Here is a 56,564-nt window from a genome sequence, read left to right as displayed (position 1 = left end):
GGGCGTGGTCGCTCGCATCGGCGCGGTGAAGGGCGTCGAACAGCCGTGCGGCGGCTTCTACCGGATCGCCGCTCGCCGACAGCGTGTCGTGCCCCGCGACCGCGCCGAAGCCGATCAGCCATTCGTCCGCATCCGCTGCCGTTGCGTTCAGCCGCAGCGCCTTGCGCGGGGCATAATGGCTGGCGAGCTGCCCCGGCGCGGTGACGATCGCGGGGGCGTCTGGCCCCTGTTCGACCGTGCCCAGCACGCCCGCCAGCATCGCCGCCGTGACCGGGCCGGGGCGCAGGATGGTGCGGCCCGCGACGATCGTCGATTCCAGCCCCGCTTCGGTCGCGCCGTCGTCCAGAATGGGCACGTCCGGCCCCAGGCTGGCGCGGACATGGGCGGCGCGGGTCGGGCTGATCCCGCCGCTGGCATTGGCGGAGGGGGCGGCGAGCGGACGGCCGCTCTCCGCCAGCAGCGCCTGCATCGCGCGGTGGCGCGGCACCCGGATCGCTACCGTGTCCAGCCCCGCCGTCACCAGCGAGGCGATGCCCGACCCCGCCCGGACCGGGCGCACCAGCGTCAGCGGGCCGGGCCAGAAGGCCTCGGCCAGCGCCAGCGCCTCGGCATCGAAGTCGGCCAGCGCCTGCGCCGCCGCCAGATCGGCGACATGGACGATCAGCGGGTTGAAGGACGGCCGCCCCTTGGCCGCATAGATGCGTGCCACCGCCGCTGCGTCGGTCGCATCGGCGGCGAGGCCATAGACCGTCTCGGTCGGCACCGCGACGATCCCGCCCGCCGCGATCACCGTGGCGGCGGCACGGATCGCGGAAGGGCCGAAGGGCAGGGTCGGGTCGTGATCGGGAAAGGTCATGGCTGACGCGGCCTATATCCTGTCGGAACGTGCGCGATAAGGGGGCGGGGCAGGGCCATGCGCGCGCCCCTTCGACAATCGCGGTCGGGCATCCTATCTGCTGGGCCATGTTCGACCTCGATTCCTATCTCGCCCGCATCGCCCTTCCCTCGCGCGTGACCGTCGATGCCGAAGGGCTGGCGCGGTTGCAGCGCGCGCACCGGCTGGCCATCCCGTTCGAGAATCTCGATGTCCGCCTCGGCCGTCCGATCGCGATCGACAGCGCCAGCGTCTTCGCCAAGCTGGTCGGGGCCCGGCGCGGCGGATATTGTTTCGAGCAGAACCGGCTGCTCCTCGACGTGCTGGCGGCGCATGGCTTTGCCGCGCGGCCGCTCCTGGCGCGGGTCTGGCTGCGCGCGACCGACGTGCCGCCGACCACCCATACGTTCAGCCTCGTCCATATCGACGGCCAGGACTGGATCGCCGATGCAGGCTTCGGGGGCAGCTATTCGCCACCGATGCCGTTGGTCGACGGAGCGGAGGCGGACGGCCCCGATGGCGCGCGCTTCCGGCTGGTGCGCGACGTCCAGCATGGCTGGATGCTGCTGCGCGACGGGCATCCGGGCAACACCGATGGCCGCTCGATGGGCGAGGGGTGGGAGCCGCAATACAGCTTCACCACCGACCATGTCTGGGATGCCGATCTGGCGATGGGCAACCACTGGACCTCCACCTATGAGGAGAGCCGGTTCCGCCTGGCCAATATCGTCAGCATCATCCTGCCGCGCGGCTTTGCGACGCTGACCGGCCGGCATTATCGCCGCTGCGTTGGGCAGGAGGTGACGGAAGGGACGATCACCGATCCGCGCGTCTATCGGATGCGGATGAGCCTGATGTTCGGCATTGACCTGACCGCCGACGAAACCGCGACCCTGTTCGCCGAATAATCCCGAACCCCGTCCGCGAATCGCGCCGTCGCCGGGTGGCAGTGCGATTCGCGGTCGTTCTCGATCGATCTTCACCGAAATGCCGTCCGGCGGATGCTTCCCCGGACGGTTTTCCCGTGCGCGCCGCGCCATCTGATGCCGATGAAATGGCGGCTTTTCAGGACATCGCACAGGCACGGCCAATAATTCGCCATTTTGGGCAGAAAATTTTGCCCATTTAAGGGGCATTTTACCTTTGTTCCCTATCCCCTCAAATGAATGCGGGGGAATTACAAATGAGTCGACCCTTAAAGACGCCCCTTCACCCGTGCCAAGGCAAGCCGGGTGCAGCCGCGTGACAAGGGTGACTCCCGATTGGGATACGGAACCGGGCGCCGAAATCTTGACGATCGTCCCGATAGATAAGTGATCCTCGACGCAGGCGCGATCCTGCGCCGTCGAATCTTTGCTGCGAAGGATAAAATCATGTCGATCACGACAGTGATGGCAAGCGAGAATCTGTGCCTGCCGAACATCGGCACGCTTGCCGAGGAATTGCAGGCCGTCATCACGCCGGGCGCGACGGTCCGGCTGGATCTCTCCGAGGTTGCCGCCCCCGATCTGAGCGTCGTCCAGCTCGTCCAGGCGGCACGGGTCGGCGCGGCGGAGGTCGATTGCGATTTCGCCCTGGCGGCCCCGGCGGGCGAGTCCTTCCGCGCGCTTCTCAACCGGGCGGCCTTCCTGCCCCACCCCAACCCCGAACACAGCCAATTCTGGTTCCACGGAGATACGGACCAATGACCGCCTCGATCCTTACCGTTGACGACAGCGCCTCCCTGCGCATGGCGATCCGCATCGCGCTGACCGGCGCGGGCTATGCGGTGACCGAAGCCGCGGACGGCGTCGAGGGGCTGAGCAAGGCGACCGCGACCCGGTTCGACCTGATCGTCACCGACCTGAACATGCCCAATATGGACGGGTTGGAAATGATCCGCGCGCTGCGCCAGCAACCCGCCCAGGCGGGTGTGCCGATCATCTTCCTGACCACCGAATCGGACGACGCGATGAAGGCGCAGGCCAAGGCGGCGGGCGCGACCGGCTGGCTGGTCAAGCCCTTCCAGCCCGAACAGCTGATCCGCGTCGCGCAGAAGGTCCTCGCACGGTGAGCGGCGAGGATCCGACAGCCGCCTTCCGGATCGAGGCGGGCGAGCTTCTGGAGCAGGTCGAACAGGGGCTGCTCGACCTGGGGCACCGGCTGGACGACATGAGCCTGGTCAATGCCGTGTTCCGGGGGCTTCACACGCTCAAGGGCTCGGGCGCGATGTTCGGCTTCGACAAGCTGGCGGCCTTCACCCATCACTGCGAAACCGCGTTCGACCGCGTCCGCAAGGGCGATGTCCGCGCGACGCCGGACCTGGTGTCGGTCATCCTGTCGGCGGGCGACCATATGCGCGCGCTGGTCGAGGGCGATGCGCCCGAGGCCGAGGGGCAGGCGATCCTGACCCGGCTGGCGGCGGCGGTCGACGCCGCGGCGGGCGGGGCCGGCGAAGCGCCCGCACCCGTCGCCGCGCCGGTCAGGACGGGCTGGACGCTGTCCTTCCGCCTGCCGCCCGACGCGATGGCCAACGGCACCAATCCGCTGGCGCTGCTCGACGAGCTGCGCGAGCTGGGCGAGGCGACGATCGTCGCGCGGACCGACGACATTCCCGCGCTCGGCACCTTCGAGCCCGGCCACTGCGTCGTCGGCTGGGACTGCACGCTGATCGGCGACATTTCGCGCGATGCGATCGAGGACGTCTTCCTGTTCGTCATGGACGATATGGAGATCACCATCGCCCCGCTGGCGGTCGAGGCGAGCGAGGAACCGGCGGTGGCGGACGAACCGGCGGCGGCATCGCCCGTCGCGGCTCCGGCCCCCGCACCCGCCGTCACGGCCCCGGTCGCGGCGAACGACCAGCCCGCCCGCACCCCGGCCAACCGGTCGCAGGGCGAGCATGTCCGCGTCCCCGCCGAGCGTCTCGACGAACTGATGGACCGGGTCGGCGAACTCGTCATCGCGCAGAGCCGCTTGTCGCAGCTGGCGGGCCATGGCCACGACCTGAGCCTGCGCTCCGTCTCCGAGGAGATCGAGCGGCTGGCGGGCGAGATGCGCGACACGATGATGATCCTGCGCATGGTGCCGGTCTCGACGCTGTTCGGCCGCTTCCGCCGCCTGATCCACGATCTGGCGATCGAAACCGGCAAGACGATCGAACTCGTCACCGAGGGCGAGACGACCGAGGTCGACAAGACGGTGATCGAGCGGCTGTTCGACCCGCTGGTCCATATCATCCGCAACAGTTGCGACCATGGCCTGGAACGGGCCGAGGACCGCATCGCGGCGGGCAAGTCGGCCAGCGGCCTGATCCGCCTCAGCGCGCATCAGGCGGGCGGCGAGGTGCTGATCACCATCACCGATGACGGGCGCGGCATCGATGTCGAGCGGGTCCGTGCCAAGGCGGAGGCCAATGGCCTGATCCAGCCGGGGCAGGTGGTCGGCGAGGACGAGTTGCTGGGCCTGATCTTCCACCCCGGCTTCTCGACGGCGGCGCAGGTCACCAACCTGTCCGGGCGCGGCGTCGGCATGGACGTGGTCAAGCGCACGATCGAAAGCCTGCGCGGCTCGATCGACGTGAAGAGCGTGCCCGGCCAGGGTTCGACCATCACGCTGCGCATCCCGCTGACGCTGGCGATCATCGAGGGGCTGCTCGTCCGGGTGGGTGAGGGACGCTATGTCATCCCGCTCGCGGCGGTCGAGGAATGCCTGGAGCTGTCGCTGGAGGAGGATCTGCGTTCGCGCGGGCGCAGCATCATCACGCTGCGCGAGCGGCTGGTGCCGTTCCTGCGGCTGCGCGACCTGTTCGACACCGGGACCAAGCCCGACACCTATCAGAAGATCGTCGTGGTCGGCACCGGCCAGGAGCGGGTCGGCCTGGTCGTCGACCAGATCATCGGCAACCACCAGACGGTGATCAAGGCGATGTCGCCGCTTCACCGCAACGTCGCGGCCTTTGCGGGCGCGACCATATTGGGCGACGGTTCGGTCGCCCTGATCCTCGACATCGCCCAGCTGATCGCGCTGAGCCAGCCCAGGGAGGAGCGGCGTCTGGCCGCTGGATAAGCCCATGCCCTATCACAAAGTACCCCATTGGACGCCCGACCAGGGGCTGGAGGTCCTGACCTTCGGCCTGGGCGGAGAGACCTTCGCACTGGAGGCGGGCATCGTCCGCGAGATATTGGACATGATGCCGGTCACCGCGGTGCCGGGCGCCGATCCGCTGGCCGCGGCGGTCATCAACTTTCGCGGGCGCATCGTGCCGCTGGCCGATCTGCGCGGTTCGTTCGGGATGGAGGCGCTGAGCACCACCGCCGACAGCCGGATCATCGTCATCGAACTCGACCTGGACGGCAATCCGATCCTGATCGGCCTGACCGCCGACCGGGTGAACGAGGTGACCGTGCTGCATGCGGGCGATGCGGAGGAGGCGCCCGTCATCGGCATGCGCTGGCCGCGCGACCATGTCCGCTGCCTGGTCCGGCGCGAGGGCGACGTCGTCGTCCTGCCCGATCTGGCGGCCCTGTTCTCGCGTCTGACCGCCCATGCGACCGAGGCGGCAAGCATCCACTAAAACATACGACATATCAGCCATTTGTGCGGGGGGACAAAATCATGCGAGCAACGATAAAAATGAAACTGGCGGCCAGCTTTGCCGTCACGATATTGCTTTTGCTGGCCGTCATCGGCGTCGGCATCGCCAAGATGAACGCACTGAACTCCGCGATCACCGAGGTCATCGCGGGCCCCGCCAAGCGGCTGGAGATCGCGCTCATGGTCAATGAGCGGATGAACAAGACGCTGCGCTTCGAAAAGAACATGGCGCTGACCAACGACGATGCGCTGACCCGCAAGTTCGACGAACAGGTCATGAAGGCGCGCAGCGAGACGCGCAACATGATCGCGACGGGGCTGAACATCGCCAGCGCCGACGGCAAGCCGCGCTGGATGCAGGTCCAGTCGCTCTTCGAGCAATATGTGCCGGTCAACGACCAGATCCGCAGCCTGGCACTGGTCAACAAGAATGCCGAGGCCGGACAGCTTTCGGTGTCCAAGTCGCGCGAGATCGCGGGCACCATGTCCGACCAGATCGACCAGATCGTCAATATCGCGCAGGACGCGATGAAGCAGGCCGATGCCGATACCAATGCGCAATATGAGCAGGCGCGCAACATCCTGCTGGCGACGGCGGTGGCGGCGATCCTGATCGCGATCGGTGCGGCCTTCTGGATCGCGCGCCTGGTGTCGCAAGGGCTGAGCAAGGTGTCGGTCGCGCTCGACGCGGTGGCCATCGGCGATCTCAGCCAGGATGTGACCGTCAAGACCAATGACGAGATCAAGGACCTGGTCGACACCGTCAACCGCATGACCGCCAATCTGCGCGAGAGCGCCCAGCTGGCCGATACGATCGCCAGCGGCGACCTGACCATCAGCCACCAGCCCCTGTCGGACAAGGACGTGCTGGGCCATGCGCTGGTCTCGATGGTCGAGCGTCTGCGCGGCGTGGTGAGCGACTCGACCCAGGCGGCGCAGAATGTCGCGGCGGGCTCGCAGCAGCTGTCCTCCTCGTCGGAGCAGGTGAGCCAGGGCGCGACCGAACAGGCCGCCGCCGCTGAGGAAGCCTCGGCCTCGATGGAGCAGATGGCCGCCAACATCAAACAGAATGCCGATAACGCGACCCAGACCGAGAAGATCGCACGCCAGTCGTCGCAGGACGCCGAACAGAGCGGTGCGGCGGTGCAGAAGGCGGTCGTGGCGATGCGCACCATCGCCGAGAAGATCGGCATCGTGCAGGAGATCGCGCGCCAGACCGACCTGCTGGCGCTGAACGCCGCCGTCGAGGCGGCGCGTGCGGGCGAACATGGTCGTGGCTTCGCGGTCGTCGCCGCCGAGGTCCGCAAGCTCGCCGAGCGCAGCCAGACGGCGGCGGCCGAGATCAGCGGCATGTCCTCGGACACCGTCGCCGCCGCCACCCAGGCGGGCGAGATGCTGACCAGGCTGGTCCCCGACATCCGCCGCACCGCCGAGCTGGTCGCCGAGATCAGTGCCGCCTGCCGCGAACAGGATATCGGCGCGGTCCAGATCAACGAGGCGATCCAGCAGCTCGACAAGGTGACCCAGCAGAACGCCTCGGCCTCCGAGCAGATCTCGTCCACCTCGGAGGAACTGGCCAGCCAGGCCGAGGAGCTTCAGGAAGGCATCGCCTATTTCCGCGTCGAGAAGACCGGTGGCCAGCATGTGCGCAGCTCGGCGGTTCGCAAGCCGGTCGTCCAGCGCGCCGCGCCGGCCAAGAAGGCCAGCCCGGCCTCGCGACCCGGCTCGATCGCCGACCAGCAGGCGCGGGTGCGCGGCTTCGCGCTCGACCTGGCCAATGGCGGTCCCGACAGCGAGGACGCCGATTTCGGACGCGCCGCCTGATCGCTGCGTGACCGGGGGAGGCGGATCGCCTCCCCCACCCCCCCCTTTTCCACCCGCAACGCCGACCGTCATCCGCGCGCCAAGACGCGGAGGCCGCGGCGTGCGCCCTTTTTTCCTCCTTGGGACATCACCATGCTGACGCTGTTCAACAATCTGTCGATATCGAAGAAGCTGACATTATGTCTGGGCGCGATCATCGCGATTACGGTCGGCGTCGACGGGGTGATCCTGTCCAATGCGGGCAAGGTCAAATCGACCACCGAGATCAACGAGCATACCTATAAGGTCATCGCCACGGCGGACGATATCGTCACCAACATGGTCAACCAGGAAACCGGCTATCGCGGTTATCTGGTGTCGGGCAACGATGACTTCCTGAAGCCCTATCACAAGGGCTGGACCGATTTTTCGCATGCCTGGACCGAGGTCAAGGCGATGACCAGCGACAATCCGGCGCAGCAGTCGCGGCTGGACGATATCCGGCGGCTGGCGGAAAGCTGGCATAACGATGTCGCCGAAAAGGCCATCCGCCTGATGGCGCATCCCGAAACCCGCGAAAGCGCGCGCGCGCTGGAGAGTAGCGGTGCGGGCAAGGCGGCGATGGACCAGCTGCGTGGCCGGGTCGGCGAACTGGTCGCCACCGAACGCACCCTGCTCGCCCAGCGGCAGGAGGCGCAGCGGGACGCCTTCTCGACGATCACCCTGGCCATCTGGATCGGCATGGCGGCCAGCGTGCTGGCGGCGGTCGCGATCGGCCTGTTGATGACCCGCACGATCGCCCGCCCCATCGGCCTGTTGTCCCAGGCGTTGGCCCGCATCGCCGAGCCGCTGGCGACCAATCGCCGCGACGAGATCGGGCAGATGCAGGGCAGCGTCGGCGCGGTCGAGGGCGCGTTCGACCAGATTTCGGGCGTGCTGGACGCCGTGTCGAAGGGCGACACGACGGTCGGCATGACCCAGCGTTTCGGCGGCCTCACCGATCAGCTGAACGCCAATCTCGACGCGCTGCGCCGCAGCTTCGAGGGGATCGCCGCCATCGCCGGGGAGATTGCCGGGGGCGACCTGACCGTCCAGCCCAAGCCGCTGTCCGACAAGGACCGGCTGGGCCATGCGCTGGTCACGATGGTCGAGCGTCTGCGCGGCGTCGTCGGCGATGCGACCCAGGCGGCACAGAATGTCGCGAGCGGCAGCCAGCAGCTGTCGTCGTCGTCGGAACAGGTGAGCCAGGGCGCGACCGAACAGGCCGCCGCCGCCGAGGAAGCCTCGGCGTCGATGGAGCAGATGGCCGCCAACATCAAACAGAATGCCGACAACGCCACTCAGACCGAGAAGATCGCACGCCAGTCGTCGCAGGACGCCGAACAGAGTGGTGCTGCGGTGCAGAAGGCGGTCGTCGCGATGCGCACCATCGCCGAGAAGATCGGCATCGTGCAGGAAATCGCCCGCCAGACCGATCTGCTGGCGCTGAACGCGGCGGTCGAGGCGGCGCGCGCGGGCGAACATGGTCGCGGCTTCGCGGTCGTCGCCGCCGAGGTCCGCAAGCTGGCCGAGCGCAGCCAGATGGCGGCGGCCGAGATCAGCGGCATGTCCTCGGACACCGTCACCGCTGCCGTCGAGGCGGGCGAGATGCTCAGCCGCCTCGTCCCCGACATCCGCCGCACCGCCGAGCTGGTCGCCGAGATCAGCGCCGCGTGCCGCGAACAGGATGTCGGCGCGGTCCAGATCAACGGCGCCATTCAGCAGCTCGACAAGGTCACGCAGCAGAACGCCTCGGCCGCCGAACAGATTTCGTCCACCTCGGAGGAACTGGCGAGCCAGGCCGAGGAGCTTCAGGAGAGCATTTCCTACTTCAACGTGGATGACCGCGACCGCGCCGGGGCGGCCCGATCGTCGCGTGCCGCCAAGCCGGCCGATCGCCGGGTCGCCGCCCGAAAGGCCAAGCCCGCGCCGCGTTCCCAGTCGGTTGCCGACCAGCAGGCCCGCGCGCACGGCTTCGCGCTCGACCTGAGCAATGGCGGCCCGGACGGCGAGGACGCCGAATTCGGACGCGCGGCATGAGCGCGCGCGGCGACATCCAGGTCGTGGTCTTCGGGCTGGGGGAGGAGGAATTCGCTCTTCCCGTGACCAGCGTCCGCGAGATCCTGGACCATCGTCCGGCCTATCGGGTGCCGGCCGCGCCCGACTGGTTCCTGGGGCTGACCGATGTGCGCGGCCTGTCGGTGCCGATGGTCGACCTGCGCGCGCGGCTGGGCCTCTCGCCGGTCGAGCCGACGTTGACGACCCGCATCCTGGTCGTCGACCTGGTCGGGGCGGGGGACGTGCCGCTCTCGCTCGGGCTGGTCGTCGACCGGGTGCTCGACGTCAGCATCTTCGCGGCGGACATGATCGAGGATTCGCCCGGTGTCGGCGGCCGATGGCGATCGCAGCAGATCGAGGCGATCCTGCGGCGCGGCACGGGCTTCGTCGCGCTGCTCGATCCCGGTCGGCTGTTCGCGGCGGACGATCTGGACGGCCCCATGTCCCTTGCGGCGGCGGCCTGACTTTCGGGGGCGGTATCGATCGATACCGCCCCGCTTCCTTTTTCAAGAACATAACCTCTTAGGAACAGTAAAATGCGTTTCCATGCCTCGCTCAAGACCACGTCGCATGTCGATGCCGCCACGATGGAGATCACCCGGTTGCAGCGCGCCTTCGCCCAGGGGCGGACGCAGGAGCGGGCCGATCTGACCGGCGCGACCGGCAAGGCGCGCGACATTCTGGTCGCGGTGAACGAGATGATCGAAGCGGCGGCGTCTCCCGCCGCCGCCTTTACCCGGCGGCTGTCGCACATGGCCGCCGAGCATGACCGCGGCGATATCGACGCGATGCTACCGGTCGACGATTTCCACGGCGACCTCGCCGCCGCCGCCCGCCTGGTCAACGACCTGGTCGCCAGCCATATCGCGGTCAAGAAGATGGCGATGGCCTGCGTCAAGTCGCTGGGCGAGGGCGATTTCGAGGCGCCGCTGGCGCCGCTGCCCGGCAAGAAGGCGTTCATCAACGACACGATCGAGCAGCTTCGCGGCAATCTGAAGGGCCTGATCGCCGAGATGAACACCATGTCGGCCGAGCATGATCGCGGCGATATCGACGTCTTCGTGCCGGTCGAGCGGTTCCAGGGCGACTTCGCGGCGATGGCCAAGGGCCTCAACGACATGGTGGCCAACCATATCGCCGCCAAGAAGAAGGCGATGGCCTGCATCAAGCAGTTCGGCGAGGGCGATTTCGACGCGCCGATGGAGCAGCTGCCCGGCAAGAAGGCCTTTATCAACGAGACGATCGAGCTGCTGCGCACCAATTTCAAGGCGATCATCGGCGAGATCCAGCGGCTGATCGCCGCCTCGACCGCGGGGCAGCTGAGCGAGCGGGGCGAGGCCCAGCGTTTCCCTGGCGACTTCGCGCGTCTGGTCCAGGGCATCAACGGGATGCTCGACGCGATCCTGCTGCCGATCGGCGAGGGCAACCGGGTGCTCAATCTCGTCAGCACGGGCTCGCTGCTCGAGCGGGTCGAGATCGCGTGCGAGGGCGATCATCGCCGGATGAAGGATGCGATCAACAATCTGGTCGACAATCTGACCAGCTTTGCGATCAACGTGTCGGGCGCGGCGGATCTGGTCGCGGCGGGCAGCCAGCAGCTGTCCTCCTCGTCGGAGCAGGTGAGCCAGGGCGCGACCGAACAGGCCGCCGCCGCCGAAGAGGCCTCGGCCTCGATGGAGCAGATGGCCGCCAACATCAAACAGAATGCCGACAACGCGACCCAGACCGAGAAGATCGCGCGCCAGTCGTCGCAGGATGCCGAGATCAGCGGGGCGGCGGTGCAGAAGGCGGTCGTCGCGATGCGCACCATCGCCGAGAAGATCAGCATCGTGCAGGAGATCGCCCGCCAGACCGATCTGCTCGCCCTCAACGCGGCGGTCGAGGCGGCGCGCGCGGGCGAACATGGACGCGGCTTCGCGGTCGTCGCCGCCGAGGTCCGCAAGCTGGCCGAGCGCAGCCAGACGGCGGCCGCCGAGATCAGCGGCATGTCTTCGGATACGGTGGCGGCCGCGACCCAGGCGGGCGACATGCTGACCAGGCTGGTCCCCGACATCCGCCGCACCGCCGAACTGGTCGCCGAGATCAGTGCCGCGTGCCGCGAACAGGATATCGGCGCGGTCCAGATCAACGAGGCGATCCAGCAGCTCGACAAGGTGACCCAGCAGAACGCCTCGGCCTCCGAGCAGATTTCGGGCACGTCGACCGAACTGGCGGGCCAGGCCGAGGATTTGCAGGAGAGCATCGCCTTCTTCCAAGTGGCGCAGGAGGCGCGACCGGCGGTGGCCAAGTCGGCGGTGCGCAAGCCCGCGCCGCGTCCGGCGGCGGCCAAGGCGCGGCCCGGCGGCGGACGTGCGGGATCGGTGGCCGACCAGCAGGCGCGCCTGCGTGGCTTCGCGCTCGACATGACCAGCGGCGGCCCGGACGGCGAGGATGTGGATTTCGGCCGAGTCGCCTGACGTCGCCATCGGGGGCGGGGTATCGGGGGCGGGGCGTCGCATTGCCTCGCTCCCGGACGCCATCGCCGCGCAAGGCCGCGTAAAATCGGCACAAGAGCATCCGCTCTGAACCAATCCTTCATCAGTTGCCGGTTAATTGATGATCGGAATTTTATGGGTGATTCGAAACCACCTCGAAAGGTGGTTCTTACGGGGACTGACGATGCGCGCAACCATCAAGATGAAGTTGGCCGGGACATTCGCGGTAGTATTGTTGCTATTGGCGGTGGTCGTCGGGGTCGGCATTTCCAAGATCAACGTTTTGAACACCATGATCGCGGACATCATCGATGGACCGGCCAAGCGTATCCAGCTTTCGTTGACCGCCGATGGCGATATCGGCCGCGCGATTCGCGCCGAAAAGAACATGATGCTGAGCCAGGATGCGGCGGCGAACCGCAATTTCGAGGCGCTGTTCGCGCAATATGACGCCAAGATTCAGGAAAGCCTGAACGGCGGGCTGAAGATCGCCACCGAGCAGGGGCGTCCGGTCTGGACCAAGGCGCTGGAGGACTGGCGCGCCTACAAGGCGGTCAGCGAGCGGGCGCGCGGCCTGGCGATGGAGAATCGCAATGCCGAGGCCGCGCAGATCTCGATGACCGAGGGGCGCACCATCGCCACCAATTTGAGCGAGACGCTGGGCAAGCTGGCGATCATCACCCAGGGGCAGATGGTCAAGGCCAATGCCGAGTCGGACGCGCTCTACGCATCGGCACGCACCACCATGTTCACCACTGCCGCGGTCGCGCTGCTGATCGCGATCTGCGGTGCGGTGTGGATCGCACTGCTGGTGTCCAACGGGCTGCGCAAGGTCGGCGAGGCCATGTCCGCGGTGGCCGAAGGCGACCTGAACAACGAAGTGTCGGTCCGCAGCAATGACGAGATCAAGGATCTGGTCGACACGGTGAACCGCATGACCGGCCGCCTGCGCGACACGATCACCCAGACCGCCCAGGCGGCGCAGAATGTCGCGAGCGGTAGCCAGCAGCTGTCCTCCTCGTCGGAGCAGGTGAGTCAGGGCGCGACCGAACAGGCCGCCGCCGCCGAAGAGGCTTCGGCCTCGATGGAGCAGATGGCCGCCAACATCAAACAGAATGCCGACAACGCCACCCAGACCGAGAAGATCGCCCGCCAGTCCTCGCAGGACGCCGAACAGAGTGGTGCGGCGGTGCAGAAGGCGGTCGTGGCAATGCGCACCATCGCCGAGAAGATCGGCATCGTACAGGAAATCGCCCGCCAGACCGACCTGCTGGCGCTGAACGCCGCCGTCGAGGCGGCGCGCGCGGGCGAACATGGTCGTGGCTTCGCGGTCGTCGCCGCCGAGGTCCGCAAGCTCGCCGAGCGCAGCCAGACGGCGGCGGCCGAGATCAGCGGCATGTCCTCGGACACCGTCGCCGCCGCGACCCAGGCGGGTGAGATGCTGACCAGGCTGGTCCCCGACATCCGCCGCACCGCCGAGCTGGTCGCCGAGATCAGTGCCGCCTGCCGCGAACAGGATATCGGCGCGGTCCAGATCAACGAGGCGATCCAGCAGCTCGACAAGGTGACCCAGCAGAACGCCTCGGCCTCCGAGCAGATCTCGTCCACCTCGGAGGAACTGGCCAGCCAGGCCGAGGAGCTTCAGGAAGGCATCGCCTTCTTCCAGGTCGACACGATCGGCCAAGGGGCTCCCGCCCGCACGCCGCACAATCGCCGCCCGGCCTCGCGCCCGGCCGTCGCCAAGGTCAGGGCCAAGGCTCCGTCGTCCTCGCGGCCCGGTTCGGTCGCCGACCAGCAGGCGCGGGTGCGCGGCTTCGCGCTCGACCTGACCAATGGCGGCCCGGACGGCGAAGACGCCGAATTCGGACGCGCGGCATGAGCGCGGCGGGGGGAGACATCCAGGTCGTGGTCTTCGGTCTGGGGGACGAGGAGTTCGCGCTTCCCGTGACCGCGGTCCGGGAGATCCTGGACCATCGTCCGGCCTATCGGGTGCCCGCCGCGCCCGAATGGTTCCTGGGCCTGACCGATGTGCGCGGCCTGTCGGTGCCGATGGTCGATCTGCGGTCGCGGCTGGGATTGCCGCCGGTCGAACCGACGCTGACGACCCGGATCCTGGTCGTGGACATGACCGGCGCGGCGGGGGCGCCGCTCGCGCTGGGGCTGGTGGTCGATCGGGTGCTCGACGTCAGCACCTTCGCCGCCGACTCGGTGGAGGGCTCGCCCGATATCGGCGGCCGCTGGCGGTCGCAGCAGATCGAGGCGATCCTGCGGCGCGGGGCGGGCTTCGTCGCGCTGCTCGACCCCGCCCGGCTGTTCGGCGCCGATGACGGGCCCGACGCGCTGGCGACTCTGGGCCTGGCGGCCTGATCCTTCTTGCAACCGGCCGCCCGGCGCGGCGGCCGGTCCCTTTCCTTCCGGCGAACAGGAACCGACCCCTTGAGCAATCTGGCCCGCGTGGCAGACACGACCGATGCGCTGCAACCGCGCGATTTCGATCGGCTTGCCGCCTATATCTACAAGGAGTGCGGCATCCGCCTGCCGCCGGTCAAGATCACCATGATCGAGGGGCGGCTGCGCCGCCGGGTGCGCGCCAACGGCCTGTCCAGCCTGCGCGACTATTGCGGCTGGCTGTTCGACGGCAATCATCTGGAGGGGGAGCGCGAGCATCTGCTGAACGCGGTCACCACCAACAAGACCGACTTTTTCCGCGAACCCAAGCATTTCGACTATCTGGTCGATACCGCGCTGCCCAAGATGCACCGTGAGGGCGTGCGCCAGCTGCGGGTGTGGAGCGCGGCCTGCTCGACGGGGGCGGAGCCCTATACGCTGGCGATGCTGCTCGATGCCTATGCCCAGGACAAGGGCGGCCCCGATTTCGGCATCCTGGCGACCGATCTGGACAGCGAGGTGCTGCGCACCGCCCGGCGCGGCGTCTATCCGGCGGCGATGCTGGACCCGGTGCCGACCGCGCTGCGCAACCGTTATGTGATGCGGCCGAGCGATCCCAAGCGCGGCGAGATGCGGATCGTGCCCGCCCTCCGCTCGGCGATCGGCTTCGCGCAGATGAACCTGATGGACGAACGCTATCCGGTGGGCGATGCGATGGACATCATCTTCTGCCGCAACGTGCTGATCTATTTCGACAAGCCGACCCAGGAAAAGGTGGTGTCGCGGCTGGTCGCCTGTCTGCGGCCCGGCGGGTTGATCTTCCTGGGGCATTCGGAATCGATCGCCGGGTTCCAGCTGCCGCTGCGCCCGGTCGCCAACACCGTGTTCGAGCGCGTCTGATGCCGGTCAAGAAAATCCGCGTCCTCGTCATCGACGACAGCGCCAGCGTCCGCCAGGCGATGACCGCGATCCTGTCCGCCGATCCGGCGATCGAAGTGATCGCGGCGGCCGCCGATCCCTTCGCCGCCGCGCGATACATCCAGGAGGAGGTGCCCGACGTCATCACGCTCGACGTCGAGATGCCGCGCATGGACGGCATCACCTTCCTGCGCAAGCTGATGGCGCAGCGCCCGGTGCCGGTCGTCATGTGTTCGTCGCTGGTCGAGGAGGGGTCGGAGACGCTGCTCCAGGCGCTGGAGGCCGGCGCGGTCGACGTGATCCTGAAGCCGCGCGTCGGGGTGGCGGACCATCTGGCCGAGGCGCATCTGATGATCCGCGAGACGGTCAAGGGCGCCGCCACCGCGCGGCTGGGCGCGCGGCGCCAGGGGCGGACCACGGCCCCGGCGCAGAAGCTGACCGCCGATGCCGTCCTGCCGCCGCCGACCGGCCGCGCGATGAGCCGCACGACCGAGATGGTGGTGTGCATCGGCGCGTCGACCGGCGGGACCGAGGCGCTGCGCGAGGTGCTGGAGGCGCTGCCCGCCAATTCGCCGGGCATCGTCATCGTCCAGCATATGCCCGAGAGCTTCACCCGCGCTTTCGCCAAGCGGCTCGACGGGCTGTGCCAGGTCGACGTCAAGGAGGCCGAGGACGGCGACACGGTGATGCGCGGCCGGGTGCTGATCGCGCCCGGCGGCCTGCGCCACACCATGCTGGAACGGCAGGGCGCGCGCTATGTCGTGTCGGTGCGCGAAGGACCGCTGGTCTCGCGCCATCGCCCCTCGGTCGACGTGCTGTTCCGTTCGGCGGCGCGTAACGCCGGGGCCAATGCGGTCGGCATCATCCTGACCGGCATGGGCGACGACGGCGCGCGCGGCCTGCTGGAGATGAAGCAGGCGGGCGCGCGCACCTTCGCGCAGGACGAGGCGACCTCGATCGTCTTCGGCATGCCCAAGGAGGCGATCGCGCGCGGCGCGCATGACAGGATCATCCCGCTGGGCAGCGTCGCGCGCGAACTGCTGCAAGCCACGGCCCGCTGAGAAGGGGAAATACCATGTTGATGGCACGGATCGATACGCCCCTGGCCACCCCCGTCCTGGGACCTGTTCCGGGTGCCCCGTCGGTCGGGGAACTGGCCGATCATCTGCAAGGCGAGATGACGGGGCTGGAGGATGCCTTTCGCCAGACCGGCGAGGCGCTGGCCTCGGCGATCGACACTATCGACGGGCTGGCGCAGGGGCTGGCGGCGATCCGCGAGTCGTTGTCGCCCGAGACCGCCGGGGTCGCCGTCACCCGGCTGCGCGACGTCGCCTATCGCCTGATCACCCTGCCGATGATCCAGGCGCGCCGTGCGGTCGAGGTCGAGACGCTGAACGGCCGCACGCGCGAGCTGCGCGGGCTGCTGGGCGAAGTGGGCATGATCCTGAAGCTGCTCGGCATCTATGGCATGAACATCAAGATCGCCTCCTCGGGCGAGCCGTCCTTCCTGAACTTCGTGGTCGGCATGGACGAGAAGCTGGCCAGCGGCCGGAACGAGCTGCGCCATATCGAACAGGATCTGGGCCAGTTCAACCAGGTCATCGGCGAGGTGCAGGCCGCCGACCAGCGGCTGGCGCGCGAATGCGCGAGCGCCGGGGGAACGGTGCCGTCCGAACTGACCGGCAATGCCAATGCGTTGCAGGACCATGTGAACGCGGTGATGCGCACCACCGACGAGGTGGCGGGCATCATGCGCACCGTGCAGGGCGAGGTGGCGCGCATCCTGGGCGCGATCCAGATCGGCGACAGCGTGCGCCAGCGCGCCGAGCATGTGATCACGATCCTGCGCCGCATCGCGCCCGCGACGATCGGCGACGTGCCGCCGGTGCCGCCCGGCGCCGCCGCGCATCTGGCCCGGCTGGCCGCCGCGCAGATGGAGGCGATGGCCGATGATTTCGGGCGGGAGATCGTCGCGATCGTCCAGTCACTCGAACGGCTGGGGCCGCTGGCCGATCATCTGCGCACGCTGCTGGGTTCGCACAATGCCGATGACGGGCAGATCCTGGTCCGGCTGGAACTGGACATTGCCAAGCTGACCAGCGTCACCGACCAGCTGTGCGACGCCGACGGGCATCTCGCCGAGCTGACCGGCTTCGTCAGCCGGACGCTGGCCGATCTGACCCAGGGGCTCAGCCGGATCCGCAACATCGCGACCAGCGTGCAGGACATCTCGACCAATACCCAGTTGCTGTGCCGTCGCCACGGCACCCTGGGCCGCGCGGTCGCGGTCATCGCCAAGGAGGTCGCCCCCTGCGCCAGCCGTCTGGACCAGTTGAGCGTCGCGGTCGGTCGGCTGGTCGGCGTGCTGGCGGCGATCGATCTGGTGCAGGACAGCACGCAGGACGGCACGGTGCGCACGCGCGGCGCGCTGAACGACGCGCTGGCGGTGGTCCGCGCGGCCTGCGAAAGCTCCAGCGCGGTGATGGCCAAGGGCGATGGCGACGCGCAGCGCGTGCTGGCGTCGCTCCAGGCGAGTGCCAGCGACCTGGCCGAACAGCGCGCCTTTGCCGACACGCTGGCGACCGCTGCGCAGGGGCTGGCCCTCTATGCCGGGCAGCAGGGTCATGCGGCCGATGCGGGCGCGCTGACCGCCGAGGATTTCGCCGCGCTGACCGAGCTGCTGCCCTGGGCGGGAAGCCTCTACACCATGGCGTGCGAGCGGGTGATCCATGCGGACTTCCTGTTGCCCGGCATGGCGGTGCCCGCGCCGTCGGTCGCGGCGGTCACCTTCGACGACGACGATGACGGGCTGTTCTGATCCGGTCCGCGGGCCGCGCCCGTCCCGGCGGCGGGGCGGGCGAGGGTTACGATAGCTTCACCCGTCCGTCACGAAGCCAATCGGCTCACCAATCGTTTCGCTCCTGCAGCATGAACGGGGACCCGCCTGTCCCCGTGGCACAGCAAGGGACCTAGCGAGATGGCCGAGACGATCGCCGACCTTTTGAACCGCACGCTGATCGAGGCGGGTGTGGAGCGAATCTGGGGCGTGACGGGCGACAGCCTGAACGCGTTCAACGATTCGCTCCGCAAGTCGGGCAAGATCGACTGGATGCATGTCCGCAACGAGGAGGCGGGCGCCTTTGCCGCCGGGGCCGAGGCGGCGGCGACCGGCGCGCTGGCGGTGTGCGCGGGCAGTTGCGGGCCGGGCAATCTCCATCTCATCAACGGCCTGTTCGACTGCCACCGCAATCGCGTCCCCGTGCTCGCCATCGCCGCGCATATCCCGTCGAGCGAGATCGGCCTGAACTATTTCCAGGAAACCCATCCGACCGAGCTGTTCCGCGAGTGCAGCCATTTCTGCGAGATGGTGCAGGATGCGCGGCAGATGCCCGAAATTCTCCACCGTGCGATCCGCACCGCGATCGGCCAGCGCGGCGTCGCGGTGCTGGTGATTCCCGGCGACGTCGCGTTGCAGGCCGCGCCCGAGACGCGCGCCATTCCCTTCCCCGCCCTTGCCGCGCCGCGCCTCGTGCCCGATGCGCAGGCGCTGGGGCAGGTCGCCGCGCTGCTCAACGAATCCAGGGCGGTGACGCTGCTGTGCGGCGCGGGCACGGCGGGCGCGCATGACGAGGTGGTCGCGCTGGCCGAGGCGCTGAAGGCCCCGATCGTCCATGCCTATCGCGGCAAGGAATGGATCGAATATGACAATCCCTACGATGTCGGGATGACCGGGCTGATCGGCTTCTCGTCGGGCTATCACGCGATGATGGAGTGCGACACGCTGCTGATGCTGGGCACCGACTTTCCCTATCGCAACTTCTATCCCGAAAAGGCGAAGGTGGTGCAGGTCGACCGCGATCCCAGCGCGCTGGGGCGGCGGGTGCCGCTCGACCTGGGGGTGGTCGCCGATGTCGGCGAGGTCGCGCGCGGCCTGATCCCGCTGATCGCGGGCGAGCGCGACGGGCGCTTCCTGGACAAGGCGCGCGCGCATTACCGCGACGCGCGGAAAGGACTGGACGATCTCGCCACCCCGCGCGACGGCGACAAGCCGCTCCACCCGCAATATGTCGCCCGGCTGGTCGACCGGATCGCGGCCGAGGATGCGGTCTTCACCGCCGATGTCGGCACGCCCGCCGTCTGGGCGGCACGCTATCTGACGATGAACGGCAAGCGGCGGCTGATCGGATCGTTCAACCACGGATCGATGGCCAATGCGCTGCCCCAGGCGCTGGGCGTGCAGGGGGCGTATCCCGCGCGGCAGGTGGTGTCGCTGTCGGGCGATGGCGGGCTGACCATGTTGATGGGCGACATGCTGACCGCCGTGCAGATGAAGTTGCCGGTCAAGATCGTCGTCTTTAACAATCGCTCGCTCGGTTTCGTCCAGATGGAGCAGAAGGCGGCGGGCTATGTCGATACCAATGTGTCGCTGCACAATCCCGACTTCGCCGCCATCGCGCGCGAGATGGGCTATTTCGGGGTGCGCGTCACCCGCTCGGACGCCTTGGAGGAGGCCCTGCGCGCGGCGTTCGCGCATGACGGGCCCGCGCTGGTCGATGTCGTGACCGAGACCCAGGAGCTGATCATGCCGCCCAAGATCCAGGCCGAGCAGGTCAAGGGCTTCAGCCTGTACGCCGCGCGCGCGGTGCTGAGCGGACGCGGGGACGAGGTGATCGAACTGGCCAGGGCCAATCTCTTCCGGTGATCCGGCGGCTTGCCCTGAGGGACTGGGTCGGGCAGCGCCTGTCGCGGGCGGACACGATCCGCAGCGTGGCGTTCGTCGCGCGCTGCACCGGCGCGGCGGTGCTGGCGCTGGTGGTGGCGAACCGGCTGGGGCTCGACCATCCGGTCTGGGCCAGCGTCTCGGCGCTGGTCGTGTCGCAGGACACGCTGGGCGACACGCACCGGTCGCTGAGCTGGCGGATCGTCGCGACGGTGATCGGGGTGGGGGTTGCGGTGCTGGTCGCGCTGATCCTGCACGGGGCGGGGCCGGTGGCGATGCTGGCGGTGGCGGTGGGGATCACCGCCGCCGTCGCGCGGCTGCGCACCGAGCTGCGCGTGTGCATGTGGACCTCGGTCATCGTCCTGCTGACCGTACCGCCCGGCGGCACCATCCTGACCGCCGCGCTCGCCCGCGCGCAGGAGGTGCTGCTGGGCGTCGCGATCGGCGCGGCGCTCCACTGGGTGGCGGAACGGTTGCTGTTCCGCCGGGCCTAGCCGCGGGAGGTCATCGGCCGGGCATTGGCGCGATCGTGATGCGGTCGATATTGGGGGCATAGCGCGACCGCAGCAGGACGCCGGGCCAGGTCTGCGACGCATAGGTGCGGCCGTCCCATTCGGGCTGTTCCTCGCCCGAGATGCGGATCGTGTTCGCACCGGCGCGCAGCGTGACGGGCACCGTCATCTCCCACCAGTTGTTGGCATGGAAGCTGTTGGGGAAGGTGGCGAGCAGCGGTTTGGCGCCGTTGACCGAGATGCGTGCGATCCGGGCGAGCGGGTCGGGATTGTAATGCGTCGCCTTGGACTGTTCGTCGTTGGAAAAGCGGATGGTCAGCGCATAGGTGCCCGCCCGGTCGGCCATGACGCGAGGGAAGGTCAGCGTGTTGCCGTTGCCGGGCGCGCCGCCGATGTCGAACACCGCGCGTCCGCCCTCGGCGCGCGAGGCGGTGCCGATCCGCGCGGTTCCGGCGACCTGTGCCTCCTCGGCCTGATAGCGATACGGGGCGGCGGAGGCAGCCTCGCGGGTGACGCGAAGCGCGCGCAGCACGGGCGATCCGCCTGCGCCGCCGACCACCACCTTGTTGATCCCGCCCAGCAGGAAGGCGCGCCCGTCGGTCAGCGTGCGGCCATTGACCGTCATGCGCGCGGTGCCGCCGCGCATATCCGCCGCCAGCCGCATCGGCCCGTCCTGCGGCGCATAGACCCAGAAGGTCGCGCTCGTCCCCGGCGACAGGGTGACGCCGTCGCCCGCCGGGGCGGGATCGCCGTGCAGCACCGCGTCCTGCACGTCGTACAGCGCGGTCGTCGGCGCTGGATCGGCGGCGGTCAGGGTGATCCGGTCGACCAGCGCATTGCCCTGGGTGTGGCGGCGCCCGTCCCGGCTGCGCGTCGACAGGGTCAGCACGTGCCGCCCCTGAGTCAGCGACAGCACCGTATCGACATGATCGAGCACCGAGGGCTTGTAGCCCAGCGGCAGCAGCAGCTCCGTCTCGCCCGCCGCCTTGCCGTCGATGGTCAGGAAGACGTTGGTCGCCCCCTGCACCTGCGCCAGCGGGTCCTTGTTGAAGGTGCTGGCCAGCACCCGCAGGTCGTAGCGGCCGGTGCGCGGCACATCGACCGCGAAGTCCAGCGCCGCGTCATGGCCGGTCGCGAATCCCTCGACCGAATAGCGGCCCGAGGTGTGGAAGCGATCGACATTGTCGGGCGATCCCTCGGGCCCGCGCAGCGTCAGGCCGGTGCCCCGGCGGGTCGCCTGTTCCGCCTCGTAATCCTGCCGCCAGGGCAGGGTGGGGGCGGCGGGCCGCGCGGCCTGGCCGGGGGTCAGGACCAGCTCATAGGCGGCTTCCTCGCGCAGGGCGGGCAGGCCGTCCTGGCCGAAGCGCATCTCCACCCGCCCGTCGCGGACCGGCAGGACGCGGTCGGCGATCAGGTCGGGCGGGGTGGCGTCGCCCAGCTGGCCGGTCCAGCCGATCTCGCGCACCCGCGCGCGCACCGTCCCGCCGAACAGCGCAGGAATCCGGTCGAGCGCGACGATCGCGTCGCCGCTCTTGCCGCCGAACAACAGCCGCGCCTGCCGCCGGGCGGGATCGAGCGTCGCCAGCCCCTGCAGCGTATAGCTTTGGTCGGGGTGTGGCGGCGTGACCGCCAGCGTATGGCCGCTCATCGTCGCATAGGCGTTGAGCAGCCACCATTGTCCGTTGCCGCGATTGGCCTGCACCGCCGAGTCGCTGAGATTGCCGTCGATATTCCAATAGGCGATGTCGGCATCGACCTTGGAATCCTCGATCGCGGCGACCCATTGCACCATCTGGCCGGGGACGGAGGTGTGGTAGTTATAGGCATATTCGTTGATGTTGATCGGCAGGTGGCGGCCCTGCCACCTGGTCCCGGCGAACAGCCTGTCCTCCCATTGCCGATATTGGCGCACGCTGGTGCGCACCGTCGCCGGGTTGCTGAGTTCGTGCCAGGTGATGACGTCGGGCACCGTGTCGGCCGCGATGGCGTGGCGCAGGAAGCCCTCCACCTCGGGGAACAGGATGCTGGTATTGGGCCCGGCGATCCGCGCATCGGGCATCTCCTGCCGGATCATGCGATAGGCGCGGTCCCAGGCGTCGTTGAAGACGGTCGGGTCCTTCTGCCAGCGCACGCCGTTGCAGCTCTTGGGACCGTCGGCGAACATGTTCCCGTCGGGCTCGTTATAGGGGACGAACACGATGCGGTCGCGATAGCGCTTGGCCATGCCCTTCACCTGGCGGACCTGCGCGCGGAGCTTTTCGATATAGGCCGCGACCGACTGGGCGCAGTCGCCCGTCTTCCAGTTGTACGGGAATTCGCGGTTGATGTCGGTCATGTAGATATAGGTGTCGCCGCCCGACGCATCGGTCAGCAGCGTCGCCACCTCCAGCGCGTCGGCGCCGGGATGCTGCGGCCCGTCCTGCGCCTTGGTCGAGACAGTGCGCAGGCCGATGCCCTCGACCAGATTGGGATGCGGCAACCGCGCATCGTACAGGCCATAGAGCGTACCCGACGCGCCGCCGTGAAAGGCGCCGGTGTCGCTCGACAGGTCGACCGTGATCCGGTCCTGCGCGGTGGCCAAGGTCGCGGTCGATCCGAGCAGTGCGGCAAGCATCAGGCGAAGCGGAGAGGGCATCAGGCGGGCTTTCGTCAGGAGGAGCATGGGGGGCGCTCGGCGGTCATGCGCTCGATCGTCGCGCGGGTCAGGATCAGGCGGGCGGCGGTGGCGGCGAGCGCCAGGTGCATCAGGCCGGGGATGAGGGTCGACAGTGCGCGGATGCCGGTCAGCGACAGCGGCGTCTGGTTGCCCGCCCCCGCCCGGTACGACACGATGACCAGCACCCCGCTGATCAGCACGCCCGCCAGCGCCCAGGCCAGCTTCACGAAGAACTGGTTGAAGGCGAAGCTCATGCCCGAGGAGCGCATGCCCAGCTTCCACTCGCCATATTGGTCGGCGAGCTGGATCAGGGTGAAGTGCAGCGGCAGGGTGCAGCCCAGCACGACGCAGCACAGCCCGACCAGCACCAGCCACAGCATCGGATGGCCGCCCGGCACGAAGAAGGCGGCGAAATGCCCCGCGACCAGGATCAGGTTCACCCCGACATAGACGGTCTTCACGTCGAACCGCCGGGTGAAGAAGGGCACGATCACCGATCCCAGGAACCCGCCCGCCGTCGCGGTGCCGAAGAACAGCGCCTGATAGGTCGTGTCGCCGCCCAGCACATAGGTGATGAAATAGAGGGCGGCGCCTCCCTTGGTATTGAAGATGCCGATCAGCAGCAGCGTCATGACGAAGGTCAGGCGCAGCTGGTCGTTCTTCAGCGTGGTGGCGACCGCGACCTTCAGCGGCACCTCGGCCGAATCGGCGGCGACCACCCGCTCGCGCACGAACAGGAAGCAGATCAGGAACATCGCGACCGCCGCCAGCGACAGGATCGCCACCCCGTCCCGGTAACCGCGCGCGATGTCGGTGCCGCCCAGCTGGCGGACCATGATCGGCAGGCCGACCGACACGCAGAAGGAGGCGATGGCGACCAGCGCGAACCGCACCGACTGGCACGCCACGCCCTCGCGCGCGCTGTCGGTCATGCGGGTGATCAGCGCGCAATAGGGCACGTTGTTGAGCGAATAGGAGAAGGCGAGCAGGAAATAGGTCGCCGCCGCATAGGCGACCTTGCCGTCATAGCCCAGATCGGGCGACTGGAAGGTCAGGAAACAGCTCAGGCCCACGGGAATCGCGGTCCACAGCAGATAGGGGCGGAACCGCCCCCAGCGGGTGGAGGTGCGGTCGGCCATGATCCCGATCAGCGGGTCGGAGATCGCATCGAAGATGCGCAGCGACAGGAACAGGATGCCGACGATCCCCGGCGCCAGCCCGAAGACGTCGGTGTAATAGAAGGTCAGGAAATTGGCGATCAGCCCGGTGACGATCGTGCCCCCGGCATCGCCCAGCCCGTAACAGACCTTTTCGACGAACGGGATCGAAGCGGCGACGGCGGCCTCGCTCCGCTGTGCTCCGTTCGCCGCTATGGCGTGGTCCGCCCCCGATGCCGCCATGACCCTCTCCCTTGCTCCCCCGTCTATCGCCTGACGATTCCGATTCCGCTTTCCCTTATTCCCAACCGTCCCGATCGAAGGCCGCGGCGACCGCCGCGCCGTCGCGCACGAAGACCGGAATATGGTCGAGCGGCGCCGCGACCGACAGGTCGCCGCCGCCTTCGATCAGGTCGCCGTTCCACGCGTCGCGCCACACCCCGGCGGGAAGATAGACGCAGCGCATCGTCTCCCCCGCCGCCGTCACCGGCGCGACGAGCAGGTCGGGGCCGAACATATATTGATCGTCCACCGCCCAGCAGCGCGGATCGTCCGGATGGTCGTAGAACATCGGCCGCATCAGCGGATCGCCGCGCTCGTGCGCATCGCGCATCAGCCCGGCGACATAGGGACGCAACCGCTCGCGAAGCGCGGCATAGCGGCGCAGCACCGCGAAGACCGGCTCGCCGAAACTCCAGAGTTCGTTGCCAGCACCCGTGTCGCATTGCGCCACGCCGTCGCGGAACGGCTCGGGCGGCGGGGTGATGGGGTCGCGATGGCCGTGCATCCGCAGCACGGGGGTGAACACCGCCCATTGGAACCAGCGGACCATCAATTCGTGAAAGGCCGGATCGCCGACATCGCCGCCGTGGAAGCCGCCGATATCGGTCGTCCACCAGGGGATTCCCGCCATTCCCATATTCAGCCCGGCGCTCAGCTGGTTGCGCATCGCCTCGAACGAGGAATGGATGTCGCCCGACCAGACCAGCGCACCGTAACGCTGGCTGCCCGCCCAGGCGCAGCGGATCAGGCTGACGATCTCGGTCTCTCCCTCCGCCGCCAGCCCGTCGTGAAACGCCTGGGCATAATGGAGCGGATAGGCGTTGCCGACCGCCAGCACGCTGCCCGCATGATAGCGATAGGTGTCGAAATCATAGGCGCTATATTCGGGTTCGGCCTCGTCCAGCCAGAACAGCGCCACCCCCTGGTCGCGATAGTTGCGCTTCGCCCTTTCCCACAGAAAGGCGCGCGCGCCCGGATGGGTGATGTCGATGAAGCGGGTATTGCCCAGAAATTCCTGTTGCACGTCCAGCCCGCGATTGGCGCGGACCAGATAGCCCTTTTCGGCCATCTCGGCGTAATTTTCCGACCTGGGGTCGACGGTCGGCCAGATCGAGACGAGCAATTCGGTGCCCATCGCCTTCAACTCGGCGGTCATCGCTGCCGGATCGGGCCATTCGCGCGGATCGAACCGCCAGTCGCCCTGGATCGGCCAGTGGAAGAAGTCGGCGACGATCACCGCCAGCGGAATGCCGCGCCGGTGATAGTCGCGCGCGACCGTCAGCAACTCCTCCTGGGTGCGATAGCGCAGCTTGCTCTGCCACAGGCCCAACGCGAAGTCGGGCATCATCGGCACGGTCCCGGTGACGCGGGCATAATTGCGCACGATCTCGGCGGGGGTGTCGGCGGCGGTGATCCAATAGTCGATCTCGCGCGCGGCGCGTGCGGTCCAGACGGTGCCGTTGGCGGCGAAATGCACCTCGCCCACCGCCGGGTTGTTCCACAGAAAGCCATAGCCTTCGCTCGACACGACGAAGGGGACGCTGGCCTGCGAATTGCGCTGCGCCAGTTCCAGCGAGCAGCCCGCCAGATCGAGATTGGGCTGCTGATACTGGCCCATGCCGTAGAGCCGTTCGCCGCGCTTCGCCTCGAACCGCACGGTGATCGCGGCGACCTCGCCGGGCAGCGGCTTGAACTCGCGCCCCGACAGGCCGAGCGCGCTGATCGTGCGCACCTCGTCGGTGCCGACCGTCCAGAATGTGTTGATCGTATCGCGCTGCCGCCATTTCTCCTCGAGCAGCAGCTGCCCCCGCGCGTTCAGGAAGCGGACCCGGCCCTGAAGGTCGACCTCGGCGGTGATCCGCCCATGGGTGATGCGGGCGATGGCCCCGTCGCGGGTGACGTGCGGCGTGCCGTCATGGGCGACGGTGTCGAGCAGCGCATGGGTCTTGGCATCGGTCGCCGGAAAGGTCGAGGCGCGCAGCCGAAGCCCGTCGGGACCATGCGCCTCGATCCGCAGCCAGTCGCCATTGTAGCGCCATGCGATCGCGCGCGATTCCAGACACAGCGTGTCCAACCCTGTCACCCTCCCGATCTTTGTGCGTCCGTAAACGTTTACGAATAGTGATCGGAACAATCGGGACTGTCAATGACCCTTGTGCGGATCGCGCCGTCCCGCAATCACGGGCGCATGGACATACGCCAGCTCGCCAAGCATTTGGGGCTTTCGATCGGCACGGTTTCGCGCGCGCTGAACGATCGCAAGGATGTCAGCCCCGCCACGCGCGAGCGGGTGATCGCGGCGGCGCGGACCCATGGCTATATTCCCAACCAGTCGGGGCGGACGCTGCGCAGCGGGCGGACGGGCACGATCGGCTTCATGCTGACGCTGGAGAATGACAGCGCGATCCATGGCGACCCGTTCTTCATGGCGCTCCTGGAGGGATTGCAGAGCGGGCTGGGCGAGCATGACCTGGACCTCGTCGTCCTGCTGGCGCGCAAGGGCGAGGACGGGTTGACCTTTTTGCGGCGGCACGTGTCGCGCGGGACGGTCGATGGCTGGGTGCTGTCGGGGACGCAGCAGGACGATGCGCGGATCGCGTTCCTGCTCGAGCGGGGGATTCCCTTCATCGCGCTGGGGCGGACCGCGACGGCGCACGACTATGCCTGGATCGACCTGGATTTCGAGGGGGTGGTGGCCGAGGCGATGAGCCTGTTCACCCAGGCCGGGCACCGGCGCATCGGGCTGGTCGCGCCGCCCGTGTCGATCAACAACAGCCAGATCGTCCTCGCCTGCTACCGCGCCGCGCTGGAGCGGGCGGGGCTGCCCTTCGACCCGGTGCTGGTCCATCATGGCGAGACGGACGAGAGCGATGGCGAGGAAACCGCGCGCGCGCTGATGGCGCTGGCCGATCCGCCGACCGCCTTGCTGCTGATGGGCGAGACCGCGCCGGTCGGGGCCTATCGCGCGCTGCGCAGCATCGGGCTGGAGCCCGGACGCGATGTCGCGGTGATCGGGTTGCGCGACAGTCCGGCGTGCCGGGCGTTGTCGCCCGATCTGACCTGCTTCACGCTGACGCTGGGCGATCTGGGACTGGCGCTCGCCAAAGGCGTGGTCGCCCGGCTGCCGGGCCGGGCGGCGGAGGACGAGCCGCTCGTCCAGCAGCTTTGGCGCATGAGCCTGCGTGCCGGGCGGAGTCATTTGACGGCCTCCTGATCGCCTCTATCTGTCCGACAAGAAACGGCGGTGCCGTGGCGCAATGCGCGCCTTTTGGCCGTCGATCCTCTCCATGCACGAAAGCGGTTGCGAATCCCGACCGAAGCCCGCTACCCCATGGGCAAAGATAAATAGTCGGAGAAGATCGGTGCCCTCATGCTGCCACGCCCCGTCGCGTCGCGACGTCCTTGCCACCGCCAGCGTCGGGGCGATGGCCACCGCCTGGGGCGCGGCGATGCCCGCCAGCGCCTGGGCGCAGAACGGGGCGGGGCTGGGGGCGCGGCCGATCGCCACCGCATCCGCCGCCATGGTCCAGCCCTTCGACATGGCCGATGTCACGCTGGCGGAGGGGCCGTTCCTCCATGCGCAGAAGATGACCGAGGCGTATCTGATGCGGTTGCAGCCCGATCGGATGCTCGCCAATTTCCGCAAGAATGCCGGACTGAAGCCCAAGGCCCCGGTCTATGGCGGCTGGGAGTCGGAGGCCCAGTGGGACGACATCAACTGCCATGGCCATACGCTGGGCCATTATCTGTCGGCCTGCGCGCTCGCCTTTCGCGCGACCGGCGATCGGAAATACCGCCAGCGCATCGACTATATCGCGAACGAACTGGCCGAGTGCCAGAAGGCGGCGGGCACCGGGCTGGTCTGCGCCTTTCCCAAGGGGGCCGCGCTGGTCGCGGCGCATCTGCGCGGCGAACCGATCACCGGCGTGCCGTGGTACACGCTGCACAAGGTCTATGCGGGCCTGCGCGACGCCGCCTTGCTGGCGGACAGCGAACCGGCGCGGGCGGTGCTGATCCGGCTGGCCGATTGGGGCGTCGTCGCCACCAGGCCGCTATCGGATGCGCAGTTCGAGACGATGCTGGAAACCGAATATGGCGGCATGAACGAAATCTATGCCGACCTGTATGTCATGACCGGCAACGCCGATTACCGCCGCGTCGCCGAGCGTTTCTCGCAAAAGGCGATCGTGAACCCGCTGGCGCAGGGGCGCGATTATCTCGATGGGCTGCACGCCAATACGCAGGTGCCCAAGATCATCGGCTTCCAGCGCGTGTTCGAGGCGACCGGCGAGCCGAAATATCAGAATGCGGCGGCGTTCTTCTGGCGGACGGTGGCGCATACCCGCTCCTTCGCGACCGGCGGGCATGGCGATGGCGAGCATTTCTTCGCCATGGCCGATTTCGACAAGCATGTCTTTTCCGCCAAGGGGTCGGAAACCTGTTGCCAGCACAATATGCTGAAGCTGACCCGCGCGCTGTTCCTGCACGATCCGCGCGCCGAATATGCCGATTATTACGAGCGCACGCTCTACAATGGCATCCTCGCCTCGCAGGACCCGGATACGGGCATGGCGACCTATTTCCAGGGCGCGCGGCCGGGCTACATGAAGCTCTACCACACCCCCGAGGACAGTTTCTGGTGCTGCACCGGCACGGGGATGGAAAATCATGTGAAGTATCGTGACTCGATCTACTTCCATGACGACCGCGCGCTTTACGTGAACCTGTTCATCCCCTCGAGCGTGACCTGGGCCGACAAGGGCGCGGTGCTGACCCAGGTGACGACCTTCCCGGAGACGGCGACCACCCGGTTCCAGTGGAAGCTGCGCCAGCCGACCGAACTGACGCTGAAGCTGCGCCACCCGAAATGGAGCCGTACCGCGACCCTGCTGGTCAACGGCGCCGAGGTGGAGCGCTCGGACAAGCCCGGCCGCTATGCCGAGCTGACCCGGACGTGGAAGACCGGCGACACGGTCGAATGGCGGATGGCGATGGAGCCCGGCGTCGAAAGCGCCCCCGCCGCGCCGGAGATCGTCGCCTTCACCTATGGCCCGCTGGTGCTGGCCGGTGCGCTGGGCCGCGAGGGGCTGGCGCCGGGTGCGGACATCATCGTCAGCGAGCGCAAATATGGCGATTACAACAACACGCCGTTCCAGGCCCCGACGCTGGCGGGCGAGCCGGAGGAACTGACGCAGAAGATCCGGGCCTCGGGCAAGCCGCTCGAATTCACCATCCCGGCCGCGGACGGCCAGCCGGTGCGACTGGTCCCGTACCACCGCATCGCGCATGAGCGGTACGCGACCTACTGGAAGTTGGCCTGATCCCGACTCGACCACCCCGGCGAAGGCCGGGGTCCAGTCGCTATCCGATTACGAGATTCCAGAAGATTTGTTCGCGCGGAGGCGCGGAGGGCGCAGAGAGGCTGTCCGATCGGCTGCGGCACGTCTTCATCTTTATGAGGTGGAGAGCGGGATAAGTTGCCACGGGCGAAACACCTCCGCGTTCTCCGCGCCTCCGCGCGAACACAATCTCTTCTGATCCACTGCCCCGCACGGCATCCGGACCCCGGCTTTCGCCGAGTCGGGCCTATCCGATGATGTCTGGAATGGTGGGCGATGACGGGCTCGAACCGCCGACATTCTCGGTGTAAACGAGACGCTCTACCAACTGAGCTAATCGCCCCCTCTCGGGAAGCCCCGCCTAATGCCGGGGTGTCGGGCATCTGGCAAGCCGCTTTTGCGTCGCGAACCGCAGCGGTTCCTTTGTTGGATACAAAGCCGATCGCATCCGGTACATAACAGGAACATCGGAGGCGGCCTGACCGGGGGAGCGGTCGGGGGCGTCCGGTGCTTCGGGGGGAGCGGGGATGGCCGGAACGGGGGAGGGTGCGCGGTGGACGCAGGCGCGGCGACGGCAATTCCTGGCGGCGCTGGCGGTCAGCGCGGATGCGGGCGTGGCGGCGCGGGCGGTGGGAGAGACGCTGGGCGCCGTACGCGGGTTGCGGCGACGCGATCCGACCTTCGCGGATGGCTGGGCCGAGGCGATCGGCGCGGCGCACGCGCTGGTCGAGGAAGGCCTGCTGCGCCGGATGCTGACCCTGTTGGCCCAGGGTGGGGAGGAGGGCGGAGAGGCCGGTGCGGGGACCACCGGCCTCTCCATCACCCCGCCGCTCTCGGCCACCGAGGTGCAACTCTATCTGAAGCTGCTCGCCCGGCGGGATGCGCTGGCGCAGGCCGGTGACGGGGCGAACGCCGCGGCGCGCGCCGATGCGGCGGAGACCGATGCGGCGCTGGAACGCGCGCTCGACGGCCTGGCGCGGCGGCGGTTGAAGGGGATGGCGTGATGGCGGGAGAGGATGCGGCGACGCGGCTCGCCACGCTGGCGATGCTGGAACCGGAGGCGCGGGGGCAGGCGCTGGCGGCGCTGACCCCGGCGCAGAAGCGTGAGCTGGTCGAGCGATGGGAATTATGGGCGCATGACGGACAGATCGCGCCGCCGGGCGACTGGCGGGTCTGGCTGATCCGCGCGGGGCGCGGCTTCGGCAAGACGCGCGCGGGGGCGGAGTGGGTGAGTGCGCTCGCCCGCGACAATCCGGGCGCGCGGATCGCGCTGATGGGGGCGACCCTTCGCGATGTCGAGCGGGTGATGGTGCGCGGCGAAAGCGGTCTGCTGGCGGTGGCGCGTAAGGGAGAGACGCCGCGCTGGATCGGCAGTTTGGGGCAGGTGCATTTTGCGTCGGGCGCGATCGGCTTCGCCTATTCGGCGGCGGCGCCCGAGGCTTTGCGCGGGCCGCAGCATCATGCGGCCTGGTGCGACGAACTGGGCAAATGGAAGGGGGAGGCCGGGTGGGACAATCTGATGATGACGCTCCGGCTGGGGGAGCGTCCCCGCGTGCTGGTCACGACCACGCCGCGCGCGACGCCGCTGATGCGCAAGGTCATGGCGCTGTCCGATTGCGTCGAGACGATCGGGCGGACCAGCGACAATGCGCATCTGCCCGACAGCTTCCAGGACGCGATGCTGGCGCAATATGGCGACACGCGGCTGGGGCGGCAGGAGCTGGACGGCGAGATGGTCGACGATCGCGAGGGGGCGCTGTGGACCCGCGCGCTGCTCGATCGGCAGCGGGCGAAGACGGTGCCCGCGCTCGACCGGGTGGTGGTCGGCGTCGATCCGCCCGCGACCAGCAGCGGCGATGCCTGCGGGATCGTCGCGGTCGGGCTGGGTCGCGACGGCCATGGCTATGTGCTGGAGGATGCGAGCGAGGCGGGGCTGTCGCCCGAGGGCTGGGCGGCGCGGGTCGCGGGCTGCGCCAGGCGCAACCGCGCGGACCGGGTGGTGGCCGAGCGCAACCAGGGCGGCGACATGGTGGAGAGCGTGCTGCGGCTCGCCGACCCGACCCTGCCGGTGCATCTGGTCTATGCCTCGATCGGGAAAGCCGCACGGGCGGAGCCGGTGTCGTTTCTCTATGCGCAAGGCCGCGTGTGGCATTCGCGTGGCTTCCCCGCGCTGGAGGACGAGCTGTGCGGGCTGGGCGTGGCGGGAGCCTATGACGGGCCGGGCCGCTCGCCGGATCGCGCGGACGCGCTGGTCTGGGCGCTGACCGAGCTGATGCTGTCGGGCCGGGGGCCGCCGGGGATACGGAATCTCTGAACCCGTCATCCCGGCGAAGGCTGGGATCTTCGGGTGGTGCAGGAACGGGGCGAGCGAGGCCCCAGCCTTTGCTGGGGCGACGGACGCCGATTGTGGCGGCAGGCCTTTCGAGGAGCAGAAGGATGAGGATGTTCGGTCGCAAGGCCGGGCGGGGGGCTGCGCGTCCCTTGCTCGGGCTGGGCTTGGCCCGGTCGGGGGTGCCGCTGACGGGGGCGGCACCGTCCTATGAAAGCCAGGTGCGCGAGGGCTATCTGCGCAACCCGGTGGCGCAGCGCGCGGTGCGGATGGTGGCGGGCGGACTGGCGGAAGCACCGCTGGTCGCCTCGCATCCCGAGCTGGTCGCGCTGGTCGCGGCGCGCAGCGAGGGGCAGGCGCTGCTGGAGACGGTCGCGACCCATATGCTGCTGCACGGCAATGCCTATGTGCAGTTGCTGCGCGACGGCGATGGCGCGGTCGTCGAGCTGTTCGCGCTGCGCCCCGAACGGGTGACGATGGAGCTGGACGCGAGCGGCTGGCCCGCCGCCTATCTCTACCGCGCAGGGGGGCGGGTGACGACGCTGCCGGTCGATCCGATCCGGCCGCAGGTGGTGCATCTGAAAAGCTGTCACCCGCTCGACGATCATTATGGGCTGGGCTGTCTGGGCGCGGCGGCGGGGGCGATCGCGATCCACAACGCCGCCGCGGCGTGGAACCGCGCGCTGCTCGACAATGCGGCGCGGCCGTCGGGGGCACTGGTCTATGATCCGGGTGACGGCTCGACCCTGACCCCGGACCAGTTCGAGCGGTTGCGCGCCGAGATGGAGGGCTTTGCGGGCAGCGGCAATGCGGGGCGGCCGCTGCTGCTCGAAGGCGGGCTGAAGTGGCAGGCGATGAGCCTGACCCCGGCGGAGCTGGACTTCATCGCGGCCAAGGCGTCGGCGGCGCGCGAGATCGCGCTGGCCTTTGGCGTGCCGCCGATGCTGCTCGGCCTGCCCGGCGACAACACCTATGCCAATTACCGCGAGGCGAACCGCGCGCTGTGGCGCCAGGCGATCCTGCCGCTGGCGGGCGCGATCCTGAGCGGGCTGTCGCAGGGGCTGGCGGGCTGGTTCGAGGGGGCGAGCCTGTCGGTCGACATGAATCGCGTCACCGCGCTGGCCGAGGAGCGGCAGATGCTGTGGCAAATGGCGGCGAGCGCGGACTTCCTCGATCCGGCGGAGAAGCGCGCCATGGTAGGTCTGTCATGAGCGGCGACGTTCTGGCGCGGCTGCTGGCGCAGGCGGCGGACAGCGGTGCGGACCTCGTGACGCTGCGCGCGGTCGCCGAGGAAGCGGGCGAGCTGGGCGCTACGCGCGCGCTGACCCGGCTGGGCCTTTCGGACGCCGAGGCGGCGGGGGATGTCGCGGAACTGCGCGAGCTGCTGACCGCGTGGCGCGAGGCCAAGTCGTCGGTGTGGAAGAGCATGGTCGGTTGGATCAGCCGGTTGCTCGGCGCGCTGCTGCTGGCGGGAATCGCGATGCGGATGGGGATGGAGGACTGGCTGAAATGAGCCTTTCCTTCACGGGCTATGCCGCGATCTGGGACCGGATGGACCGGGTGGGCGACGTCATGCGGCGCGGCGCGTTCGCGGGCGCGGGGCGGGTGCCGCTCCTCTGGCAGCATCGCGGGGCGGCGATGGGGCGCATCGAGTCGCTCGTCGAGGACGCCACCGGGCTGGCGGTCGCGGGCGTGGTCGAGGACCCCGTGCTCGCCGCGCTGGTCCGGTCGGGCGCGGTGGCGGGGCTGTCGGTCGGTTATCGGCCGCGCGTCGTCCACCAGGGCGCGGCCCGCGCGATCCTGTCGGCGGAACTCATCGAGATCAGCCTGGTGACGGTGCCGATGCAGCCGCTCGCCCGCGTGAATCACCTTTCAACCAAGGGGAATTGATATGGACGTGATCGAACGACCCGTGCTGGACGGCGCGCGCGACAAGAGCGACGGCGCGTTTGGCGGCTATGTGCGCAGCGGCACCACCGTCGAGCTGAAGGCCTTTACCGGCACGACCGGGGACAGCGGCGGCTTTGCCGTCCCGCGCGAGATCGATGCGGCGATCGCCTCGGTCCTGAAGACCGTCTCGCCGATCCGGGGCATCGCCAATGTCGTGGCGGTGGGATCGGCGGGCTATCGCAAGCTGATCACCACCGGCGGCACGCCGTCGGGCTGGGCGAGCGAGACGGCGGCGCGGCCCGAGACCGCGACGCCCGCCTTTGTCGAGCTGGCGCCGCCGATGGGCGAGCTCTATGCCAATCCCTCGGCCAGCCAGGCGATGCTGGACGATGCGGCGTTCGACGTCGAGGGCTGGCTGGCGGAGGAGATCGCCACCGAATTCGCACGGGCCGAGGGCCAGGCCTTCATCACCGGATCGGGCGTCAACCGGCCGCGCGGCTTGCTGACCGGCCCGATCTCCTCGGCCCGGGACGGCACCCGCCCCTTCGGCACGCTGCAATATCTGGCGAGCGGGGCGCCCGGCGCGTTCGGGCCCGCCCCCGACGAACGGCTGGTCGACCTGATCCAGTCGCTTCGTGCGCCCTATCGCCAGGGGGCGTGCTTCGTGATGAACGCCGCGACCTCGGCGCGCATCCGCAAGATCAAGTCGGGCGACGGCCAGTTCCTGTGGGCGCCGGGGCTGGTGGCGGGGCAGCCCGCGACGCTGCTCGGCTATCCGGTGGTCGAGGCGGAGGACATGCCCGACATCGCGGAGAATGCCTGCGCGATCGCGTTCGGCAATTTCCGGCTCGGCTATCTGATCGCCGAGCGCGCCGAGACGGCGATCCTGCGCGATCCGTACAGCAACAAGCCGTTCGTCACCTTCTACGCCACGCGGCGGGTCGGCGGCTGTGTCAGCGACTCGGAGGCGATCAAGCTGATGAAGTTCGCGACGAACTGACCCCTCGGAAAAATCGGGGCAGCCGGCAGGCGGCTGCCCCGTAGTTCAGGGAGGATGCCGGACCCGGCCGGGGGGCGCGGGGTCGGCATGGCCGGTGCCCAAGGGGGAGGCGGGCAGCGGCTGAGCAGGTCTCTGCTCCCCAAGTGTGACGATCATATGTCGCGCCTGTCGCAACTTGTATCGGTGAAGGAGAATTCATGATGAGCGGGACGATGGAGCCCCTGCCCGCCGCGACCGTGACGGCGGCGGCGGGCGCGGTGCGCGCGCTGTTGCGGCTGGACGAGGGCAATGAGGCGGCGCTGGTCGAGCGGGTCGCGGGCGTCGCGCTGGGGCTGGCAGAGTCCTTTTGCGGACAGGTGCTGATCGCGCGAGTCGTCGAGGAGCCGGTGACGGCGTCGGTCGCGTGGCAGGCGCTATCGGCGACGCCGGTCGGCGCGATCCTGTCGGAGGGCGAGGGGGCGATAGACCGTGATGGTCGTGGCTGGGTCCGTACCGGCGCGGCGATCACGGTGCGTTATCGCGCCGGGCTGGCAGCGGACTGGACGGGCTTGCCGCCCGAGATCGCGCATGGCGTGGCGATCATGGGCGCGCACCTGTTCGACAATCGCGAGGCCGCCGCCGTGCCGCCCGCGGCGGTCGCGGCGCTGTGGCGGCCCTGGCGGCGGATGCGGCTCGATACGCCGAGGCGGTCGTGACCGCGCGCGAGGCGCTGCGCACCGGCCTGTTGACTGGCCTTCGCACCGTTTTGCAGCCGCTGGCGGTGACGGTGTTCGACGCGGTCCCGGTGCGCGGCGGCGTCCCGCAGGCGGTGCTGGGCGAGCCGAGCGACAGCGACTGGGGCGCGGCGGGGATCGAGGGGCGCGAGCTGCGCGTGACCGTGACGTTGAGCGACGAGGGCGAACAGCCCCGGCGGCTGCGCGCGGCGATGCAGGCGGTCGAGGGGATCGCGCTGCCCGCCGCGCTGTCGGACGGATGGCGGGTCGCCGGGCTGGCGGTCATCGCGACCCGCATGGCGAAGACGGGCGCGCGCTGGACCGCGAGCGTCGAATGGCGCGCCCGTTTGTGGCGCGCGGGACAATAAGGGGGGACATCATGGCGATCGAAAAGGGAAGCGCCTTTCTGCTCAAGATCGGCGACGGGGCCGAGCCGCCCGCCTTCGCGACGATGGCGGGGCTGCGCACGACGCAGCTGTCGATCAACGGCGAGACGGTGGTGGTGACGAACAAGGATTCGGGCGGCTGGCGCGAGCTGCTGTCCGGCGCGGGGGTGCGGCATGTCAGCGTCGCGGGCGCGGGCGTGTTCACCGGATCGGCGGCGGAAGCGCGGATGCGCGGCCATGCGCTGGCGGGCACGATCGAGACCTATCGGCTGAGCTTCGAGAGCGGCGGGTCGATGACCGGCCGATTCCTGGTCACGCGCCTCGACTATAGCGGCGATTTTAGCGGCGAGCGGACCTACACGCTGGCGCTCGAAAGCTCCGGCCCGGTGGTGACGGCATGAGCGCCGGGGCCAATCCGGTGCGCGGCGAGGCCGCCTTGCGGGTCGGCGGCGCCGAGCTGGTCGTGCGGCCGAGCTTCCAGGCGCTGGTCGCGGCGGAGGGCGAGCTGGGCCCGCTGTTCGAACTGGTCGAGCGAGCGGGCGAGGGGAAATTGTCGCTGGGCGAGGCGGCGGCGCTGATCTGGCACTGCCTGCGCGAGGTGCCCGAGGGGCTCAGCCGCGAGCAGCTGGGCGAGGCGCTGGTCGAGCTGGGGCTGGCGGCGCTGGCGCCGGTGCTGCGGCAATTGCTGCGCCAGATCCTGGGCGGGCGATGAGCTTTGCCGACGATGCGGCGCGGCTGGCGGGGATGGCGGGCGCGGTGCTGGGCTGGTCGCCCGACTGCTTCTGGCGCGCCACCCCGGCCGAGCTTCACGCGGTGGTCGGGGCCTTGACGGGGGTAGGGCAGGGCGAGGGCGATCCGCCGTCGCGCGCCACGCTGGCCCGGTTGCGGGAGATGTATCCGGATGGATGAGCAGGATTTCGCGCCGCGCATCGATATGCGTGGCTTCACCGCGGACATGGCCGCGATGCGTGCCGATCTGTCGCATGGGCTGGGCGATGCCGCCGAGCTCGGCGCGCGTAGCGTCGAGGGGGCGCTGCTCCGGGCGGCGCGGACCGGCCGGTTCGGTTTCGAGGAGCTGAAGGCGACCGCGCTGTCCGCGCTGGACCAGATCGCCCGTGCGGCGTTGCGGCAGGGGGTGGGGGCGGTCGGTGACGGCGGCCTGTTGGGCCTGCTGGGCGGACTGGCGTCGGGCCTGCCGGGGCGGGCGACCGGCGGGCCGGTATCGCCCGACCGCCCCTATCTGGTCGGCGAGCGGGGGCCGGAGGTCTTCGTGCCGACCAGCAGCGGCCGGGTCGAGCCGTTGCGCCCCGCCGCATCACCGCGCGACGTGCGGGTGGCGATCACGATCAACGCCGGGGCGGGCGAGGCGGCGGGGGTGCTGCAACGCTCCGGCCGCCAGGTGGCGCGTGCGGTTCGCGCGGCGCTGGCGGAGGATTGAGGCGCCTACGACGGCCCAAGGGACAAGGGGAGGGGAAAAGCGGTGCAATGGTGTCTGCATGAGCAGCGGCGGGATCAGCGGGGCGATCATCTGTCGCGCTTCGATCCCCGTTACTGGACCGTCGACTTCCCGCGCCCGATGATGGCGGCGGTGGTCGCAAGCGGGGCGGACAGCCTGCGCGTCGACACGGTCTTCTATCGCACCGACGATCTGGCGGGGCTGATCTGGGAGTCGGCCGACCGGCACGACCATCCGCTGCTTCGCTATGACACGGTGCGCGACTATCGCGATTGCCGGTTGCGGTTCCGCTGGCGTTCGGGCGGGATCAAGCCGCTCGACGCGCGGCATGGGCCGACGCTGACCATCGAGGGGCGCGACGCAAGCGGCAAGGCGCGCGCCTGGTATGTCCGGCTGTGGAATTATGCGACCGGCACGGCGGAGGATGCGGAGGTCGCGATCGACTTCGCGAACCTGGCGGGCGGGTTCAGATTTCCCGAGGAGCGCGATCCCGTCTGGGCGGGCGATGTCGACCGCATGTTCGTCTCGCTGGTCGCGCCCGATTACGATGCGGGGGCGGCCTTTCTGGCGCGACCGCAGGAGGGGTGGGTCGAGCTGACCGGCATCTCCTGCGACGGGCCGGGCGCGGTGATCGGGGTCGGCGCGGCGGTGCTGCCCGAACAGGGGTTCCGCATCGCCAGCGGCTATGACGACAGCTATCACCTGACGCCGCAACGTTTGCTGCGCAACATGCTGCACCTCGGCTATCGCGGCGACCTCGTCCATTATGTCGGCATGAGCCATTATTTCCGGCTCGAACGCAGCGGCGACGGGCTGTACGCCAGCCTGGCGGGCGGCGTGCTCAACGCGCCCTGCGCCGCCTGGCATCGCGGGTTCGCGGTCGAGGCCAGGGCGCTGGGCTATGACCCGATCTGGTCGCTGTCCTATGAACTGTTCGACGCGCATTGCTGGGGCGACTGGAAGCAGCGTTCGGCCGATGGCGCGCCGGCGCTGACCGGCTGGTCGCCGCCCTCGACGCTGCTCAGCCCCGCGCATGGCGGGGCGATGGCGTATCTCCAGGCGGTGGCGCGCGCGTTCCTGGCGATCGGGCAGGCGGCGGGGCTGCCCCCGAAATTCCAGGTGGGCGAACCCTGGTGGTGGGTGCGCCCCGCCGACGGCGCGCCGTGCCTGTACGACGCGGCGGCGGTGGCGGCCTTCGCGCCGGTGCCGATGGCGAGCATGGCGGAGGCGCGGAGCCAGGCGCAGCGCGATACGCTCGACCGGGCGGGGGCGTGCCTGGCGGCATCGACGGCGGCGCTGTGCGCGGCGGCGAAGGCGGCGGCGCCGGGCTGCGTCACCCATTTGCTGACCTATCTGCCGACCGTGCTCGACCCGGCCGCGCCCGAGGCCGTCCGCGCGAACATGCCGGTCGGCTGGGCGAGCCCCGCCTTCGATATCCTGCAACTGGAGGATTATGACTGGGTGACGGCGGGCGACACCGCCTCGACCCGCAAGGGCGTCGCGCTGGCCGAGGCGCGGCTGGGCTATCCGCCGGAGCGGCAACATTATTTCTCGGGCTTCGTGCTGCGCGCCGATCAGCGGGCGCAATGGGGCCGGATCGCCGAGGCGGCCGGGGTCGCGCGGGCGCGGGGGATCGCGGCGACCTTCGTCTGGGCGATGCCGCAGGTGATGCGCGACGGGTTCGTCTGTTGGGAAGGGGGAGAGGATCGCGTGCAGGCTTTCGACGATGTGCTGTTCCCGCTGGCGCTGGGCCGCGAGGCGGAGGTGACGCCGGGCTTTTCCACCGCGATCCTGACGAGCGCGGGCGGGCGCGAGGCGCGCAATGCCGCCTGGGCGGAGGCGCGGACCACCTATGATGTCGGCCCCGGCCTCCGCTCGGCCGAGGATATGGCGACGCTGCTCTCCTTCTTCCGCGCGCGGCTGGGCCCGGCACGCGGATTCCGGCTGCGCGATCCGTTCGACAGCAGCGCCACCGACGAGGCGATCGGCACCGGCGACGGCACCACCCGCCGCTTCGCGCTGGTCCGCCATTATGGCGACCAGCCGCGCCGGATCACCCGGCCGGTCGCGGGCAGCGTCTCGGTAAGGGTGGCGGGCCGGGGCGTGACGGGCTTCGTCGTCGAGCCGGGCGGCTGGCTGTTGTTCGACACCGCTCCCGTGGCGGGCGCGGCGATCGCTGCCAGCTTCGCCTTCGACGTACCCGTCCGCTTCGCCGAGGACCGGCTGAGCGTGACGCTGGCGGGGTTTCGCGCCGGGGCGGCGGCGTCGGTGCCGCTGGTCGAGGTGCGCGAGGCATGAGCGGCGATACGCTGACCGGCTGGGTGCTGTGCTGGCGGATCGAGCGGTCCGACGGGGTGACGATCGGGCTGACCGGCCATGACCATGACCTGTGGATCGACGGTCTTCGCTACCGCGCCGCGCCCGGCCTGACGCCCAGCGCGATCCTGCGCGGCGACGGCCTCGACCCCGATCTGATGGATGCCTCGGGCGCACTCACCAGCGAGGCGATCGGCGAGCGCGACCTGCTGGCGGGCCGCTGGGACGGCGCGCGCGTGGCGGCGATCGCGGTCGACTGGAGCGGCGCGGGCGACCCGGTGCCGCTGGGCCAGGGGACGATCGGCGCGGTGCAGTTGGGCGAGGGGGGCTTCACCGCCGAACTGCGCGGCGTCGGCGCGCTGCTCGACCGTCCGGTGGCGGCGGAGACCTCGCCCGACTGCCGCGCCGCGCTGGGCGACCGGCGGTGCCGCGTGCCGATGGCGGGGCGGCGGCGCGTCGCGCGGGTGACCGACTGGGACGGCGAGGCGATGCTGACCGTCGCGCACGACGAGCCGGTCGCCAATGCCTATGGCCAGGGGCGGCTGATCTGGTTCGGCGGCGCCAATAGCGGGCTGGAGGCGGTGGTGTTGCGGTCGGAGGGGCGGCGTTTGTGGCTGGCCGCCACGCCCGCCTTCGCGGTCGAGGGCACGCCGCTGGTCGAGCTGGTCGAGGGGTGCGACAAGCGGTTGGAGACCTGTGTCGCGCGGTTCGGCAACGTCCTGAATTTCCGGGGCGAGCCGTTCCTGCCCGGTATCGACCTGCTCACCCGCTATCCCGGCGCATGAGCGCGGTGGCGGCGGCGGCGGTCGCGCTGATCGGCGTGCGGTTCCGGCTGCACGGGCGCGACCCGGCGCATGGGCTGGACTGTGTCGGGCTGGTTGCGGCGGCGACCGGGCGGGCGGCGCCGACCGGCTATGGCTGGCGCAGCGGCGACGCGGCGAAGGCGGCGGCGGCGCTCGATGCGCAATTTCAGAGGACGACGGATTCGCCGGGCGCGGTGCTGCTGCTGCGCGCCGGGCCGGGGCAGCTCCATCTGGCGATCCGGGTCGGCGACGGGATCGTCCATGCCGATGCGGGCCTGCGCCGGGTCGCCTGGCGGCCGGGTGTACCGCCCTGGCCGGTGCTGGGCTGTTGGAAGGGGGAGGGATAATGGCGACCTTGGTGTTGGGCACGGTGGGGCGGGCGCTGCTGGGGCCGGTGGGCGGCGCGATCGGTGCGCTGATCGGCAACCGCGTGGATCATGCGGTGCTGGGGCCGCGACGGCAGCAGGGCCCGCGCCTGACCGAGCTGTCGGTCCAGACCTCGACCTATGGCACGCAGATGCCCGCCGTCTTCGGCACGATGCGGGTCGCCGGGCCGGTGATCTGGGCGACCGACCTGGTCGAGGCGCGCGGGCTGACCGGCGGGGGCAAGGGGCGTCCGGCGACCGAAAGCTATAGCTATACCGCCAATTTCGCGGTCGCCTTGTCGGGGCGGCCAATCCGGCGGGTGGGGCGTATCTGGGCCGATGGCCGGTTGCTGCGCGGGGCGGCGGGCGATTTCAAGGTGGCGACGGGCTTTCGCCTCCATCCCGGCACCGAGGATCAGCCGGTCGACCCGCTGATCGCCTCGGTCGAGGGGGCGCGCGCCTCGGCCTGTCGGGGCCTGGCCTATGCGGTGTTCGAGGGGCTGGCGCTGGCCGAGTTCGGCAATCGCATCCCCCAGCTGACCTTCGAGGTCGAGGCGGACGAGGCGCCGCTGTCCTGCCGTGCCATCGCGCAGGCGTTGTGCGGGCAGGTGCGCGGCGGCGATGCGGGCGCGACCGTCGCGGGATTCGCCGCAAGCGGGGGCAGCGTGCGCGCGGTGCTGGACATGCTGGCCGATATGAGCGGCGGGCAATGGGTCGCCGAGGGCGACGGCATCCGGCTGGTCGCGCCGTCCGCATCCGCCACGCCCGCCGTCACCATCCGCGACGACGCCGTGGCGGCGGACGGCCATGGGCGGCGCGGCCAGCGCGCCATCGCCAGCGAGGCGAGCATCGCCGCCAGCGTGACGGTGGCGCATTACGACCCCGCCCGAGACTACCAGATCGGGCAGCAGCGTGCGCGTCGCCCCGGCGGAGTGCGCGACGAGCGGCTGGAGCTGGCCGCCGCGCTGGATGCGGCGACCGCGCGGACATTGGCGCAGGATCGGCTGGCGCGGCTGTCGGTCGAGCGGGTGCGGCGCACGGTGACGCTCGGCCCCGAAGCGCTGGCCATCGCGCCGGGCACCATCGTCGCGATCGCGGGAGAGGCGGGGCGCTGGCGGGTGATCGAATCCGCCTGGGAGAATATGGCGGTGCGGCTGACCTGCGTGCCGCTGGGCCGGGGCGGGCCGATGCTGCCCGCCGCATCCGGCCGGATCGCGCCCGCGCCGGACCGGGCCATCGGCGCCACCCGGCTGGTCGCCTTCGAAGCGCCGCCGCTCGACGACCAGCCGCTCGGCACGCCGCGCCTGTCGGTGGTGGCGGCGGGCGGTCCCGGATGGCGGCAGGCCTCGCTCGCCTATAGCCTGGACGACGGCGCGAGTTGGACCGCGCTGGGCCTGACGGCGATGCCCGGCGTGATCGGGCGGGTGACGGCGGTCTCCCCCGGCGGGGCGATCGGCCTGATCGACCGGCGCGGGGCCTTGGTCGTCGCGGTGGCGGAGGATCTGGCGGATGCCGATCCGGCCGCGATCGATGCGGGGGCCAATCTCGCCTGGGTCGGCGGCGAGCTGTTGCAGTTCGCGCGCGCCGAGCCGCTGGGTGACGGGCAATGGCGGCTCAGCCAGCTGCGACGCGGCTTGCGCGGGACCGAGGCGATGGTCGGCCAGGCCGGACCCGGCGACGCCTTCGTCCTGATCGCGGCGGCCAGCGTCCGGACGATCGACATTCCCGTCACGATGCTGGGCGCTCGGGTCCGCTTCCTGGCGCATGGCGTGGGCGATGGTGTCGATGGGGTGCAGGCATCGGCGGTGGTGACCGGCCAGTCGGTCCGCCCGCCCGCGCCGGTCCATCTGCGCTGGCGCCGAGGCGAGGACGGGCGGGTGACGATCGGCTGGACCCGACGGAGCCGCATCGGCTGGGGCTGGACGGACCGGGTCGACGCGCCGCTGGGCGAGGAGAGCGAGCGCTACCGCGTGACGATCGGCGAGCGGGAGGAGGATGTCTCGGCACCCGTCTGGACGGGCAGTGCGCCCGCCGGGACGCGGGTGGCGGTGCGGCAATTGGGGACGCTGGCGGCATCTTTGCCGCTGGTCGCGATATTGGGGGAGGGACGAGATGGGTGAGGAAACGCCGCGCTGGACGCTGCCGTTGCTGTCGGCAGGGCAGGCGCAGAAAGAGGTGACGCATAACGAGGCGCTGAGCCTGCTCGATCTGGTCGTGCAACCCTGTGTCGAGGCGGTCGGGCTGAACGCGCCGCCTACCGATGCGACACCGGGTCAGGCCTGGGTCGTCGGCGACCAGCCGACCGGCGCCTGGACCGGCCATGCCCGGCATCTGGCGGGCTGGACCGCCGGGGGCTGGCGGTTCCTGATTCCGCGGCCCGGCCTGTCGGTATGGAGTCGGGCCGATCGCTGCCGATCGGATTGGGGTGAGGATGGCTGGCGGACGGGCCGAGTGACGGCGCGCGAGTTGCTGGTGGAGGGAAAAAAGGTTGTTGGCACGCAACAAAGTGGCATCGCGCTTACAGAAGGTGGGCAAGTCATTGATTCACAGGCAAGATCGGCGGTCGACGCGGTGATCCGCGCGCTGCGGAACCATGGCTTGATCGCCTCGGCATGACCCAAAATCTGTGCTTTTAATGCCACAGTCGGGGGCTTTTGTTTGCTTGCGTGGAAACCAACCCTCCGATAGTGAGTTTGCGCTGTCCGTAGTGACAACCAAGAAAGGGGACTATGATGCGGAAGCTTGCCATTGTTCTGGCACTTGCCTCCACCGCCCTCGCTTCGCCTGCCCTCGCCCGCGACAAGTCGTGGTATGTCGGCATCGAAGGCGGCGGGATGATCGTCGAAGATATCAACTATGATATCACCGGCACGCGTACCGGCACCGCCACCGTCGACCATGACTATGGTTATGACATTGACGGCGTGATGGGTTATGACTTCGGTGGTTTCCGTCTGGAAACCGAAGTCGGCTATCGCCGCGCGACGGTCGACAGCTTCAGCTCGACCACGCTGACCAACACCGGCATCGGCACGGGCACCGTTCCGGCCGGCAACTATGACTATGCCGGTGGCTCCACCTCGGCGCTCAGCTTCATGCTGAACGGCTTGCTGGACTTCGGTGCCGATGACGGCATCCAGGGCTTCGTCGGCGGCGGCGTCGGCGTCGCGCGCGTCAAGGCGAACTACGCCCTGAACAACCGCGCCGACTTCCTGAACGACTCGGACACCGTGTTCGCGTGGCAGGCTCTGGCGGGCATCCGCGCGCCGCTGACCGACCACATCGACGCGACGCTGAAGTATCGCTTCTTCAACGCCGAGAACGTCAAGCTGGTCGACGTTGCGAACAACACGTTCGACGGCCGCTTCCGTTCGCACTCGATCCTGGGTGGCGTGGCGTACAACTTCGGCGAACCGGCAGCTCCGCCGCCCCCGCCGCCGCCCCCGCCGCCCCCGCCGCCTCCCCCCCCGCCGCCCCCGCCTCCGGCTCCGGAGCCCGTGGTGTGCTCGCCGGGTCCGTTCATCGTGTTCTTCGAGTGGAACAAGTCGGACGTCACCCCGGAAGCAGCGTCGATCCTCGACAACGCGATCACCCAGTACCAGAGCTGCGGCAATGCCCGCGTGATGGTCGCCGGCTTCACCGACACCTCGGGTACGCCGCGCTACAATATGGGTCTGTCGCAGCGTCGTGCCGACGCGGTGAAGGCGTACATGACGTCGCGTTCGATCCCGGATGGCTCGATCTCGACCGAAGCGTTCGGCGAAGACCGCGACCACCTGCGCGTTCAGACTGCGGACGGCGTCCGCGAGGTCCAGAACCGTCGCGTGGAAATCACCTACGGTCCGGGCGCTGGCCAGTAAGCCACGCTCAGCCAAGGCTGATTGCAAAAAGGGAGGTCGGCGAAAGCCGGCCTCCTTTTTTCATGCGCGCGCGGGGCCCGTAATCGATTTCGGTGATTCATACTTTCTTCGCCCCTGCCCAATATGAACAGGTGACTGGGGACACGAAGGGGCAAGGCCGCCATGCCGCGCGGAGGACAACATCATCGAAGCCGAGAAGCGCGTCGGCAGGTCATGATTCCGTGCCGGATGAAGTCGGTGCGGGGATGGGGCGACGCCTGCATCCACAATATCTCGTCGCGCGGCATGATGATCGCCTCCGACGATCCGCTGGTGCCCGGTGACTATGTCGACATTCGCCGGGGCCGCCAGGTGGTGATCGGTCGCGTCATCTGGCGGCGCGATTGCTATACCGGCATCCGAACCCAGGACGTGATCAGCGCCGATACCCTCATCAACGAACCGCGCCTGGAAGGGCGCCCGGTCCAGTCCGCCGCCGAGGCCGATCGCCGCACCAGTCGCAGCCGCGCGGTCAGTCGCATCGACACCGCGCATGGCCTGGACCGAAGCCGCTGGCTGGCCGGCAACCTGCAATTCGGCGCGCTCTGTGCCTTCGGGCTGGTCGCCGCCATCGTCATCGCCCTGCAGGTGGCGCAGATGCTCGCCATTCCCACCGGCCGCATCACCCAGGCGCTGGCGGTAAAGCCCGACGCGCGCCCCTGATCCGCGAAGGGGATCAGGCCGGTTCGTCCGCCCCGATCGCCGCCGCCAGCCAGGCGGGGCACAACGCATCGCCCAGCGTTTCGACCCGGCGATGCTCGACCATCAGCCCCAGCTCCGGATAGGTCGCCCGCGTCCGGTCGCCCGCATCGCCCAGGGGGGCCACCACCAGCCGCCGGTTGACCTTCGAGCGGTGATGCATCCGGGCGGTATTCTCCTGCCCGACATAGCAGCCCTTGGTGAAGCTGACCCCGTTCAGCTCGCGCGCATTGCATTCCAGCCAGAGCGTCTCGCCCGACCCCAGTTCGCCCACGCCCTCGGTAACGCCCAGCGACAGGCGGTGCGCGACCCAATCGGTCGCCGGGTCACCGGCGGGGGCCAGCCAGCGCTTGCCCAATTCGGGCAGGCGCGGGTCCTCGGCGCGACCATCGGCGTCGCGGCTCCAATGCACCGCCAGATCCTCCATGGGCTCGATCGTGATCGCCCGGCGCAGGCGATAGATCGACAGCCGCCGCGCCAGCGCCTCGGCCTGCGCGGCCTCCGCATCGATCAGCACCGCATCACCGTCCGCCCATAGCAGGAAGTCGAACAGCGCCTTGCCCTGCGGGGTCAGCAGCCCTGCCCAGCGCGGCCGGTCGGGCGTCAGGCCGATCACGTCCTGCGTCACCAGACCTTGCAGGAAACCGCGCACATCCTCGCCCGCCACGCGGATCAGGCGCCGGTCGGCCAGGGTCGTGGCGGGCGTGGCGCCGGGCTGCGTCGTCGGGGTGGTATCGCTCATGGCGGCAAGGTAGGAGGGCGCGACCAATCGCGAAAGGCCCGTTTGTCATGACCTTCGATCTGCTTCTCTCCGGCGGCACCGTTCATACCCCCGGCGGCCCCGTTCGTGCCGATGTCGGCGTGACGAACGGCCGGATCGTCGCCATCGGGGCGAAGGGCGATGCGGGGCGGGTGATCGATTGCACCGGGCTCGACATCCTGCCCGGCGTGATCGACAGCCAGGTCCATTTCCGCGAGCCCGGCCTGATGCACAAGGAAGACCTGGCGAGCGGAAGCCGCGCGGCGGTGATGGGCGGCGTGACCGCCGTCTTCGAAATGCCCAATACCAAGCCGAACACCGATTCGGCCGATGCGATCACCGACAAGCTGACCCGCGCGAAGACGATGTATTGCGACCACGCCTTCTATGTCGGCGCGACCAACCACAATGCGCGCGACCTGGCCGAGCTGGAGCGGATGCCGGGCACGGCGGGCGTCAAGATCTTCATGGGCGCGTCGACCGGCGACCTGCTGGTGTCCGAGGACGCGCGGCTGGCCGAGGTGCTCGCCTCGGGCCATCGCCGCGTCGCCATCCATGCCGAGGACGAGGACCGGATGAACGCGCGTGCGGGCGAGCGGATCGAGGGCGATCCGTCGTCGCACCCGGTCTGGCGCGACGACGAAAGCGCGCTGCTCGCCACCCATCGCATCCTGCGGCTGGCGCGCGCGGCCAATCGCCGCATCCACATCCTGCACGTCACCACGCCCGCCGAGCTGGAATATATCGCGAAGCACAAGGACATCGCGACCTGCGAGGTCACGCCGCAGCATCTGACGCTGGCGGGCGAGGAAGCCTATCCGCGGCTCGGCACGCTGGCGCAGATGAACCCGCCGATCCGTTCGGGCGCGCATCGCGACGGGCTGTGGCACTGGCTGAACCAGGGCGTGCCCGACGTCATCGGCTCGGACCATGCGCCGCACACGCTGGAGGAAAAGGCCAAGCCCTATCCGGGCAGCCCCAGCGGGATGCCGGGCGTGCAGACGCTGCTGCCGCTGCTGCTCGACCATGCCGCGAACGGCCGCCTGTCGCTCCAGCGCGTGATCGAGCTGACCAGCGCCGGTGCGCAGCGCATCTTCGGCATCGTCGGCAAGGGGCGGATCGCGGCGGGTTATGACGCCGACTTCACCATCGTCGACCTCAAGAAGCGGTGGACGATCGAGGAACAGTGGCTTCAGTCCAAGTGCGGCTGGTCGCCCTTCACCGGCATGGAGCTGACCGGCAAGCCGATCGGCACGATCGTGCGCGGCCAGGTGGCGATGTGGGAAGACCAGCTGGCGGAGGCCCCGACCGGCCAGCCGATCCGTTTCGAGGCGGTTGATTTCGGATGATCGCGGAGCGCCGGGTGCGCGACATCCGGGTCTATTGCCCGGTCGCGCACCCCACGCTGGCGGCGATGATCGCGGGCGATCCGATGGCGGTCGAGCGCGACGCGACCGCCGCCGCGCTGCTCGCGATCCTGCGGACGTCGCCGCTGGGCGATTTCGGGCGGTATCGCGAGGTGGTGGAACTGGCGCTCGGCTATGAGGGCTTCCGCCCGGCCGAGGGCGCGGTGCCGACGCTGGGAACGGTGGGCGAGGCGAGCTGGTCGCCCACCGTCATCCTGACCGCGATCTATGATGCGGAGGCGGATGTGTCGGGCCTGGCGGAACGGCTGCTCGCCGCGCATCCCTGGGACGTGCCGGTGATCGCGGTCAGCGAACCCTATCGCTTGCTGCTGCGCGGATAGGGGCGGGCATGGGCTTCGACTTCGCTCAGCCTGAACGGCTGTTTGGGAATCACCCGCTCCGTCCGTTCAGCCTGAGCGAAGTCGAAGGCCAAGGGAATCCCCCAGCCCCGATCAGAACGGCAACCACCGCGCCTTGTGCGTGAAGTTCATATAGCCGACATTGACGCCCGCGCGCCAACCGACGCCCAGCCGCACCGGGATCAGCACGACATTGCCGCGCCGCAAATAGGTCGCGGCGAACCCGCCGACGAAATAGAGCCGCCCCTCGGCCGCCGGGAAGCGGTGGAACAGCTCCTCGGTGTCGTAGAGGTTGTAGACCAGCACGAACACCTTGTTCGCATCGCCGCCAATGTCGAAGCCCAGCGAGGGGCCGGTCCAATAGACCGGCATCTGCCCCTCGACCTTGTGCGTCATCACGCCCGAACCATAGCGAAGCCCGACGACGAACGCGCCGGACGCCTCGCGCCCCGCGATATAGGCATTGGGGCGGCCCTGCTCGCGTAGGATACGCTCGATCATCCCCGCCAGGCCCTCGGCGCCCTTGCCGAACACATCCTCGCCCGCGGCCATCAGATCGTCGCGCTCGAAGGTTTCGGAGGCCTGGGTCGTCTGCGTCGCGCGCGAATCGGGGATGGGGGTGGTGACCGGGGGCGGGGTGGTGGTCTGGGCGGGGGGCAGCGACTGGACGGGCGGCTCGACCGGCACGGGATCCCGCTGCGCCGGACGCGAGGGCTGGGTCGCCAGGTCGCTGTCGATTCCCTGGTTCGGATCGATGGTCCGGACCTGGGCGACGGCGGGCATGGCGGTCGCGGCGACGGCGGACAGGCCGCACAGGACCGACAGACCCAGATGGACGAAACGCATGACCTTCAACTCCCCCGGCAAGCCGATGCGGCACGTTAACCAGCCGCCGCCTTGCAGTGCAATGAACGACCTGAAGGCCCCTAGTCGATTTTCTCCACAAAATCCCGTCCAACCCCGGTTGATTGCCTCCCCCGGCCCCGCTATAGCCGCACCTCGCCGCAACCGGAGACGTGGGTGAGTGGCTGAAACCAACGCTTTGCTAAAGCGTCGTACGGGAAACCGTACCGAGGGTTCGAATCCCTCCGTCTCCGCCATTTATGCCCCCTGTGCGGCTGGCAAAAAACCCTGAAATCTGCTACAAAACCCCGGAAATCAGCGGTTTTTTGATGCCGCTGCGTTTCACTCGATCCGACACAATCTCACGCGAAGTGTGGGAAAAGTGTGGGGAAGAATTGAGGTGAGGTGGCATGGGAAAGCTCACTGCGCTTAAGATTCGATCGCTGATCGAGCCCGGACGCTATTCGGACGGGGAAGGCCTGTTTCTCGAGATTAACGGCAAAGGGGCAGCCAGCTGGGTCCTTCGCGTTCAGAATAAGGGAAAACGCCAGGATATCGGGCTGGGATCACTCAAAGCGGTGTCTCTCAAGGGTGCCAGAGAGGCGGCTTTCCTCACTCGCCAAAAGATCGCGCAAGGCGTCGACCCTGTGGCCGAGCGGAAGCAGGAGCGTCAGGTCATCCTGACGTTCCGCAAGGCCGCCGAGATGGTCCATGAGGAACACAAGGAGGCTTGGAAGAACGGCAAGCATCAGGATCAGTGGATCGCGACGCTGAAGAGCTATGCCTTCCCCAAGATGGGTGACCGCTTGGTCAGCGAAATCGAAGGCCCCCTGATCCGGGACGTGCTGGCTCCCATCTGGCTGACGAAGCCGGAAACGGCGCGTCGCGTAAGGCAACGCATCGGCACCGTTCTCGACTGGTCGTACGCACGCGGGTTTCGCGCGACCGAAGCGCCAATGCGGTCGCTTTCCAAGGGGCTGCCTCGTCAGCCCAAAAAGGAGAACCATTTCGCGGCCCTGCCTTATGCATCCGTGCCGAACTTCCTCCAGAAGCTCGGCGAGCGAGAATCGGTGGGCCGCGTAGCGCTGGAAGCGCTTATCCTGACGGCGGCGCGGTCGGGCGAAATCCGGGGGGCGACTTGGTCGGAGCTCGACTTGGAAGCTGCATTGTGGACGATCCCCGCCGAGCGGATGAAAATGGGGCGAGTGCATGTCGTGCCCCTTGCACCCGAAGCGGTGGCGGCGTTCGAGCGCGCCAAGGCGTTCAAGGTTGGCGCTAGCGAGTTGGTGTTTCCGGGCCAGAACGTGAAGAAGCCGCTGTCGGATATGACACTCCTCAAGATCCTGCGGGACATGGACCTCGCGGTGACAGTACATGGGTTTCGGTCGGCATTCCGGGACTGGGTCGCAGAGCAGACGGACTATTCGGGGGAGATCGCAGAAGCGGCGCTCGCCCCCACAGTCTCGAATAAGGTCGAGACGGCCTATCGCCGGACTGACTTTCTCGACACACGCCGGCTGCTCATGCGTGAATGGGCGGCGTTCTGCAAAAAGACGCCCCCTCCGTCGGACGAGAACCGGCACGACGAGTCCAACGCCCGAGCTTGGATTCGAACAGGGGAAGCAGATGTAGAGCGGGAGGTGCGCTCAGCACTTCTAGGATAGTGCGGCCCGTATTGGCCCTCGACCTGCCCGCCTCTGACCGAATGCCTTAAGCCGGCACCTGGCGCGGTCGACTGCCCCCAACGACCAATCCAAGTCGTTTAGTAAGCAAAATCAAAAATGGCTATTTCGGCCGAAAGCCGTCACTCGCAGGATCTCGACCAAGCGGCGAGCGTCGCCCGGTTTAAAGCCTGCCGTTGCACGCTTCTCCGCCCCGGCAGGGTCTGCTGATTCACACCATTTGGCAGCCCCATTTCTCCGTCTCTTGGGGACAGATTCGAGAAACAGCAACCAGGAACACATTTTGGGAAACTGCCGCTTATAGGCATGGGAAAGATCGCTGCGCTCGTCCCGTCTCGTTAGAGGTTCCCAATCGGGAACCGCAACATGGTGGGGGCGACCAGCGACCTCGGATGCCGTTCCACGCTGGACTACCGCCATAAGGACTGGCATCTTCATGCAATGCCTTTCGTGATTCACATCGCCATTGCGAACAGCGGACGAATTAACCACCCGGCTTGATGCGTCGGGCCGGGTCTATCCGCTTGTGAATTTAATGATGCTGCATGCATCCGCGAAGGTTTTTGGAATATGTCTTGGGAACAACCAACCCTGCACCTTGTGTGCGGTAAAATCGCTGCTGGGAAATCCACGCTTACGAGTGCCTTGGGGGAGCAGCCCCATACGGTCGTTGTGAAGGAAGATCACTGGTTGGCTCGCTTGTACCCCGGCGAGCAAAATAGCCTCGCTGATTATGTTCACAACGCGACACGTCTGCGAGAAGCAATAGAAGAGCATCTCGTTGACCTGCTGCGGTCGGGTCTTTCTGTAGTCTTAGACTTCCCTGCTAACACACCTGCAAGCCGGGCGTGGATGCGATCCTTGTTTGAAGATGCAGGGTGCCGGCATCAACTCCACTATCTCGACGTGCCCGATGAAGTCTGCAAATCCCGGCTAAGTCAGCGAAACCGCGACGGTACGCACGAATTTACCGTGAGCGATGACGACTTTGCCTTATTCACTAAGCATTTCGTCCCGCCAGCGCCCGAGGAAGGATTCGACATAGTTCTGCATCAGTCCTAACGACATATCCTCTCCCGTTGTACGCCAAGCGTACAACGGGAGAGGAACAGAATTGCCCGCCTTCCCATTTCACCATCCCAATGGGAATGCGCCGGCCGTCTCTACCACCGTTCCAATCGGGAAGGCGGGGGACCGAAGGTCCACCCGCCCGGTATCTGCCTATATCTGTGCGAGGCCTCCATCGACGAATAGCTCGACACCATTGACATATCGGGCGTCCTGCCCTGCAAGAAAGCTAACGACGGAGGCGATGTCTTCGGGCTCGCCGATCCGTCCGGCCGGTGCATTCTGCCCGGTCCAGTTTTCGAACGTCGTGATCGAGCCATCGGCTTCCCCCTGCAACTGATGCGCGAGGGGCGTGCGAACCGGACCAGGACTGAGGGTGTTCACGCGGATGCGTCGGTCACGAAGGTCGTTGGCCCAAGACCTTGCAAAGGCGCGCACGGCCGCCTTCGACGCATTGTAGACGCTGAGGTCGGCCATGCCCTTTATCGAGCAGATCGACCCAATTAGGATAACCGACGCACCATCGGCAAGCCGGGGCAACAACACCTGTACGGTGAAGAAGACCCCCCGCACGTTGAGATCGAACATGCGATCGTAGTCGGCTTCGGTGACATCCCCAAATTTGGTAGCCTCCGCCGTACCAGCATTGGCGACCAGAACGTCAAGCGTCACACCATCGGCTTGCAGACGTTCCGCTACCGCGCGGATACCGACACTTGTCGCCATGTCCGCGCGGATGCCGATGAGACCTTCGGCCGCCACAGCCGTCAGCCGTTCCTCGGTCCTGCCGGTGACGTAGACCGGTCGCCCCGTAGCTGCGAGCGCGCGGGCGCTGGCAAGCCCTATCCCGGCGGTTCCCCCCGTTACGAGTGCAGCATAGGTCATCACTAATATCCTTGCGCCGTTGATTCGGTAGTACGGATATACGGAACAATGGAATTAGATTCCAGTGTGTGATAGGCGTTGGTGATGATCGGTTTCGTTCACCCTCCGGCGGATTCCATTGAACTGCATCATGTCCTGTCTGCGCTGGCCGACCCGACACGCCTTCAAATTGTGAAAGCCCTTCACCGGGCCGGGGACGGATTGAACTGCACGGCCGCGACAGCTCCGTTTCTGCAGGTGCCGAAATCAACACTCAGCAGTCACTTCCGGGTGCTGCGAGAGAGTGGATTGATCTGCACTACCAAGCGCGGCGTAGAGAACATAAACGTGCTGCGCTGGGATGATATCGAACGGCGCTTTCCCGGACTGTTGCCGAGCGTTCTGACGTTTGCCCCCGACTGAATCGCATTCAGCAATTCTCCCAAAATGCCATCCCATTGGGAATGCCCCGGCCGTCTCGCCGAGCCTTCCCAAACGGGAAGTGCCGGCCGGCACGCGAGCCGATCCTATTGGGTAGATACGACGGTATGGGAGGCTTTTCTTGGAAAGCTACAAGTGACACCTAGAGGTTCAGCGAGAGGCTCAGCTTCACGGTTCGAGGCAGTCCTTGCGCGAGCAGGCTCGATCCGGTCGACGCCCAATAGCGCCGGTCGGTGATATTGTCGCCATAAGCGCGCAGCGTCGCGCTCTTGCCCAACAGGTCGAACCGACAGGCCGCGCCCAGGTCGAACGTCGTATAGCCCGGCGCATAGCCCTGGTTGAACGCGTTCACGGCGCGCCGGCCCACCCGGAATATGCCCGCCGACACGCTCAGGCCCGGCACGGCGGCCAAGCGATAGTCCGCGAAGATCGAGCCCGAAAAGGGCGCGGCATTCTCGATCCGCTTGCCGACGACATTGGCCGCGCCAGTCCGCTGGTGCGCCGACAGCGCCATCGCGCTCGCCGTGATCGACAGGTGCCGCCCGAGTTCGCCGCCGGCGCTGAATTCCGCCCCCTCATAGACCGCCTCGCCGTCCTGCACGAATAGGTTCGCGGCGTTCAGATAGGCCGAGGGTCTGGTGATGTGGAAATAGGTGCCCGTAAGCAGCAGTCCCGCAAGCGGGGCGATCTTGACCCCGGCTTCCTTTTGACGGCTGACGGCGGCGGGCAGAATCTCGCCGGCATTGGTGGCGATCTGCTGCGCGATTGGCCCCGGCTCCAGCCCTTCGATGTAATTGGCATAGGCGCTGATCCAGCGGACCGGCTTGACCATCAGGCCGTAGGAGAGCGTGTCGGGCGTCACCGTGTAGGAACTGGTCAGGCTGACATCGGAATAGCGTGTCCTGCGCCAGCCGATCGTCGCCTGCAGCCAGTCGCCCAGCGACGCCCGGTCGAAGACATAGACGCCCAGATCCTCGGTCCGCGTCGGATTGGGAATGATCCGGGGCGGTGACGGCTGACGCGGGATGAGGATCGGGTCGTAGAGGTTCTGCGCGAAGCTGCTGCGCACGGCGGTCGGCACGTTGCCGTCGCGCGTCTGGAAGGCGACGCCGATGAGAAGGCTATGCTCGATCGGCCCGGTGCGGATCGTGCCGGACACGTCGCCGCGATAGACGATGTTCGTATAGTCGTTGCCCTTCGTCTGCGCGACGGCGAGCGTGCCGTTGCCGGTCGTCGGATCATAGCGGCCGAACGAGGAATAGGCCCGGTCGCGGGTCAGATAGGACCGCCCGACCGCACCAGCGAGCCGCCAGCCGGGCGCGAAGTCGTAATTCACCCGCGCCAGCAGGTTGGTTTCCTTGCCCCTTGCCAGCATCCAGTCGGCACCCAGATTCTGGCGCGGCGACGGCAGCGGCGGCAGTGTGATCGCCCCGTTCACCGCCATCAGGCTGAACTCGGTCGGCTCGGTGATCGTCTTGTAGATATATTCGGCGTCGAGAAGGATCTGGACGCCGTCCGCCGGCATCCAGTCGAACGCGCCGGTGACGAAGCTGCGCATCCCCTCGGTCCGGCGGACACCCGTCGCTAGGATGCCGGTGCCGGCATTGACGCGCATCCCCGCCGCACCGAAGCGGCGGCTGACGTCGGCGCTCATGCCGACGGAGCCATTGCCATCCCCCTGGAGGTCGAACCGCGTCACCGGCGAGGCGGTCGGCCGCTCGGTAACGAGATTGACGATGCCCGAGGGTGTGGCGAAGCCGTAATAGAGGCCGGCGGCGCCTTTCAGCACCTCGATCCGATCCTTGCTTTCGATCGGCTGTTCGATGAGGTTGACGACCGGCAGCACGCCGTTCCAGCGGACATTGGTGAAGTTGTTGAGCGTGATTCCGCGTACCGCCAGATTGCTGTAAATGCTGGTATTGATCTGCGCCTGAGATACCCCGGCGGTGTTGCGCACCGCATCGTTAAGCGAGCGGGCCTGTTGCGCGTCGAGCAACGGCTTCGTCAGGACCGCGACCGTCAGCGGCGTGTCGATCAGCCGGGCATCACGGAACGTCCCAGCCTGGACATAGTCGGCACCGAAGCTGTCGCGACGGTCGGCAGTAACGACGATCTCTTCGCTGGGCGCGTCCCGGGCCCGTTGTGCGGCAGCTGCGATGGGCCACAGCGATCCGGCCGAGACGCACGACATCGACAGCAGAAACGCCCGCGCCGAGCGGGCCTGCAGCACAGCAAGCATGGATGATTCCCCTTCGTCGGAAGCGCCAATGCCATCTTTGCGATTGAGCCGCAATAGCGAGTAATGTTTGTGCGTGGGCCATGGCCTTAACTCGACCCGCTTGCAGGGAGAGGCGACTGGGGTGGAACATGCGAGGCAGCGTGCCTGCGGCTCCACCTCCACCATTCCCAACATACCATCCCAATGGGAACGCCCCGACCGTCTCACGGGCCATTCCCAAGCGCGAACGGCTTGGCGACTTCGCAATGCTGCCGCTACAAAAGCTGCATGAATACCAAGCATCACTCGCCCGCCGCCTTGGTTCACGCCTTCTACGAGGCGCGACAGGCAAACGATCCAGACGCTTTACGCCTCTGGCTGGCAAGCGATGTACGTTGGAACGAGCCGGTTGTCGGGGATTATATGGGGCACCTTCGTGGGGTCGATGCGGTGGTGGACATGCTCAAACGTGCCCTTGCCACCACGGGCGGGACGTTTTCGCTGCGGGTCGCAAGCACCGTCGAGACTGGAAGCCATTGCGCTGCGGTCATCGAGTGGAGCGCCGATAAGAATGGCCGAACGATCCAGGGGCAGGAAATGGCCATTTTCGGCTTTAAGGACGGCCAAATTACGGAAGCCTCTTTCTTCGCGTCCGATATCAGTAACGATCAGGCGTTCTGGGAGGGCTGAATTAGCTGTCCCATTTCTCGATCCCAACGGGAATGCCCCCAACCGTCTCGTTGGTCGTTCCCAAACGGGAATGGCTGAAAGCGGCCCGCTAGCGGACGTCGGCCCCTCGACCTATCCACCACCCAAGCAACCAATAGACCGCGAAGCCCTCTGCCATGCCAACGGGATACGCAACTGCGTGCCCCGAAGAAAACCTCGAATTCATTGGGATGGACCAAATTGCGGCCGCATTAGCGACAATCACTAAGCCTACAATCCACCAGAAGCCGGACTTGTGGCGTCCATCCCAGCGCATAGAGACTGCCGTCCAGATTGAGAAGAACGCCATAGTCGTCACCAGAGCCTTCTCCGGTGTCGAGAGATACGTGATGACGACAAAAAGCGGCAGGGTTTGAGCGATAATAACCAGCATCTCTCGCATTCGCCTGCGAACGCCTGTCCCGTAGCTCTCCATGACGGGGTGGTATTCGCTGCCCGAAAGCACGTCTAGGGGAATGACCGTTTCCCACCGAGGCTGTGTAAAAACGCTGTTTTGTGATAGAGTTTGCCGCGATGTCGGGAGGCTTGTCGATGGGCCGTTTC

52 protein-coding genes and 2 tRNA genes (1 of these 54 running past the window's edge) are annotated in these 56,564 nt (G+C 68.2%); 44 read left to right on the top strand and 10 right to left on the bottom strand.

Features of this window, described 5'->3' with window-relative positions; translation table 11 throughout:
- A protein-coding gene (locus tag ACFX59_RS12505; RefSeq protein ID WP_387432605.1) for an L-threonylcarbamoyladenylate synthase crosses the window boundary here: on the bottom strand, positions 1-856 show its 5' portion. It extends 80 nt beyond the left edge of the window; only the first 856 of its 936 coding nucleotides appear in the window; it begins with the start codon at positions 854-856; its stop codon lies beyond the left edge, outside the window.
- Between the two features lie 107 nt (positions 857-963).
- On the opposite strand from ACFX59_RS12505, the gene ACFX59_RS12500 reads away from it, so the two are divergent.
- From ACFX59_RS12500 to ACFX59_RS12425, 16 genes are all read left to right on the top strand, one after another.
- Positions 964-1,782 (top strand): arylamine N-acetyltransferase, encoded by an 819-nt coding sequence (locus tag ACFX59_RS12500; RefSeq protein WP_387432604.1) that lies wholly within the window; start codon positions 964-966, stop codon positions 1,780-1,782.
- Positions 1,783-2,247: 465 nt separating this feature from the next.
- Entirely contained in the window at positions 2,248-2,562 is a 315-nt protein-coding gene (locus ACFX59_RS12495; protein ID WP_309691914.1) for an STAS domain-containing protein, read from the top strand.
- Positions 2,559-2,927 carry a response regulator gene (locus ACFX59_RS12490; protein ID WP_307102379.1) on the top strand — a complete coding sequence of 123 codons (369 nt, stop codon included), beginning with the start codon at positions 2,559-2,561 and terminating at the stop codon, positions 2,925-2,927. Before ACFX59_RS12495 ends, ACFX59_RS12490 begins: the two co-directional genes overlap by 4 nt.
- Positions 2,924-4,921: a chemotaxis protein CheA gene (locus tag ACFX59_RS12485; RefSeq protein ID WP_387432602.1), complete on the top strand. Its 1,998-nt coding sequence runs from the start codon at positions 2,924-2,926 to the stop codon at positions 4,919-4,921. The genes ACFX59_RS12490 and ACFX59_RS12485 overlap by 4 nt, the downstream gene beginning before the upstream one ends.
- Positions 4,922-4,925: 4 nt before the next feature.
- Positions 4,926-5,429: a chemotaxis protein CheW gene (locus ACFX59_RS12480; RefSeq protein WP_309691920.1), complete on the top strand. Its 504-nt coding sequence runs from the start codon at positions 4,926-4,928 to the stop codon at positions 5,427-5,429.
- Between the two features lie 59 nt (positions 5,430-5,488).
- Entirely contained in the window at positions 5,489-7,273 is a 1,785-nt protein-coding gene (locus ACFX59_RS12475; protein ID WP_387432601.1) for a methyl-accepting chemotaxis protein, read from the top strand.
- Between the two features lie 132 nt (positions 7,274-7,405).
- Positions 7,406-9,331: a CHASE3 domain-containing protein gene (locus ACFX59_RS12470; protein WP_387432599.1), complete on the top strand. Its 1,926-nt coding sequence runs from the start codon at positions 7,406-7,408 to the stop codon at positions 9,329-9,331.
- On the top strand, positions 9,328-9,813 hold the full coding sequence (locus ACFX59_RS12465; protein ID WP_307102387.1) for a chemotaxis protein CheW: 486 nt from the start codon (positions 9,328-9,330) through the stop codon (positions 9,811-9,813). The genes ACFX59_RS12470 and ACFX59_RS12465 overlap by 4 nt, the downstream gene beginning before the upstream one ends.
- 72 nt (positions 9,814-9,885) lie before the next feature.
- Positions 9,886-11,805 (top strand): methyl-accepting chemotaxis protein, encoded by a 1,920-nt coding sequence (locus tag ACFX59_RS12460; RefSeq protein ID WP_387432597.1) that lies wholly within the window; start codon positions 9,886-9,888, stop codon positions 11,803-11,805.
- Between the two features lie 202 nt (positions 11,806-12,007).
- Positions 12,008-13,702 carry a methyl-accepting chemotaxis protein gene (locus ACFX59_RS12455; RefSeq protein WP_387432595.1) on the top strand — a complete coding sequence of 565 codons (1,695 nt, stop codon included), beginning with the start codon at positions 12,008-12,010 and terminating at the stop codon, positions 13,700-13,702.
- The gene (locus ACFX59_RS12450) at positions 13,699-14,190 is read left to right on the top strand and encodes a chemotaxis protein CheW (RefSeq protein ID WP_387432594.1); all 492 of its coding nucleotides are present in this window, start codon (positions 13,699-13,701) and stop codon (positions 14,188-14,190) included. The genes ACFX59_RS12455 and ACFX59_RS12450 overlap by 4 nt, the downstream gene beginning before the upstream one ends.
- A 69-nt stretch (positions 14,191-14,259) precedes the next feature.
- A complete protein-coding gene (locus ACFX59_RS12445) occupies positions 14,260-15,111 on the top strand; it encodes a protein-glutamate O-methyltransferase CheR (protein ID WP_309691934.1) in 852 nt (283 codons plus the stop codon).
- Entirely contained in the window at positions 15,111-16,190 is a 1,080-nt protein-coding gene (locus tag ACFX59_RS12440) for a chemotaxis response regulator protein-glutamate methylesterase (RefSeq protein ID WP_309699585.1), read from the top strand. The genes ACFX59_RS12445 and ACFX59_RS12440 overlap by 1 nt, the downstream gene beginning before the upstream one ends.
- A 14-nt stretch (positions 16,191-16,204) precedes the next feature.
- The gene (locus ACFX59_RS12435; RefSeq protein WP_387432592.1) at positions 16,205-17,947 is read left to right on the top strand and encodes a hypothetical protein; all 1,743 of its coding nucleotides are present in this window, start codon (positions 16,205-16,207) and stop codon (positions 17,945-17,947) included.
- Positions 17,948-18,106: 159 nt separating this feature from the next.
- Positions 18,107-19,831 carry a ubiquinone-dependent pyruvate dehydrogenase gene (gene poxB / locus ACFX59_RS12430; protein WP_387432591.1) on the top strand — a complete coding sequence of 575 codons (1,725 nt, stop codon included), beginning with the start codon at positions 18,107-18,109 and terminating at the stop codon, positions 19,829-19,831.
- The gene (locus ACFX59_RS12425) at positions 19,828-20,343 is read left to right on the top strand and encodes an FUSC family protein (RefSeq protein ID WP_307102404.1); all 516 of its coding nucleotides are present in this window, start codon (positions 19,828-19,830) and stop codon (positions 20,341-20,343) included. Before poxB ends, ACFX59_RS12425 begins: the two co-directional genes overlap by 4 nt.
- 10 nt (positions 20,344-20,353) lie before the next feature.
- On the opposite strand, the gene ACFX59_RS12420 is transcribed toward ACFX59_RS12425, so the two are convergent.
- From ACFX59_RS12420 to ACFX59_RS12410, 3 genes are read right to left on the bottom strand one after another with little or no spacing between them, the layout of a single operon-like run.
- Positions 20,354-22,996, bottom strand: coding sequence for a cellulosome protein (locus ACFX59_RS12420; RefSeq protein WP_387432589.1), 2,643 nt, complete (start codon positions 22,994-22,996; stop codon positions 20,354-20,356).
- A gap of 14 nt (positions 22,997-23,010) precedes the next feature.
- Positions 23,011-24,417, bottom strand: a complete 1,407-nt coding sequence (locus tag ACFX59_RS12415; protein WP_387432588.1) for an MFS transporter — start codon at positions 24,415-24,417, stop codon at positions 23,011-23,013.
- A 55-nt stretch (positions 24,418-24,472) separates the two neighbouring features.
- Positions 24,473-26,539, bottom strand: coding sequence for a TIM-barrel domain-containing protein (locus ACFX59_RS12410; protein ID WP_387432586.1), 2,067 nt, complete (start codon positions 26,537-26,539; stop codon positions 24,473-24,475).
- A gap of 63 nt (positions 26,540-26,602) precedes the next feature.
- Here ACFX59_RS12410 and ACFX59_RS12405 point away from each other — a divergent pair, with 63 nt between their 5' ends.
- Positions 26,603-27,670, top strand: coding sequence for a substrate-binding domain-containing protein (locus ACFX59_RS12405; protein ID WP_387432584.1), 1,068 nt, complete (start codon positions 26,603-26,605; stop codon positions 27,668-27,670).
- A 211-nt stretch (positions 27,671-27,881) separates the two neighbouring features.
- On the top strand, positions 27,882-29,777 hold the full coding sequence (locus ACFX59_RS12400; RefSeq protein ID WP_387432583.1) for a glycoside hydrolase family 127 protein: 1,896 nt from the start codon (positions 27,882-27,884) through the stop codon (positions 29,775-29,777).
- Positions 29,778-30,062: 285 nt separating this feature from the next.
- On the opposite strand, the gene ACFX59_RS12395 is transcribed toward ACFX59_RS12400, so the two are convergent.
- Positions 30,063-30,138: transfer RNA gene (locus tag ACFX59_RS12395), tRNA-Val, on the bottom strand.
- A gap of 184 nt (positions 30,139-30,322) precedes the next feature.
- Here ACFX59_RS12395 and ACFX59_RS12390 point away from each other — a divergent pair.
- From ACFX59_RS12390 to ACFX59_RS12300, 19 genes are all read left to right on the top strand, one after another.
- Complete coding sequence (locus ACFX59_RS12390) at positions 30,323-30,799, top strand: hypothetical protein (RefSeq protein WP_354294016.1); 477 nt, start codon at positions 30,323-30,325, stop codon at positions 30,797-30,799.
- Complete coding sequence (locus tag ACFX59_RS12385) at positions 30,799-32,109, top strand: DNA-packaging protein (protein ID WP_387432581.1); 1,311 nt, start codon at positions 30,799-30,801, stop codon at positions 32,107-32,109. Before ACFX59_RS12390 ends, ACFX59_RS12385 begins: the two co-directional genes overlap by 1 nt.
- Positions 32,110-32,231: 122 nt before the next feature.
- Complete coding sequence (locus tag ACFX59_RS12380) at positions 32,232-33,335, top strand: phage portal protein (protein WP_387432579.1); 1,104 nt, start codon at positions 32,232-32,234, stop codon at positions 33,333-33,335.
- Positions 33,332-33,637, top strand: a complete 306-nt coding sequence (locus ACFX59_RS12375; protein WP_387432578.1) for a DUF6127 family protein — start codon at positions 33,332-33,334, stop codon at positions 33,635-33,637. Before ACFX59_RS12380 ends, ACFX59_RS12375 begins: the two co-directional genes overlap by 4 nt.
- The gene (locus ACFX59_RS12370; protein WP_387432577.1) at positions 33,634-34,014 is read left to right on the top strand and encodes an HK97 family phage prohead protease; all 381 of its coding nucleotides are present in this window, start codon (positions 33,634-33,636) and stop codon (positions 34,012-34,014) included. The genes ACFX59_RS12375 and ACFX59_RS12370 overlap by 4 nt, the downstream gene beginning before the upstream one ends.
- Before the next feature lies 1 nt (position 34,015).
- The gene (locus ACFX59_RS12365) at positions 34,016-35,014 is read left to right on the top strand and encodes a phage major capsid protein (protein WP_387432576.1); all 999 of its coding nucleotides are present in this window, start codon (positions 34,016-34,018) and stop codon (positions 35,012-35,014) included.
- Positions 35,015-35,211: 197 nt separating this feature from the next.
- Positions 35,212-35,709, top strand: coding sequence for a hypothetical protein (locus ACFX59_RS12360; RefSeq protein ID WP_387432574.1), 498 nt, complete (start codon positions 35,212-35,214; stop codon positions 35,707-35,709).
- Positions 35,706-36,095, top strand: coding sequence for a DUF3168 domain-containing protein (locus ACFX59_RS12355; RefSeq protein ID WP_307102432.1), 390 nt, complete (start codon positions 35,706-35,708; stop codon positions 36,093-36,095). Before ACFX59_RS12360 ends, ACFX59_RS12355 begins: the two co-directional genes overlap by 4 nt.
- Positions 36,096-36,106: 11 nt before the next feature.
- Positions 36,107-36,514 (top strand): phage major tail protein, TP901-1 family, encoded by a 408-nt coding sequence (locus tag ACFX59_RS12350; protein WP_387432571.1) that lies wholly within the window; start codon positions 36,107-36,109, stop codon positions 36,512-36,514.
- The gene (locus tag ACFX59_RS12345) at positions 36,511-36,825 is read left to right on the top strand and encodes a gene transfer agent family protein (RefSeq protein WP_307102435.1); all 315 of its coding nucleotides are present in this window, start codon (positions 36,511-36,513) and stop codon (positions 36,823-36,825) included. Before ACFX59_RS12350 ends, ACFX59_RS12345 begins: the two co-directional genes overlap by 4 nt.
- On the top strand, positions 36,822-37,022 hold the full coding sequence (locus tag ACFX59_RS12340) for a phage tail assembly chaperone (RefSeq protein WP_387432569.1): 201 nt from the start codon (positions 36,822-36,824) through the stop codon (positions 37,020-37,022). The genes ACFX59_RS12345 and ACFX59_RS12340 overlap by 4 nt, the downstream gene beginning before the upstream one ends.
- Positions 37,015-37,551 (top strand): tail tape measure protein, encoded by a 537-nt coding sequence (locus tag ACFX59_RS12335; RefSeq protein WP_387432567.1) that lies wholly within the window; start codon positions 37,015-37,017, stop codon positions 37,549-37,551. The genes ACFX59_RS12340 and ACFX59_RS12335 overlap by 8 nt, the downstream gene beginning before the upstream one ends.
- Positions 37,552-37,593: 42 nt before the next feature.
- Positions 37,594-39,867 (top strand): TIGR02217 family protein, encoded by a 2,274-nt coding sequence (locus ACFX59_RS12330; protein WP_387432566.1) that lies wholly within the window; start codon positions 37,594-37,596, stop codon positions 39,865-39,867.
- Positions 39,864-40,670, top strand: a complete 807-nt coding sequence (locus ACFX59_RS12325) for a DUF2163 domain-containing protein (RefSeq protein ID WP_387432564.1) — start codon at positions 39,864-39,866, stop codon at positions 40,668-40,670. The genes ACFX59_RS12330 and ACFX59_RS12325 overlap by 4 nt, the downstream gene beginning before the upstream one ends.
- On the top strand, positions 40,667-41,035 hold the full coding sequence (locus tag ACFX59_RS12320) for a peptidoglycan endopeptidase (protein ID WP_387432562.1): 369 nt from the start codon (positions 40,667-40,669) through the stop codon (positions 41,033-41,035). Before ACFX59_RS12325 ends, ACFX59_RS12320 begins: the two co-directional genes overlap by 4 nt.
- Positions 41,035-43,173 carry a phage tail protein gene (locus ACFX59_RS12315; RefSeq protein WP_387432561.1) on the top strand — a complete coding sequence of 713 codons (2,139 nt, stop codon included), beginning with the start codon at positions 41,035-41,037 and terminating at the stop codon, positions 43,171-43,173. Before ACFX59_RS12320 ends, ACFX59_RS12315 begins: the two co-directional genes overlap by 1 nt.
- Positions 43,166-43,669: a DUF2793 domain-containing protein gene (locus tag ACFX59_RS12310; RefSeq protein ID WP_387432560.1), complete on the top strand. Its 504-nt coding sequence runs from the start codon at positions 43,166-43,168 to the stop codon at positions 43,667-43,669. Before ACFX59_RS12315 ends, ACFX59_RS12310 begins: the two co-directional genes overlap by 8 nt.
- 116 nt (positions 43,670-43,785) lie before the next feature.
- Positions 43,786-44,913, top strand: coding sequence for an OmpA family protein (locus ACFX59_RS12305; protein WP_307102452.1), 1,128 nt, complete (start codon positions 43,786-43,788; stop codon positions 44,911-44,913).
- Positions 44,914-45,075: 162 nt separating this feature from the next.
- On the top strand, positions 45,076-45,615 hold the full coding sequence (locus ACFX59_RS12300) for a PilZ domain-containing protein (protein WP_387432558.1): 540 nt from the start codon (positions 45,076-45,078) through the stop codon (positions 45,613-45,615).
- A gap of 13 nt (positions 45,616-45,628) precedes the next feature.
- On the opposite strand, the gene ACFX59_RS12295 is transcribed toward ACFX59_RS12300, so the two are convergent.
- The gene (locus ACFX59_RS12295) at positions 45,629-46,393 is read right to left on the bottom strand and encodes a YgfZ/GcvT domain-containing protein (protein WP_387432557.1); all 765 of its coding nucleotides are present in this window, start codon (positions 46,391-46,393) and stop codon (positions 45,629-45,631) included.
- Positions 46,394-46,440: 47 nt separating this feature from the next.
- Here ACFX59_RS12295 and ACFX59_RS12290 point away from each other — a divergent pair, with 47 nt between their 5' ends.
- Entirely contained in the window at positions 46,441-47,760 is a 1,320-nt protein-coding gene (locus tag ACFX59_RS12290; RefSeq protein ID WP_387432556.1) for a dihydroorotase, read from the top strand.
- A complete protein-coding gene (locus ACFX59_RS12285) occupies positions 47,757-48,158 on the top strand; it encodes a hypothetical protein (protein WP_387432554.1) in 402 nt (133 codons plus the stop codon). Before ACFX59_RS12290 ends, ACFX59_RS12285 begins: the two co-directional genes overlap by 4 nt.
- A 111-nt stretch (positions 48,159-48,269) precedes the next feature.
- Here the strand turns inward: ACFX59_RS12285 and ACFX59_RS12280 are convergent, their stop codons facing one another.
- Complete coding sequence (locus ACFX59_RS12280; RefSeq protein WP_309692141.1) at positions 48,270-49,022, bottom strand: DUF1134 domain-containing protein; 753 nt, start codon at positions 49,020-49,022, stop codon at positions 48,270-48,272.
- Positions 49,023-49,186: 164 nt separating this feature from the next.
- Here ACFX59_RS12280 and ACFX59_RS12275 point away from each other — a divergent pair.
- The 3 genes from ACFX59_RS12275 to ACFX59_RS12265 all read left to right on the top strand — a co-directional run bounded on the left by ACFX59_RS12275 (position 49,187) and on the right by ACFX59_RS12265 (position 51,763).
- Positions 49,187-49,276 (top strand) — tRNA-Ser (locus ACFX59_RS12275).
- Between the two features lie 153 nt (positions 49,277-49,429).
- Entirely contained in the window at positions 49,430-50,683 is a 1,254-nt protein-coding gene (locus ACFX59_RS12270) for a tyrosine-type recombinase/integrase (RefSeq protein WP_387432552.1), read from the top strand.
- A gap of 588 nt (positions 50,684-51,271) precedes the next feature.
- Entirely contained in the window at positions 51,272-51,763 is a 492-nt protein-coding gene (locus ACFX59_RS12265; RefSeq protein WP_387432550.1) for an AAA family ATPase, read from the top strand.
- A gap of 159 nt (positions 51,764-51,922) precedes the next feature.
- Here ACFX59_RS12265 and ACFX59_RS12260 read toward each other — a convergent pair whose 3' ends face one another.
- Positions 51,923-52,654 carry an SDR family NAD(P)-dependent oxidoreductase gene (locus ACFX59_RS12260; protein WP_387432549.1) on the bottom strand — a complete coding sequence of 244 codons (732 nt, stop codon included), beginning with the start codon at positions 52,652-52,654 and terminating at the stop codon, positions 51,923-51,925.
- 84 nt (positions 52,655-52,738) lie between these two features.
- Here ACFX59_RS12260 and ACFX59_RS12255 point away from each other — a divergent pair, with 84 nt between their 5' ends.
- Positions 52,739-53,056: an ArsR/SmtB family transcription factor gene (locus ACFX59_RS12255; protein WP_387432548.1), complete on the top strand. Its 318-nt coding sequence runs from the start codon at positions 52,739-52,741 to the stop codon at positions 53,054-53,056.
- A gap of 160 nt (positions 53,057-53,216) precedes the next feature.
- Here the strand turns inward: ACFX59_RS12255 and ACFX59_RS12250 are convergent, their stop codons facing one another.
- Positions 53,217-55,313, bottom strand: a complete 2,097-nt coding sequence (locus ACFX59_RS12250) for a TonB-dependent siderophore receptor (protein ID WP_387432547.1) — start codon at positions 55,311-55,313, stop codon at positions 53,217-53,219.
- Between the two features lie 267 nt (positions 55,314-55,580).
- Here ACFX59_RS12250 and ACFX59_RS12245 point away from each other — a divergent pair, with 267 nt between their 5' ends.
- Positions 55,581-55,982: a nuclear transport factor 2 family protein gene (locus ACFX59_RS12245; protein WP_387432546.1), complete on the top strand. Its 402-nt coding sequence runs from the start codon at positions 55,581-55,583 to the stop codon at positions 55,980-55,982.
- 88 nt (positions 55,983-56,070) lie between these two features.
- On the opposite strand, the gene ACFX59_RS12240 is transcribed toward ACFX59_RS12245, so the two are convergent.
- Positions 56,071-56,564, bottom strand: a 494-nt coding sequence (locus ACFX59_RS12240; RefSeq protein WP_387432545.1) for a hypothetical protein, incomplete at its 5' end; no start/stop codon positions are given.

The organism is Sphingomonas sp. NCPPB 2930 (assembly GCF_042867205.1).
Taxonomy (GTDB): Bacteria; Pseudomonadota; Alphaproteobacteria; order Sphingomonadales; family Sphingomonadaceae; genus Sphingomonas.
The sequence above is the reverse complement of the archived record's forward strand: the minus strand, read 5'-3'. Positions and strand labels throughout refer to the sequence as shown.

Excerpts from the sequence above, each read along its gene's own strand:
- ACFX59_RS12500 (WP_387432604.1), top strand. The coding sequence starts at position 964 with ATGTTCGACCTCGATTCCTATCTCGCCCGCATCGCCCTTCCCTCGCGC.
- ACFX59_RS12495 (WP_309691914.1), top strand. The coding sequence starts at position 2,248 with ATGTCGATCACGACAGTGATGGCAAGCGAGAATCTGTGCCTGCCGAAC.
- ACFX59_RS12490 (WP_307102379.1), top strand. The coding sequence starts at position 2,559 with ATGACCGCCTCGATCCTTACCGTTGACGACAGCGCCTCCCTGCGCATG.
- ACFX59_RS12480 (WP_309691920.1), top strand. The coding sequence starts at position 4,926 with ATGCCCTATCACAAAGTACCCCATTGGACGCCCGACCAGGGGCTGGAG.
- ACFX59_RS12475 (WP_387432601.1), top strand. The coding sequence starts at position 5,489 with ATGAAACTGGCGGCCAGCTTTGCCGTCACGATATTGCTTTTGCTGGCC.
- ACFX59_RS12470 (WP_387432599.1), top strand. The coding sequence starts at position 7,406 with ATGCTGACGCTGTTCAACAATCTGTCGATATCGAAGAAGCTGACATTA.
- ACFX59_RS12465 (WP_307102387.1), top strand. The coding sequence starts at position 9,328 with ATGAGCGCGCGCGGCGACATCCAGGTCGTGGTCTTCGGGCTGGGGGAG.
- ACFX59_RS12460 (WP_387432597.1), top strand. The coding sequence starts at position 9,886 with ATGCGTTTCCATGCCTCGCTCAAGACCACGTCGCATGTCGATGCCGCC.
- ACFX59_RS12455 (WP_387432595.1), top strand. The coding sequence starts at position 12,008 with ATGCGCGCAACCATCAAGATGAAGTTGGCCGGGACATTCGCGGTAGTA.
- ACFX59_RS12450 (WP_387432594.1), top strand. The coding sequence starts at position 13,699 with ATGAGCGCGGCGGGGGGAGACATCCAGGTCGTGGTCTTCGGTCTGGGG.
- ACFX59_RS12440 (WP_309699585.1), top strand. The coding sequence starts at position 15,111 with ATGCCGGTCAAGAAAATCCGCGTCCTCGTCATCGACGACAGCGCCAGC.
- ACFX59_RS12435 (WP_387432592.1), top strand. The coding sequence starts at position 16,205 with ATGTTGATGGCACGGATCGATACGCCCCTGGCCACCCCCGTCCTGGGA.
- poxB (WP_387432591.1), top strand. The coding sequence starts at position 18,107 with ATGGCCGAGACGATCGCCGACCTTTTGAACCGCACGCTGATCGAGGCG.
- ACFX59_RS12420 (WP_387432589.1), bottom strand. The coding sequence starts at position 22,996 with ATGCCCTCTCCGCTTCGCCTGATGCTTGCCGCACTGCTCGGATCGACC.
- ACFX59_RS12415 (WP_387432588.1), bottom strand. The coding sequence starts at position 24,417 with ATGGCGGCATCGGGGGCGGACCACGCCATAGCGGCGAACGGAGCACAG.
- ACFX59_RS12405 (WP_387432584.1), top strand. The coding sequence starts at position 26,603 with ATGACCCTTGTGCGGATCGCGCCGTCCCGCAATCACGGGCGCATGGAC.
- ACFX59_RS12400 (WP_387432583.1), top strand. The coding sequence starts at position 27,882 with ATGGCCACCGCCTGGGGCGCGGCGATGCCCGCCAGCGCCTGGGCGCAG.
- ACFX59_RS12390 (WP_354294016.1), top strand. The coding sequence starts at position 30,323 with ATGGCCGGAACGGGGGAGGGTGCGCGGTGGACGCAGGCGCGGCGACGG.
- ACFX59_RS12385 (WP_387432581.1), top strand. The coding sequence starts at position 30,799 with ATGGCGGGAGAGGATGCGGCGACGCGGCTCGCCACGCTGGCGATGCTG.
- ACFX59_RS12380 (WP_387432579.1), top strand. The coding sequence starts at position 32,232 with ATGAGGATGTTCGGTCGCAAGGCCGGGCGGGGGGCTGCGCGTCCCTTG.
- ACFX59_RS12375 (WP_387432578.1), top strand. The coding sequence starts at position 33,332 with ATGAGCGGCGACGTTCTGGCGCGGCTGCTGGCGCAGGCGGCGGACAGC.
- ACFX59_RS12370 (WP_387432577.1), top strand. The coding sequence starts at position 33,634 with ATGAGCCTTTCCTTCACGGGCTATGCCGCGATCTGGGACCGGATGGAC.
- ACFX59_RS12365 (WP_387432576.1), top strand. The coding sequence starts at position 34,016 with ATGGACGTGATCGAACGACCCGTGCTGGACGGCGCGCGCGACAAGAGC.
- ACFX59_RS12360 (WP_387432574.1), top strand. The coding sequence starts at position 35,212 with ATGATGAGCGGGACGATGGAGCCCCTGCCCGCCGCGACCGTGACGGCG.
- ACFX59_RS12350 (WP_387432571.1), top strand. The coding sequence starts at position 36,107 with ATGGCGATCGAAAAGGGAAGCGCCTTTCTGCTCAAGATCGGCGACGGG.
- ACFX59_RS12345 (WP_307102435.1), top strand. The coding sequence starts at position 36,511 with ATGAGCGCCGGGGCCAATCCGGTGCGCGGCGAGGCCGCCTTGCGGGTC.
- ACFX59_RS12340 (WP_387432569.1), top strand. The coding sequence starts at position 36,822 with ATGAGCTTTGCCGACGATGCGGCGCGGCTGGCGGGGATGGCGGGCGCG.
- ACFX59_RS12335 (WP_387432567.1), top strand. The coding sequence starts at position 37,015 with ATGGATGAGCAGGATTTCGCGCCGCGCATCGATATGCGTGGCTTCACC.
- ACFX59_RS12325 (WP_387432564.1), top strand. The coding sequence starts at position 39,864 with ATGAGCGGCGATACGCTGACCGGCTGGGTGCTGTGCTGGCGGATCGAG.
- ACFX59_RS12320 (WP_387432562.1), top strand. The coding sequence starts at position 40,667 with ATGAGCGCGGTGGCGGCGGCGGCGGTCGCGCTGATCGGCGTGCGGTTC.
- ACFX59_RS12315 (WP_387432561.1), top strand. The coding sequence starts at position 41,035 with ATGGCGACCTTGGTGTTGGGCACGGTGGGGCGGGCGCTGCTGGGGCCG.
- ACFX59_RS12310 (WP_387432560.1), top strand. The coding sequence starts at position 43,166 with ATGGGTGAGGAAACGCCGCGCTGGACGCTGCCGTTGCTGTCGGCAGGG.
- ACFX59_RS12305 (WP_307102452.1), top strand. The coding sequence starts at position 43,786 with ATGCGGAAGCTTGCCATTGTTCTGGCACTTGCCTCCACCGCCCTCGCT.
- ACFX59_RS12300 (WP_387432558.1), top strand. The coding sequence starts at position 45,076 with ATGCCGCGCGGAGGACAACATCATCGAAGCCGAGAAGCGCGTCGGCAG.
- ACFX59_RS12295 (WP_387432557.1), bottom strand. The coding sequence starts at position 46,393 with ATGAGCGATACCACCCCGACGACGCAGCCCGGCGCCACGCCCGCCACG.
- ACFX59_RS12290 (WP_387432556.1), top strand. The coding sequence starts at position 46,441 with ATGACCTTCGATCTGCTTCTCTCCGGCGGCACCGTTCATACCCCCGGC.
- ACFX59_RS12285 (WP_387432554.1), top strand. The coding sequence starts at position 47,757 with ATGATCGCGGAGCGCCGGGTGCGCGACATCCGGGTCTATTGCCCGGTC.
- ACFX59_RS12280 (WP_309692141.1), bottom strand. The coding sequence starts at position 49,022 with ATGCGTTTCGTCCATCTGGGTCTGTCGGTCCTGTGCGGCCTGTCCGCC.
- ACFX59_RS12270 (WP_387432552.1), top strand. The coding sequence starts at position 49,430 with ATGGGAAAGCTCACTGCGCTTAAGATTCGATCGCTGATCGAGCCCGGA.
- ACFX59_RS12265 (WP_387432550.1), top strand. The coding sequence starts at position 51,272 with ATGTCTTGGGAACAACCAACCCTGCACCTTGTGTGCGGTAAAATCGCT.
- ACFX59_RS12260 (WP_387432549.1), bottom strand. The coding sequence starts at position 52,654 with ATGACCTATGCTGCACTCGTAACGGGGGGAACCGCCGGGATAGGGCTT.
- ACFX59_RS12255 (WP_387432548.1), top strand. The coding sequence starts at position 52,739 with ATGATCGGTTTCGTTCACCCTCCGGCGGATTCCATTGAACTGCATCAT.
- ACFX59_RS12250 (WP_387432547.1), bottom strand. The coding sequence starts at position 55,313 with ATGCTTGCTGTGCTGCAGGCCCGCTCGGCGCGGGCGTTTCTGCTGTCG.
- ACFX59_RS12245 (WP_387432546.1), top strand. The coding sequence starts at position 55,581 with ATGAATACCAAGCATCACTCGCCCGCCGCCTTGGTTCACGCCTTCTAC.